At 58.4% G+C, this 57,293-nt stretch carries 50 protein-coding genes, 1 tRNA gene and 1 pseudogene (2 of these 52 cut by a window edge); 22 read left to right on the forward strand and 30 right to left on the reverse strand.

Going from position 1 to position 57,293, the window contains the following annotated elements:
- On the forward strand, positions 1 to 894 hold the 3' portion of the coding sequence (locus ACIPR4_RS02830) for a hypothetical protein (RefSeq protein ID WP_013567138.1). 609 nt of this gene lie to the left of the window's left edge; 894 of the gene's 1,503 nt are visible here — the last part of the coding sequence; the start codon falls outside the window, past its left edge; it ends in the stop codon at positions 892 to 894.
- Positions 895 to 1,040: 146 nt separating this feature from the next.
- Positions 1,041 to 2,042 carry a choice-of-anchor A family protein gene (locus tag ACIPR4_RS21380; RefSeq protein ID WP_187290239.1) on the forward strand — a complete coding sequence of 334 codons (1,002 nt, stop codon included), beginning with the start codon at positions 1,041 to 1,043 and terminating at the stop codon, positions 2,040 to 2,042.
- A 165-nt stretch (positions 2,043 to 2,207) separates the two neighbouring features.
- Here ACIPR4_RS21380 and ACIPR4_RS02840 read toward each other — a convergent pair whose 3' ends face one another.
- Positions 2,208 to 3,089 carry a glycosyltransferase family 2 protein gene (locus ACIPR4_RS02840; RefSeq protein ID WP_013567140.1) on the reverse strand — a complete coding sequence of 294 codons (882 nt, stop codon included), beginning with the start codon at positions 3,087 to 3,089 and terminating at the stop codon, positions 2,208 to 2,210.
- A 101-nt stretch (positions 3,090 to 3,190) separates the two neighbouring features.
- On the opposite strand from ACIPR4_RS02840, the gene ACIPR4_RS02845 reads away from it, so the two are divergent.
- Positions 3,191 to 4,141 carry an SDR family oxidoreductase gene (locus ACIPR4_RS02845; RefSeq protein WP_013567141.1) on the forward strand — a complete coding sequence of 317 codons (951 nt, stop codon included), beginning with the start codon at positions 3,191 to 3,193 and terminating at the stop codon, positions 4,139 to 4,141.
- Positions 4,142 to 4,176: 35 nt separating this feature from the next.
- Here ACIPR4_RS02845 and ACIPR4_RS02850 read toward each other — a convergent pair whose 3' ends face one another.
- Together ACIPR4_RS02850 and ACIPR4_RS02855 are read right to left on the reverse strand one after the other, a co-directional pair.
- Positions 4,177 to 4,677, reverse strand: coding sequence for a DUF6982 domain-containing protein (locus tag ACIPR4_RS02850; RefSeq protein ID WP_013567142.1), 501 nt, complete (start codon positions 4,675 to 4,677; stop codon positions 4,177 to 4,179).
- Between the two features lie 8 nt (positions 4,678 to 4,685).
- Positions 4,686 to 6,086: a sigma-54 interaction domain-containing protein gene (locus tag ACIPR4_RS02855; RefSeq protein WP_013567143.1), complete on the reverse strand. Its 1,401-nt coding sequence runs from the start codon at positions 6,084 to 6,086 to the stop codon at positions 4,686 to 4,688.
- 508 nt (positions 6,087 to 6,594) lie between these two features.
- On the opposite strand from ACIPR4_RS02855, the gene ACIPR4_RS02860 reads away from it, so the two are divergent.
- Positions 6,595 to 7,662 (forward strand): sigma 54-interacting transcriptional regulator, encoded by a 1,068-nt coding sequence (locus ACIPR4_RS02860; RefSeq protein ID WP_281047481.1) that lies wholly within the window; start codon positions 6,595 to 6,597, stop codon positions 7,660 to 7,662.
- A gap of 12 nt (positions 7,663 to 7,674) precedes the next feature.
- On the opposite strand, the gene ACIPR4_RS02865 is transcribed toward ACIPR4_RS02860, so the two are convergent.
- Genes ACIPR4_RS02865 through ACIPR4_RS02875 form a run of 3 tightly spaced genes read right to left on the reverse strand, consistent with a single transcriptional unit; the run spans position 7,675 to position 11,185 of the window.
- Positions 7,675 to 8,820, reverse strand: a complete 1,146-nt coding sequence (locus ACIPR4_RS02865; RefSeq protein WP_013567145.1) for a glycosyltransferase — start codon at positions 8,818 to 8,820, stop codon at positions 7,675 to 7,677.
- Positions 8,817 to 10,124: a glycosyltransferase gene (locus ACIPR4_RS02870; protein ID WP_245536547.1), complete on the reverse strand. Its 1,308-nt coding sequence runs from the start codon at positions 10,122 to 10,124 to the stop codon at positions 8,817 to 8,819. The genes ACIPR4_RS02865 and ACIPR4_RS02870 overlap by 4 nt, the downstream gene beginning before the upstream one ends.
- 2 nt (positions 10,125 to 10,126) lie before the next feature.
- Positions 10,127 to 11,185 carry a hypothetical protein gene (locus tag ACIPR4_RS02875; protein WP_013567147.1) on the reverse strand — a complete coding sequence of 353 codons (1,059 nt, stop codon included), beginning with the start codon at positions 11,183 to 11,185 and terminating at the stop codon, positions 10,127 to 10,129.
- Between the two features lie 117 nt (positions 11,186 to 11,302).
- On the opposite strand from ACIPR4_RS02875, the gene ACIPR4_RS02880 reads away from it, so the two are divergent.
- The gene (locus ACIPR4_RS02880; protein ID WP_144312292.1) at positions 11,303 to 12,373 is read left to right on the forward strand and encodes a glycosyltransferase family 4 protein; all 1,071 of its coding nucleotides are present in this window, start codon (positions 11,303 to 11,305) and stop codon (positions 12,371 to 12,373) included.
- An 11-nt stretch (positions 12,374 to 12,384) separates the two neighbouring features.
- Here ACIPR4_RS02880 and ACIPR4_RS02885 read toward each other — a convergent pair whose 3' ends face one another.
- Genes ACIPR4_RS02885 through ACIPR4_RS02915 form a run of 7 tightly spaced genes read right to left on the reverse strand, consistent with a single transcriptional unit; the run spans position 12,385 to position 20,300 of the window.
- Complete coding sequence (locus ACIPR4_RS02885) at positions 12,385 to 13,554, reverse strand: glycosyltransferase family 2 protein (RefSeq protein ID WP_013567149.1); 1,170 nt, start codon at positions 13,552 to 13,554, stop codon at positions 12,385 to 12,387.
- Entirely contained in the window at positions 13,551 to 14,927 is a 1,377-nt protein-coding gene (locus ACIPR4_RS02890; protein ID WP_013567150.1) for a TIGR03013 family XrtA/PEP-CTERM system glycosyltransferase, read from the reverse strand. The genes ACIPR4_RS02885 and ACIPR4_RS02890 overlap by 4 nt, the downstream gene beginning before the upstream one ends.
- Positions 14,928 to 14,933: 6 nt before the next feature.
- Positions 14,934 to 15,887, reverse strand: a complete 954-nt coding sequence (locus ACIPR4_RS02895) for a CpsD/CapB family tyrosine-protein kinase (RefSeq protein WP_013567151.1) — start codon at positions 15,885 to 15,887, stop codon at positions 14,934 to 14,936.
- Positions 15,884 to 16,783: an ExeA family protein gene (locus ACIPR4_RS02900; protein WP_245536438.1), complete on the reverse strand. Its 900-nt coding sequence runs from the start codon at positions 16,781 to 16,783 to the stop codon at positions 15,884 to 15,886. Before ACIPR4_RS02900 ends, ACIPR4_RS02895 begins: the two co-directional genes overlap by 4 nt.
- Positions 16,784 to 16,827: 44 nt before the next feature.
- Positions 16,828 to 18,348: a GumC family protein gene (locus tag ACIPR4_RS02905; RefSeq protein ID WP_013567153.1), complete on the reverse strand. Its 1,521-nt coding sequence runs from the start codon at positions 18,346 to 18,348 to the stop codon at positions 16,828 to 16,830.
- Between the two features lie 12 nt (positions 18,349 to 18,360).
- Positions 18,361 to 19,662, reverse strand: coding sequence for a hypothetical protein (locus ACIPR4_RS02910; RefSeq protein WP_013567154.1), 1,302 nt, complete (start codon positions 19,660 to 19,662; stop codon positions 18,361 to 18,363).
- Positions 19,662 to 20,300 carry a polysaccharide biosynthesis/export family protein gene (locus ACIPR4_RS02915; RefSeq protein ID WP_013567155.1) on the reverse strand — a complete coding sequence of 213 codons (639 nt, stop codon included), beginning with the start codon at positions 20,298 to 20,300 and terminating at the stop codon, positions 19,662 to 19,664. Before ACIPR4_RS02915 ends, ACIPR4_RS02910 begins: the two co-directional genes overlap by 1 nt.
- Before the next feature lie 312 nt (positions 20,301 to 20,612).
- Between ACIPR4_RS02915 and xrt the strand changes: the two genes are divergently transcribed.
- The 3 genes from xrt (at position 20,613) to ACIPR4_RS02930 (ending at position 24,557) form a co-directional block, all read left to right on the forward strand.
- Positions 20,613 to 21,545: an exosortase gene (gene xrt / locus ACIPR4_RS02920; RefSeq protein WP_013567156.1), complete on the forward strand. Its 933-nt coding sequence runs from the start codon at positions 20,613 to 20,615 to the stop codon at positions 21,543 to 21,545.
- Complete coding sequence (locus ACIPR4_RS02925; RefSeq protein ID WP_013567157.1) at positions 21,542 to 22,192, forward strand: exosortase C-terminal domain/associated protein EpsI; 651 nt, start codon at positions 21,542 to 21,544, stop codon at positions 22,190 to 22,192. Before xrt ends, ACIPR4_RS02925 begins: the two co-directional genes overlap by 4 nt.
- 70 nt (positions 22,193 to 22,262) lie before the next feature.
- Positions 22,263 to 24,557, forward strand: coding sequence for a tetratricopeptide repeat protein (locus ACIPR4_RS02930; protein WP_013567158.1), 2,295 nt, complete (start codon positions 22,263 to 22,265; stop codon positions 24,555 to 24,557).
- A 491-nt stretch (positions 24,558 to 25,048) separates the two neighbouring features.
- On the opposite strand, the gene ACIPR4_RS02935 is transcribed toward ACIPR4_RS02930, so the two are convergent.
- From ACIPR4_RS02935 to ACIPR4_RS02945, 3 genes are all read right to left on the reverse strand, one after another.
- Positions 25,049 to 25,603: a PEP-CTERM sorting domain-containing protein gene (locus tag ACIPR4_RS02935; RefSeq protein WP_013567159.1), complete on the reverse strand. Its 555-nt coding sequence runs from the start codon at positions 25,601 to 25,603 to the stop codon at positions 25,049 to 25,051.
- 278 nt (positions 25,604 to 25,881) lie between these two features.
- Complete coding sequence (locus tag ACIPR4_RS22890) at positions 25,882 to 26,511, reverse strand: PEP-CTERM sorting domain-containing protein (RefSeq protein ID WP_013567160.1); 630 nt, start codon at positions 26,509 to 26,511, stop codon at positions 25,882 to 25,884.
- A 161-nt stretch (positions 26,512 to 26,672) separates the two neighbouring features.
- A complete protein-coding gene (locus ACIPR4_RS02945; protein WP_187290240.1) occupies positions 26,673 to 28,178 on the reverse strand; it encodes an ArnT family glycosyltransferase in 1,506 nt (501 codons plus the stop codon).
- Positions 28,179 to 28,691: 513 nt separating this feature from the next.
- On the opposite strand from ACIPR4_RS02945, the gene ACIPR4_RS02950 reads away from it, so the two are divergent.
- Both ACIPR4_RS02950 and ACIPR4_RS02955 read left to right on the forward strand, forming a co-directional pair.
- The gene (locus ACIPR4_RS02950) at positions 28,692 to 29,114 is read left to right on the forward strand and encodes a hypothetical protein (RefSeq protein WP_013567162.1); all 423 of its coding nucleotides are present in this window, start codon (positions 28,692 to 28,694) and stop codon (positions 29,112 to 29,114) included.
- A gap of 65 nt (positions 29,115 to 29,179) precedes the next feature.
- Positions 29,180 to 29,254 (forward strand) — tRNA-Gly (locus tag ACIPR4_RS02955).
- 62 nt (positions 29,255 to 29,316) lie between these two features.
- Here ACIPR4_RS02955 and ACIPR4_RS02960 read toward each other — a convergent pair.
- Complete coding sequence (locus ACIPR4_RS02960; RefSeq protein ID WP_013567163.1) at positions 29,317 to 30,936, reverse strand: S41 family peptidase; 1,620 nt, start codon at positions 30,934 to 30,936, stop codon at positions 29,317 to 29,319.
- A gap of 290 nt (positions 30,937 to 31,226) precedes the next feature.
- On the opposite strand from ACIPR4_RS02960, the gene ACIPR4_RS02965 reads away from it, so the two are divergent.
- The 3 genes from ACIPR4_RS02965 (at position 31,227) to ACIPR4_RS02975 (ending at position 35,262) form a co-directional block, all read left to right on the forward strand.
- A complete protein-coding gene (locus tag ACIPR4_RS02965; RefSeq protein ID WP_144312293.1) occupies positions 31,227 to 33,116 on the forward strand; it encodes a peptidylprolyl isomerase in 1,890 nt (629 codons plus the stop codon).
- Between the two features lie 89 nt (positions 33,117 to 33,205).
- Positions 33,206 to 34,189, forward strand: coding sequence for a 3'-5' exoribonuclease YhaM family protein (locus ACIPR4_RS02970; protein ID WP_013567165.1), 984 nt, complete (start codon positions 33,206 to 33,208; stop codon positions 34,187 to 34,189).
- Positions 34,190 to 34,194: 5 nt separating this feature from the next.
- Positions 34,195 to 35,262, forward strand: coding sequence for a VWA domain-containing protein (locus tag ACIPR4_RS02975; protein WP_187290241.1), 1,068 nt, complete (start codon positions 34,195 to 34,197; stop codon positions 35,260 to 35,262).
- A 352-nt stretch (positions 35,263 to 35,614) separates the two neighbouring features.
- Here the strand turns inward: ACIPR4_RS02975 and ACIPR4_RS02980 are convergent, their stop codons facing one another.
- A complete protein-coding gene (locus ACIPR4_RS02980; RefSeq protein WP_144312294.1) occupies positions 35,615 to 37,588 on the reverse strand; it encodes an alpha/beta hydrolase domain-containing protein in 1,974 nt (657 codons plus the stop codon).
- A 103-nt stretch (positions 37,589 to 37,691) separates the two neighbouring features.
- Here ACIPR4_RS02980 and aroC point away from each other — a divergent pair, with 103 nt between their 5' ends.
- Genes aroC through ACIPR4_RS03000 form a run of 4 tightly spaced genes read left to right on the forward strand, consistent with a single transcriptional unit; the run spans position 37,692 to position 41,575 of the window.
- Positions 37,692 to 38,873 carry a chorismate synthase gene (aroC, locus tag ACIPR4_RS02985; protein ID WP_013567168.1) on the forward strand — a complete coding sequence of 394 codons (1,182 nt, stop codon included), beginning with the start codon at positions 37,692 to 37,694 and terminating at the stop codon, positions 38,871 to 38,873.
- 2 nt (positions 38,874 to 38,875) lie between these two features.
- Complete coding sequence (def, locus tag ACIPR4_RS02990) at positions 38,876 to 39,385, forward strand: peptide deformylase (RefSeq protein ID WP_013567169.1); 510 nt, start codon at positions 38,876 to 38,878, stop codon at positions 39,383 to 39,385.
- Between the two features lies 1 nt (position 39,386).
- Positions 39,387 to 40,319: a methionyl-tRNA formyltransferase gene (fmt, locus tag ACIPR4_RS02995; protein WP_013567170.1), complete on the forward strand. Its 933-nt coding sequence runs from the start codon at positions 39,387 to 39,389 to the stop codon at positions 40,317 to 40,319.
- Positions 40,316 to 41,575 (forward strand): RsmB/NOP family class I SAM-dependent RNA methyltransferase, encoded by a 1,260-nt coding sequence (locus tag ACIPR4_RS03000; RefSeq protein WP_013567171.1) that lies wholly within the window; start codon positions 40,316 to 40,318, stop codon positions 41,573 to 41,575. The genes fmt and ACIPR4_RS03000 overlap by 4 nt, the downstream gene beginning before the upstream one ends.
- Positions 41,576 to 41,793: 218 nt before the next feature.
- Here ACIPR4_RS03000 and ACIPR4_RS03005 read toward each other — a convergent pair whose 3' ends face one another.
- The 11 genes from ACIPR4_RS03005 to ACIPR4_RS03055 all read right to left on the reverse strand — a co-directional run bounded on the left by ACIPR4_RS03005 (position 41,794) and on the right by ACIPR4_RS03055 (position 51,795).
- Positions 41,794 to 42,690 (reverse strand): PASTA domain-containing protein, encoded by an 897-nt coding sequence (locus ACIPR4_RS03005; protein WP_013567172.1) that lies wholly within the window; start codon positions 42,688 to 42,690, stop codon positions 41,794 to 41,796.
- Positions 42,691 to 42,703: 13 nt separating this feature from the next.
- Positions 42,704 to 44,140, reverse strand: coding sequence for a cation-efflux pump (locus ACIPR4_RS03010; protein WP_013567173.1), 1,437 nt, complete (start codon positions 44,138 to 44,140; stop codon positions 42,704 to 42,706).
- Positions 44,141 to 44,167: 27 nt separating this feature from the next.
- On the reverse strand, positions 44,168 to 44,920 hold the full coding sequence (gene ubiE, locus ACIPR4_RS03015; RefSeq protein WP_013567174.1) for a bifunctional demethylmenaquinone methyltransferase/2-methoxy-6-polyprenyl-1,4-benzoquinol methylase UbiE: 753 nt from the start codon (positions 44,918 to 44,920) through the stop codon (positions 44,168 to 44,170).
- A complete protein-coding gene (gene aroB, locus ACIPR4_RS03020) occupies positions 44,917 to 46,035 on the reverse strand; it encodes a 3-dehydroquinate synthase (RefSeq protein WP_013567175.1) in 1,119 nt (372 codons plus the stop codon). The genes ubiE and aroB overlap by 4 nt, the downstream gene beginning before the upstream one ends.
- 66 nt (positions 46,036 to 46,101) lie before the next feature.
- Positions 46,102 to 47,034, reverse strand: coding sequence for a TerC/Alx family metal homeostasis membrane protein (locus ACIPR4_RS03025; RefSeq protein WP_013567176.1), 933 nt, complete (start codon positions 47,032 to 47,034; stop codon positions 46,102 to 46,104).
- A 27-nt stretch (positions 47,035 to 47,061) separates the two neighbouring features.
- Positions 47,062 to 47,964: a M28 family peptidase gene (locus ACIPR4_RS03030; RefSeq protein ID WP_013567177.1), complete on the reverse strand. Its 903-nt coding sequence runs from the start codon at positions 47,962 to 47,964 to the stop codon at positions 47,062 to 47,064.
- The gene (gene tatC / locus ACIPR4_RS03035) at positions 47,964 to 48,746 is read right to left on the reverse strand and encodes a twin-arginine translocase subunit TatC (protein WP_013567178.1); all 783 of its coding nucleotides are present in this window, start codon (positions 48,744 to 48,746) and stop codon (positions 47,964 to 47,966) included. Before tatC ends, ACIPR4_RS03030 begins: the two co-directional genes overlap by 1 nt.
- On the reverse strand, positions 48,739 to 49,236 hold the full coding sequence (locus ACIPR4_RS22025; RefSeq protein WP_013567179.1) for a Sec-independent protein translocase subunit TatA/TatB: 498 nt from the start codon (positions 49,234 to 49,236) through the stop codon (positions 48,739 to 48,741). Before ACIPR4_RS22025 ends, tatC begins: the two co-directional genes overlap by 8 nt.
- Positions 49,237 to 49,339: 103 nt before the next feature.
- Positions 49,340 to 49,768 (reverse strand): DUF2203 domain-containing protein, encoded by a 429-nt coding sequence (locus tag ACIPR4_RS03045; RefSeq protein WP_013567180.1) that lies wholly within the window; start codon positions 49,766 to 49,768, stop codon positions 49,340 to 49,342.
- 90 nt (positions 49,769 to 49,858) lie between these two features.
- Positions 49,859 to 50,518 (reverse strand): PAQR family membrane homeostasis protein TrhA, encoded by a 660-nt coding sequence (trhA, locus tag ACIPR4_RS03050; RefSeq protein ID WP_013567181.1) that lies wholly within the window; start codon positions 50,516 to 50,518, stop codon positions 49,859 to 49,861.
- 269 nt (positions 50,519 to 50,787) lie between these two features.
- Positions 50,788 to 51,795, reverse strand: coding sequence for an alpha/beta hydrolase (locus ACIPR4_RS03055; protein WP_013567182.1), 1,008 nt, complete (start codon positions 51,793 to 51,795; stop codon positions 50,788 to 50,790).
- A gap of 57 nt (positions 51,796 to 51,852) precedes the next feature.
- Here ACIPR4_RS03055 and ACIPR4_RS23445 point away from each other — a divergent pair.
- Together ACIPR4_RS23445 and ACIPR4_RS03060 are read left to right on the forward strand one after the other, a co-directional pair.
- A pseudogene (locus tag ACIPR4_RS23445) lies at positions 51,853 to 52,098 on the forward strand (integrase core domain-containing protein); the annotation flags it as partial.
- Between the two features lie 121 nt (positions 52,099 to 52,219).
- Positions 52,220 to 52,726, forward strand: a complete 507-nt coding sequence (locus ACIPR4_RS03060; RefSeq protein WP_013567183.1) for an AAA family ATPase — start codon at positions 52,220 to 52,222, stop codon at positions 52,724 to 52,726.
- A gap of 35 nt (positions 52,727 to 52,761) precedes the next feature.
- Here ACIPR4_RS03060 and ACIPR4_RS03065 read toward each other — a convergent pair whose 3' ends face one another.
- Complete coding sequence (locus ACIPR4_RS03065) at positions 52,762 to 54,819, reverse strand: putative bifunctional diguanylate cyclase/phosphodiesterase (protein WP_245536439.1); 2,058 nt, start codon at positions 54,817 to 54,819, stop codon at positions 52,762 to 52,764.
- 686 nt (positions 54,820 to 55,505) lie between these two features.
- On the opposite strand from ACIPR4_RS03065, the gene ACIPR4_RS03070 reads away from it, so the two are divergent.
- The 3 genes in view from ACIPR4_RS03070 to mutL are tightly spaced (at most 48 nt apart) and all read left to right on the forward strand, a layout consistent with a single transcriptional unit that may run on beyond the window.
- Positions 55,506 to 55,988, forward strand: coding sequence for a Fur family transcriptional regulator (locus tag ACIPR4_RS03070; RefSeq protein WP_013567185.1), 483 nt, complete (start codon positions 55,506 to 55,508; stop codon positions 55,986 to 55,988).
- Complete coding sequence (locus tag ACIPR4_RS03075) at positions 55,989 to 57,116, forward strand: lactonase family protein (RefSeq protein WP_013567186.1); 1,128 nt, start codon at positions 55,989 to 55,991, stop codon at positions 57,114 to 57,116.
- A 48-nt stretch (positions 57,117 to 57,164) separates the two neighbouring features.
- Positions 57,165 to 57,293, forward strand: partial view of a DNA mismatch repair endonuclease MutL gene (gene mutL, locus ACIPR4_RS03080; protein ID WP_013567187.1) — the 5' portion only. Its footprint extends 1,839 nt past the window's final position; the window shows 129 of its 1,968 coding nt (coding positions 1-129); the start codon lies at positions 57,165 to 57,167; its stop codon lies off the right edge, out of view.

Below are 57,293 nucleotides of genomic sequence, written 5' to 3' on the forward strand. Positions count from 1 at the left end.
CGGATCCGGCGTCCGCATGTCGTTGGGGTCCTTCTCGGCCTGATTCCGCTCGGTCTGTATTTTGCTTCGAATCGAATTCTCTTCCATACCTGGATGCCCGTCTCCGGGATGGCGAAGCAGATGCGCTGGCATCACTTCCCATCGCGACAGGTCTGGCACAGCTTTCTCGCCGGTCCGGTGCGCCACTATGGAAGCTTTCTGCCGATCGTCCTGGCGTTTCCACTTCTCTTCAAATGCTTCCGCAAGCTGTCGGATACGGAGAAGGTGGTCTACTCCGCCGTTCTGATATGGCCTTTTGCGTACATCCTGATGCTCTCCTGCCTGAGCGACTGGATGCTCTGGATGTGGTACTTCTACCCGTTTCGCCTCTCTCTTTGCGTCGCCCTGGCACTCATTTTTAGTTGGGATCCGGTCATTCGACTTACTCAGAAGCCTGCGATGATCGTTTTGCTTGTCGTGATTTCCGTGGTGAAGTTGTTTACCGCGCGCTGGGCACCGGGAGATGTGCCGGAGATGGTCGAGGCCGGGCAGCGTGTGGCCACGTTTTCCCAGACACATCCAGGCACATACGCCATGGGAGATCGCGCTGGCAGTGTTGGCTTTCTCATGCGGCATCCTCTCGTGCAAACAGAAGGCCTCATGATGGACCTCTCCTACCTGGAGTCCTTACGTCGGCAGGGAAGCTTGCGTGGTGCGCTGCGCCTTCGCGGCGTTCGCTACTACATCGCAACAAGCTCCGCGCCGATGCCGCAATGCTTCCAGGCAAGTGAGCCCAGCCAGGCCGGCCCGGATTCACCCCATCTGCAGGACCTTTTCTGCGACGCCCCCATTGCCAGATTCAAAGAAGGAGAAGTCACGACAGCCATCTTTGACTTGCAGTCTGCACACGAATAGCGTGCGATAACGCTTATGGAAAAGTAGTAAAAGCGTGGGCGAGTAGGAAAAACTTGCCCAGTCTTCTGCAAGGAGGTGCATTTTCCCTCGTGAAATTGAGGAAAGTGCAAATTTTCGTTTGGCGCATGAAGTGCCATACCGAAGGCATGCGTAACCTGAAACATTGTTTTCTTCTTTCTCTCCTTGGTCTGCCGTTCGTATCTGTGGCGGCTCGTGCCGATTCCGTGAATCCGTTTGGCGCGGCAAGCGCCTACAGTCTCGTGGCGCTCGGCGGTGTGAATACCAAAGGTGCTGCGGTAGCAGGCACGATCAATACGCAAGCCGATATTACCGGTCGTATCGCGGCAGCGGACAAGGTGCTCCACGGCACCACAGTAGGCAGCAATCTTGGCTCGGACCCTTACGGAGCATCGGCGAAGTATGACATCGTCTCGACGAACGGATTCAGTAGCGGTGCACAGTTCAACGTGAACAGTCATGGAAACGTCTACGCTCCCGGGACGGACGGAAACATCAACTTCAATGGCGGCGGACATCGTGTCACCACAGGCGGCTCGGGAATCGATTTTGCCGCGCTGAAGACCAGCCTCGTCGCCGAATCGAATGCTCTCTTTGGTCTGGCTCCAAACGGCACGGTTGCCCTGGGCACAGGTGCGAATCCTTCGTGGCTCGTCCTGCAGGGCACGAGCACAACGCTGAATGTCTTCACCATCACCGCCGCAGAGTTTGCCAGCACAAACAACAACATCGACATCGAAGCGCCCCTCGGCTCGACGATCGTCGTGAACGTACTGGGCGTGAACGTGACCCTCGGCACGGGTCTCTATTACAACGGCGTCCAGCACAGCGGAGACGACGAGACGGACGATCGCATTCTCTTCAACTTCGCCCAGGCGAACACGGTACAGATCAACGGCCAGTTCAACGCCTCCGTCCTCGCGCCCTATGCCATCCTCTCTGGTTCCGCCCAAATGAGCGGAAACTTCATCGCCGCCCAGATCGGATCGACCGGTGAAGTACACAACGGCGAATTCATCGGCGACCCGCTTACACCCACACCTACCCCGGAGCCTTCCACGCTCGCGTTACTAGGCACCGGCCTGCTCGGCGTAGCAGCGACCGTTCGTCGTCGCGTACGCAAGGTCTAGCCTCTACCGTCTTCCTTCGCCGTCGTTTGTGCCCCATTCTTTCGCGGCCTCATCGCGAAAGGGTGGGGTCGCGCAGAGCGCACAAACCGGATCTGTCAGGAAAACATAAAGCGTCTTGGATTCACTAGCCAAGTACAGCTAAATTCCGAAATAAAAGCGAAAAAACTAATCTCGGAAGTCATTCCTCAACGTCCCCAACAGGACCTTAAAACGGCGTGGCGGCCAGAACGGCGAAGGCCAGGCAAGATAAGAATTCCGAAGATACCGAACCTCTTTTTGCGTCTCCCCCGCAGCTCGCGCCGTGAGCGCCGACTTGAAGTTTTGGAAGCCCAGAATACGCCTTCTCCACACGCGCCGGTTCCAACCGCTCAAGCCAGCGAGCAGTGCGGGATCAAGAATCCTGAGAAAGTCGCGAAAAAGGACATCCGCATTGGAGCTCACCCCGGTATTGCTGACGCGATAGTTCGTCAGCGGTGCCTCGACGGCGCAGAACGTGCCAAGCTGCCGCAGGCGAACCCAAAGCTCCCAATCCTCACATCCATTGGCTTCCGGATTGAAACCACCCACAGACTCATAAGCGCTCCTCCGAAGCATCACGCAGGACGGCGTAATGGCGGGGTTCAAGAAACGCAGCCTCTCAAGAATCGTGGACGGCTTCGCCACGTCCGGGAAGGTCTGTGTTCCATCCGGGTGTTCTTCGGTCAGGCCCGTATAGCAAAGAACATAGTGCGGGTCTTTCTCCATCTCCGCCAGCTGCTCGGCCAGTTTTGTGGGATGCCACCAGTCGTCCGCATCCAGAAAGGCGATGAAGGTGCTTTGCGATTCCGCGACACCACGGTTCCGCGCCACGGATGGACCGGCGTTTTTCTGCGTGAGAAGACGCACGGCGGCCCCGTACTTCTCCACAACGCTGAGCGTCGCGTCCGTCGATCCATCGTCTACCACCAGGATCTGGTGCGGTCGCACAGTCTGTGCGAGAACGCTGTCCAACGCCTTGGCGAGAAAGGCTTCGGCGTTATATGCGGGAATGACGACGTCAATCGACAACCGTTCCTCCAGGGGGTGCCTTTGGTGACCTGCGCCAATGGAAAACGATACTCCCCGCTTGCTCTTTCCTGTAGCTTTTAACAGGAAAGAGCGAAGAGACAATGTCTAAGGTTTTGATTACGGGAGTGGCTGGATTCATTGGTTCCAGCATCGCACGAGCTCTGCTCGCTGAAGGCGCGGAAGTTCGCGGGCTGGACAATTTGAGTACCGGGAAACTCGAAAATATCGAGCAGATTCGCAATGGAATCGATTTTCGCCACGGTGATGTGCAGGATGCCGTAGCAGTTGCGGACGCATGCAAGGGCGTGGACTACGTCTTTCACGAGGCCGCCATTCCCTCTGTTCCGGTATCGGTGGCCGATCCCGTAGGAACGAACGGACCCAATCTGATCGGAACGCTGCAGGTTCTGGAAGCCGCGCGACAGGCTGGCGTAAAGCGCGTCGTCTACGCTGCATCGTCTGCCGCTTATGGCGACTCGCCGGAGCTACCCAAGCGGGAGGATATGGCGCCCGCACCGCTCTCCGCATACGCCGTGCAGAAGCTGACGGGCGAATATTACCTGACGAGCTACGCCAAAATGTATGGCTTGGAGACGGTCTCCCTGCGCTACTTCAATATCTTTGGACCGCGCCAGGATCCCACGTCGCAGTACTCGGGGGTACTCGCCCGTTTTATCTCGCAGATGCTTGCGGGCACCAAACCCACCATCTTTGGCGACGGTTCTACGAGCCGTGACTTTACCTACATCGACAACGTGGTGAGCGCGAACCTGCTGGCCGCAAAGTCGGGCTCGCACGTTGCGGGCAAGGTCTTCAACGTGGCTACCGGGACGTCGGTCACGTTGCTCGAAGCCTACGAAGAGGTACGCCGCATCACGGGATATGCCGGAGACCTGGACTTCAAGCCCGAGCGGGTAGGCGACATCAAGCACTCCGTCGCGGACATCTCGCTTGCGCGGAAGGAACTCGGATATGGAGTGGTTGCGGATTTCGCCGCTGGTCTGGAGGAGACGATCGCCTGGTACCGCACGCAAACGGTCGCCGCAGTCTAGAGACAAAGGTCGTACAGACAACCATCGCACAAGGGCTAGCGGCAGGGCGAAATAGAACCCGGGCTGCTGGCTTTGTGCAGGCCAAGGATGTGGAACTCGCGGATCTGGTGGCGCATCACGAAAACCAGCCAGTTGTTTCCTGTCGGATCCGTGGGCTTCAAGTAAAAGCCCTTTTCTTCAAGGATTCCCATGGAGTTTTCCGTCATTCCTTCCAGGACCTCTCCATCGGTAAAGGTAATCTGGACCCAGAGGCACCCCATCGGCTCGCCGTCATGGAAGCGGATATCGTCGTGGTCCCTGTTTCCCTCAAAGCTGTTCACAAAGAAGATGCCCTTGGCATCCTGAATGGAGACGTCCTCGGGTGTGGTGGAGCCGTCCCGCGTGATCGTCATCATCCGCTCTTCTGAATGCGGAGAAAAGAAGGAGGACCCTGCGGTCTGGTTCCAATGGCTACTGTCGAAGTGCCCTTTAATAATCGAGTCGGCGTAACGAATGACTACTTTTGTGTCGGCAGCGATGGAAGTGTCCTTTGGCATAATTCGAGTTACCTGCGTGCCAGATCGTATTGTTTGATTTTGTAAAGCAGAGCCTTGTAGCTGATCTGCATCTTGTGAGCAGCGGCTTTGCGGTTCCACTTCGTCTCTTCCAGGGCTAACGCAATCGCAGATGCCTCGGCGTCACCCTTCAAGCTCTTGACAAGCTGCTTCAAGCCAACATCTCCACCCGGATCGGCGGCTCCGTTGGTAGGTGCGGCCGCAGGCATGCGTGTAACGATATCGGCGAGGATGGACTCTTCGTCTCCGATAATCAAATACCGGTTCATCACATTTTCCAGCTCGCGCAGATTACCCGGCCAGGTGTAGCGGGTCAGAGCAGCCATCAGCGCGGGAGAGATCGGCAGCGGATCGCGACCATACTTGTCCGAACCCTTCTGCATGAAGAAGTTCGTAAAGGTAGCAATCTCCTCCGGACGCTCCCGAAGTGGAGGCAGCGTGAACGAAAAGCCGTTGAGGCGATAGTAAAGATCTTCTCGGAAGGTCTTCGCGGCCATCGCCGCCTTCATATCGATATTGGTCGCAGCGACGACGCGAACATCCGCTTTCATGGGAGCGCGGCTGCCCAGACGGGAGAAGGTGCCGTCCTGGAGTACGTGCAGCAGCTTCGCCTGCAAAATTGCGGGCATCTCTCCGATTTCATCCAGGAAGATCGTCCCGCCATTGGCGATCTCGAATTTGCCGGGCTTCGTTTTCAGAGCGCCGGTGAAAGCTCCCTGCTCGTAACCGAAGAGCTCGCTCTCCAGAAGATCTGCGGGCATGGCTGCGCAGTTTACCTTCAGAAAGATCTTGTCGCTTCGGAAGGACATGGCATGTGTGTACTTGGCCAGAACTTCCTTGCCGGTGCCGCTTTCTCCCAGAATCAGGACAGGGATATCCGAACGGGCCACGAGCCTGGCCTGCGTCTCGATATCGCGCATGCGCTTGCCCGACCGCACGAAGGAAGTATTGTCTCCAAGAGGAGTGACCACCACCTCATTCTTCGTGTCAGGCGAATCGATCTCCGCGATCTGGCGGTCGATGGCCTCGTGCAGCTCCAAAGCCGAAAAAGGGCGACGGACGATCTCGCGTACGCCGGCGGCGGCAATCTGACCGATATCGTTTACATCGGAGCTCGAAGTCGAGAGGATGACAGCCGCCTTGGAGGCGATCACCTGGGAAACAAGTCCCATGGACTGCTCTTTGCTGATCCAGGGAAGCAGAGCTACATCGGGTCCGCTGCCGCGCTCAATCTCTGCGAGGAACTCGGCCTGGTCGGAGAACATCCGCACAGCGTAGCGCTTCCCCAGAATGGTGTTCATGTATTTCAGCAAAGGCAGGTTCTGCTCGAGAACGAACACCTCTGGTTGGCCCAGCTCCGATTTGCTCTCGTGCGACTTGAGGGAAGACATCAGACTCCAAAAACTCGAAAGGATAAATGCATTCCATTGTTGCTCAACGCTTTGCCGTTTCATGCCAGGGAGTCGCGGCATATTTACAATACGGCGCGTCTATCTGGGCTGCTGCAGGCACATCATATTCTTTTTGATACATTTCTCAATGCAAAATGGTGCACTTGTATGCCATAGACGGCAAAGCTGATTCTATTATGATGCCAAAAATGAACTGTTTTTCGCCTAACTTGCAGGCGATTGCGGATCTTTAGACTATAGGGCGAAATGTTTTCCACCCATCCCCAGAAGGTGGAACATTTATACCCAAAAATAGTGACTTTTTGGTTACTTTTGTTCAGAACCCAGAAATTAAGTGGAAAACAGGCAACTTGCGATTGGCCGTCAAGGTGCAATGGATTACATCGGAATCCAATCCAGGCGCAGGCAGGGCATGACAAGCGAATCTTCCAGGGATCCTCAACTGCGTGTCGCACAGAGATCCCCCGTATTTCCTCCCATGGACGTAATGTTCGGGAGCACGAGCGTTATGCAGGATATCCGCAAACGCATCGAGTTGATCGCAGCAACGGATGTCGCGGTACTGCTTCAAGGCGAAAGTGGAACGGGGAAAGAACTCTGTGCCCAGTTGATTCACGCTCTTTCACCCAGAGCGAAGCATCCCTATGTGAAGGTGAGCTGTCCGGTCATACCGAACGCTCTCATTGAAACCGAGCTCTTTGGCTATGAGCGAGGTGCATTTAATGGCGCTCTTTCAGAAAAGCGCGGACGCGTCGAGCAGGCCCACAAGGGAACCCTGGTGCTCGACGAGGTCGGAAGCCTTGACCTGACTGTGCAGGGAAAGATCCTCCAGCTTCTGGAGGACGGCACCTTTACCCGGGTAGGTGGCCACGAAACCCTGGGAATTTTCACCCACATCATCTCCATCGCCAACGGCGATCTCGGACGGCAGGTCGCCGAGGGAAGCTTCCGGCTTGAGCTCCTCTATCGCATCAACGCAGTGACGATCAGCCTGCCCAGCCTCCGCCAGCGCAAAGTCGACCTTCCACGCCTCGTAGAGTACTTCGCGCAAAAGCATGCGAATGAGTTCCATGTGACGCCGCGAACCATCTCCAAAGATCTGCTTCAGCTCATGCTGGCCTACGATTGGCCAGGAAATATCCGGCAACTCGATAATCTGATGCGCAGCTATACGGTCATCGGGGATGAGAGCCTGGTCGTGCAGGAGCTGGCTCCTAGCGGTACCGGACGGGACAAGGTTTCGGCGGAGATTGACGTGACCAAGCCGCTCTCTCTCAAGCAGATCACGAAGAGCGCAACCAAGGACCTCGAACGCCAGATCATCCTGAAAGTCTTGCAGGCGAATAGTTGGAACCGCCAGAAGACCGCCAAATGGCTTCAGATCAGCTATCGTTCGCTGCTTTATAAGCTTGCCGAGGTAGGAATCAATCATCCAGAGACTGCAGAAGGGCATGCGGAAGGTCTCCAGAATGTTGTTCGACCCGCACCCGTCGAAATGAGGCGTCTCAAGCCCTCTCTTCTGGAAACGACGATTCAACTCCCCGTCCGCGCTTAAAATCTTGCGCAGCTAGGGCCGGAAGTCTCTCAGAGTCTGTTCGAGCACATGCAGTACGTCTGTTGCGACGTCCTGCCAGCTCCTGGTATGCCGTGAGGCGATGTCTTCGGCGTTCCAGCGAATCTCCAGCGTCTGTTGCAGGGCAGCCGCCAACGCCGGAACATCCATGGGCGGTACCAGGCGACCGCTCGTAGCATCCATCAGCTCGGGAATGCCTCCCACATTCGTTGCGACGACTGGACGGCCAGCGCAAAGCGCTTCGATCACGACATTGGGGCAGCCCTCTTTGTAACTCGGGAGGGTCACAAGATCGGAAGCCGCCATCCACCGCGCGACTTCCCCGGTCGGCTGCGGCGGCACGAGGGTGATCCAGTCACCGGCGTTATGTTTCTCGATGGATGCCTGCAAAACGACTTTATCCGGGCCGTCCCCCACGAGATAGCAGCGAAGCTCAGGCGTCTGTTCCTTTACCCGCGCCGCAGCCTCAATCAGTTCGCCCAAGCCCTTGCGGAGATCGTAGCGGCCCACGTACGTCACAATCTTTGCGCTCATGGGCAGGCCGAGGGCTTCACGGGCGGCATCCAGTGCTTGCGGACGGAAGATCTCCGTATCGCATCCGTTGAGAATCGCCGCACTTGCCGCGGGCGAAGCGCCCAGCCTCCGTGCGGTTTGCAGCAGGTCTCCGCTCACCGTCACGGTGAACTCCGCCTCGCGCAACGTCTTCCTGGTCAAAGCAGCGCAGAGAGGGTCGCTCATCCGGTTCAAGTCGGATCCAATGGCTGTAAGAACCACCGGCTTATGCAGAATATGGCCGATGCGCACCGCAGCGAACCCGTCTGGATAGGCGACGTAATTCAGAACGATGTCAGGATCAAAACGCCGGACATGCGGAAGAAGCCTGCCCGAAGCCGACCATCCGTTCAAGGGCCGTGTGACGAGTGGAAGGGCGGGATAGGGGATGTACTCCACGCGGACATCAGACGGCTGATATGCGGGATCGATGCGCGGCGAGCCTTTTCCCGCCAGGTAATGAACCTCGGGATAAAACACCTTCAGATCGCAGCTCTTTGCCAGCAGCCGCAGCGTCTGATACGCGGAGTGTCCCGCCCAGGGCTGCAGCGAGGTCGGAAAGTATTGCGTTACAACGGCGACCTTCATCGGTTCCCTCCTGCCAGCGAATGCAGAAGCTCCGCATACTTTTCCGCCAGCGGCGCACGATGAAAACCCGCGATCGCTTTCAGATCGGGCTGGAAGGTATCCGCCAGCCGTGGCGCATTCTCGACCGCATCCACAAATAGCTGGGTCATCGCCGGGACATCTTCCGAGTCGGCCCACCATCCCGTGCGCGTCTCTTCCAGGAGTCGCCGCACATCGCCCTCGGGCTTCACGGCAGCAAGAATCGGCTTCGCTCCGCCGAGGTAGTCGTACAGCTTGGCCGAGACGTTGATGGGATCGTGCGAGATCAGCAGCAGGTACGTCGTGTCGTCGATGGCGCGGAGGGCTTCGGCCTGTGGCATAAAGCCCTTGAGTTCCACTGTCTCACCAAGCGAAAGAAGGCTGGCGCGCGAAGCTGCAGTTTCCACATGCCCTATGAACCGAAAGAGGATGCGGGCGCGCAACGCAGCGGGCATCGAATGAACGGCGGCAACGAAGGTCGATGGATCGGTCGAGCCATACACCGAACCGAGAAACGTCACGATCACGCGGCCGTTTTCTTCGATGGGAGTCACGCGCGATGCGACTGGTGGCTCGCTCTGAAATCCATTGGGAACACAGTAAAACTTCTCCGCGCTCTGGTTGGGGTAGCGCTCCCGCAGCTCTCGTTGTGCAGCACGCGTTACGGCCACCACGGCGGTTGCATCGCGAACGGCCTCGGACTCGACCGTCTGCGCAACGTGCCTCGCGCGCTCGCTGCGATTGAAGCTGACGAGGTTGATCGTCGAGGTCAACCACTCATCGCGAAAGTCGATCACAATGGGCAGAGCAGGGAAGCGGTGCCGCAGCTTCGTCACCAAGCGCGCGCATGAGAACGGCGGCACGGTGATCAAAACGAGATCGATTTTGCGCGCGCGGATCAGCTTCACTGCACGTGGAAAAGCGAAGGGAAGCCACCCAATCTGCGGGTCAGGCAAGAGCAGGTCTGCAATCAGACGCCGCAGCAGTGGTTGTTTCTTCGCGCTCGGTGTCGGCATCGCAACAGGCGCAGCCGCGCCTCGCTTCGACACAAACTTCTTCACCGCCTTCCGCAGGCGAAAGGGGAGATCCAGTGTCCACGTACGCTGCACATCGACCCCAGCGGGAAGCTGCTGCAGGAGGAGCGGATCGACACTTACCGCGGGCGCGTTCTTCGCCGTAAGAACGGTGACCTCAATTCCATGCAACGGGAGATAGTGCGCCAGGCTCAAAGCTCGCAGAACGCCAACGCCACCGATCGGCGGAAAAGAAAACGTGATGAGCAGCACCTTCAAGCTGGCACCTCGGCACCCTGCGCCACGCCACGGGTGACGCGGTCGACCGCGTCGAACATGCCATAGGCACTCACCCAACGGATTTCGAGGTTGCGCTCCCTGGCTGCTTCGTCGATCCAACGAAACATCGGAGCCAGAGTTCCCGGCTTCCCATCGGTTCCAAGCAAAGCTCCGGCGTTGTCCTCGCGTGCGCCATGCGCATAAAGCTTCAGAAAAACATTGCCACCGATGCGTGGCGCAAGATCAAGCCATCGCTTTACGCGATAGGGTGTCGGCGGATCGTAGACCGCGAGCTCGCCCGTCTCCATACGCGGAACCAGGCGATCGCGATAGCGCACACCGAGTGGTCCCGGAATCATCAGCAGCCCGTCCTTCGTTCCACCGCCGCGCGTCGCGGGTATGCCCTTGTCAAAACCACGCGGCAACGCAGGATCACCCGTTGTCCAATAAATCTGGTTCACCACACGCGACTGCGTCGGGGAAGGCAGAGAGGGCATGGTGAAATCCGCATAGCAGCCCAGATTTAGCAGTGCCTGTAGCTCTCCCTTGACGCCGCACCAGCGGCCGTCGGGACGCGAATTATCCAGCGCCCAGTTGCCGTGGATGAAGCCAAAGACGAGACGGCCTTCGCGCGTCCTCAGCAGCCCGTGATCTTCATGGAGACGTTTGCAAAACTCCGTGATCTTCTGGCGAAAGCCGTCGTTCGTCTCGTGGTCGTGATGAATGTGCACGTCCACATCCGCTACGCCTGTCCTCACGATCTCCGCAATCGCTTCCAGTACCTCACTGCGATACTCCTCCTGCGGATAGAAGAAGGTATAGCAAGGTTGGTTCCCATTCACATCCTTCGGAGCCGCTGCGGCGATCTCCGGCCAACGCTCCTGCCACGCGCGGACGCGGGCCGTTGCAATCTCCGTGGAGGCGTTACCGCCGCACGGTTCGTAGTGGTCCGCGATGGTCACCCACAGGCGCTCGGGCTTGCCTGGATGCGCGAAGTGGGCAGCGCGGTTCTTCAGGTAAGCAGGGAGCCACAGGTCGAAGTTCTTGAAGGCCATCGGATCTTTCTTTCGCAAAGGTAATAGATTCTGGTCAGTGGTCGGCGGCCTTGGTGCGGCGCGTCCTGTAGGCTAAACAACGGCTCCCGTGATGCTACTGCCGGGAAGTGGATGCACATGAAGATCTGCCACGTTGTTTATAGTCTCGAGATGGGCGGCGCGGAAGTGCTGGTGGCCCAGCTCTGCCGCATCCAGCGCGCGCACGGCCACGATGTCTCCGTCTGCGCGTACAGCAAGCTCGGCCCCATCGGCGAGCAGTTGCAGGCCGATGGATTTGCAATCTTCGTTCCTGGAGAAGCGCATCCCGCGCGGACGATGTTCCGTTATCTGGAGCACTTCAGAAAACTCCGTCCCGACGTGGTGCACTGCCACAATCCTGCGCCCACTCTGCAGGCCGCATTGAGTGCGCGCCTCAGCGGAGCATCGCGTGTGCTCGCCACGCGACACAGCCTCGTGGCTCCTCCGTACGACAAGGGGGCGGAGATCAAGTTCAGCATCTTCGCTCGCTTCTGCGACTGGGTTACCGGCGTCTGCGAGACCACGTCGAACAACCTTCGCCATGCTCCGCTCGCCGCAACGTCGCGCATCGTGACCGTCTATAACGGCGTTAGCCCCGTCGAGCGTGTCGTGGACAACGCACGCACTCACGACGATTTCACGCTGCTGTTCATTGGCCGCATCGCCGTCATCAAAGACCTGCCCACCATGCTGCGCGCAGTCGCTATCGCGGTAGAGAAGATCCCGCATCTCAAGCTGTGGGTCGTTGGAGACGGTCCCGTCCGCGGCTATCTCGAAGCGCTTGCAACTCAACTCGGCATCGGCGTAAACGTGCGCTTCTGGGGACAGCAGATGGACACTGCTCGCTTTTATAACGCGGCGGATGCCTTCATCATGTCGTCCGCGTCGGAGGGTGTGCCTATGTCTCTGCTGCAGGCGATGTCCCTCGGTCTGCCCGCAGTGCTCACCGATGTCGGAGGCATGGGTGAAGTCCTGCGCCTGTCGCAGAGCGGCCTGTTGTCTCCCGTGGGAGACGCCCCGGCGATGGCGAACTCCATCGTAAGGCTCGCGAGCGACGCCTCTCTGCGTGCGGAGTTTTCCAAGCGCGCGTGTGCCAGCTACGAAGAGTACTTTACCCTTGCGAAGATGGACGCGGCCTACATGGATCTCTACCAGAGCAGACGCAGCTAAAAAAACTCGGTTCATCGCTCGCTCCTGGCCTGCTTCTGCGCGAGCGCCCGCTCTGCGTACCAGCCTTTACTCAAGGGCTCCGAAGAGAAGAGAAACGTATACAGTCCCACAACTGCTGCGGCGTTGAGCGCGAGAAACCCGCCTGCCGCTCCACTCAGCCGGTGAATGACCGGAAGCTTCATCACAAGCCCTGCCGCAGCCACACCCCAGAAAATCCACTGCATCAGCGCGACGATAAACCATCCCGCGTGATGCACACCCAGCACGGTTGCCACAGCGAGCGTGAGGAGGAAGCAGTACGGTGCCACCAGCCGCAAAAGCTTGTGCGAGATCAGCTGCACCAGCAGCCTGTTCTTCGGAGTGATGAGCCATGGAGCCACGGCAATCAATTGAAAGTTTCCCGCAAGGGTCCGCACCTTCCTGCGAAACTCGCCCTTCATCTCAGCAGGCCACATGTCGACCACATGCGCGTCCGCATCGATGACGCTGCGATATCCCTGTCGCGTGATCGCCAGCGGCTGAAACATATCGTCCAGCACCAGACCGGCGGGGAATGGTGTAAACAAGCTGCGACGCACGGCGTAGAAGCCGCCATAGACACCCAGCGGCGAATCGAAGGCAGCTTCGCACTGGCGAATCCACTGCTCATAACGCCAGTACAGACCACTCACAGCAGACGCCGCTCCATCGTGCCCATCGGTACGCAGACTGAGTTCGCCCGTCACACAACCTACCGTTGGATCGGTGAAGTTACGCAGAAGTTTTTCCAGCGCGTCATCCTGTAGTTGGGGACGGACATCGACAAACAACAGAATCTCGCCAGTAGCAGCAGCCACGGCGAGGTTCAAAGCTCCCGCTTTGCCGAGGTGCTCTTCCAGGATGATCGTCTTGCAGCGAGGCTCTGTCAGTTCGCGAAGAATCTCCGCCGTCCGGTCCTGCGAAGCATCGGAGACCACTACGATCTCACGCACAAGGTGCGGAGCATGCGCGATCAGGCGCTGCATCTGCAGCGGCAGCATCGACTCCCCGTTGCTCACGGACATCACAATGCTGACGCTGGCATCGTACGGAGCGTGCACTCTTTTTCTGGGCTGCATCCTGGCCAGAAGGTAGATCGCGACGGGATAGCCGACATAGGTATAAAGGATGACGCCGAGCGCAATCCAGAAGGCCAGCGTCACTGCGCGCCTCGCCGCCGCACAATCGTCTTGATGGTCTCGAACATGATCAGTAGGTCAAGCCCAAGCGTCATGTGCTTCACATAATAAAGATCGTACTCAAGCTTTTCGCGGCTGTCGGCCAGCGTCGCGCCGTACTTGAAACGCACCTGTGCCCACCCCGTAAGTCCGGGTCGGATGATATGGCGAAGGTCGTAGAAGGGAAGCTGCTCCGTGAGCCACGGGACAAACTCGGGACGCTCCGGTCGCGGTCCCACCAGGCTCATATCGCCGCGCAGCACATTCCAAAGCTGCGGGATCTCATCGATGCGCGTCTTGCGCATGAAGCGGCCAAAGCTGGTCACGCGCGGATCGTCCTGTGTAGCCCACTTCGCTCCCATGGCCTCTGCGTCGGTGCGCATCGAACGAAACTTGACGACCGTGAAGTGGCGACCCGCATATCCTACGCGTGTCTGTTTGAAAAACAGCGGACCCGGCGCCGTCAACTTCATCGCGATATATACAAGAGGAAAAAAAGGAAGAAAGAGAAGCAGACCGATCGCGGCCACAATGAACGAAGCGATGCGGCGCGAAAGCTGCTGTGAAGGCTTGATGCGGAATCCCTCGGAGAAAAGAAATGTGCTCGGTCGCAGACCATCGAGCTGAATCTTGCCCGACATCCTCTCCAGAAACGCGCCCGCCTCTTCAATCACAACGCCCCGGAATCGCAGAGCCAGCAACTCCTGCGTGGGCATCTCGGCGCGACGGTCTTCCATGGCCACAATGATGCGGTGGATCCCAGGCTTCTGCGTTGTCAACTTAGCAAGTGCCGCAGACGCCATCCGCTTGCGCTCTTCACGGTCCTGAGAGATGCCCTCCCAGCCACAGACTTCCATGCCGAGGTCAGAACGGGCTTCAATCGTCTGCATTACGGAGAAGGCGTATTCGCCTCCGCCCATGATGTACACGCACTCGCGAAACATCTTCTTGCTCAGGATCCACTCATACGCCTTCCGCCACGCCAGCAGCGCGCCGGTCAGCAGCGTGAAGCCCAGCGGGAAGATGTACCGCTCCATGCCGACGCTGGGGAAGAAATAGACCACTGCGGAGAGCAGAAGGCAGACAACGCCTACGACCAGCAGAACGCGGAAGATAATCTCTCTCCGGTCCAGCAGCATCTGCGGTTCGTAGAGGTCGAAGTAGTAAGAACACAAGAGGGTAATGACGGTAAGGAAGAGCACCTTCGCCGCACCGTACTCATAGTTCAGCGTGATGAAGGCGTCCGAACCCTGCACGATGATCGTCGCTGCAAAGAAGCATCCGGAGACGATTAACGCCTCGCAGACGAGCAGCATGATCGTTCGCGTCGGATAGTAAACATTCAGGATGCGGATCATTCTTCGTTATGCCTTTGCCGTGTCTTCGCCATAGTAGCCGTAGTACCCATTTCCCTTTGGCGGCGCGGCAGCAGCATTCAGAACAAAGCCAAGAAGATTTGCCGCCTTGAACTCTGCAACGGCTTTCTTTGCCGTCGCCAGCTGCGTATTTGCAGCGCGAGCTACCAATAGAACACCGTCGCAGGCGCGACCCAGGTTCGCAGCATCAGATACAAGATTGATGGGAGAAGAGTCAACAATAATCCAATCAAAGTAGGGTGAAACCGTCGCGATCAATTCATCGAAACGCTTGTTGCTGGAAAGATCGGAAGCCCGGTCTGCCCCGGCGCCGCCGGACATGAAGGTCAGTGCCTCCAGGCGCTGATCCAGTTTCTCTCCAGAGTTCGCTGCGACCATCGGCTGCTGCATCACATCCAGAAGACGAGATTCTCCGGAGAGATAATCCGCCAGGCCTGGCTCCAACCCACATCCGAGAATGGAATGAAGCGTGGGCCGTCGCATGTCTCCGTCGATCAACAACACTTTGCTGTTCTTGTGCAACGCAAGGCTCAGCGCAAGGTTCGCGGCGACAAAGCTCTTGCCCTCTTGTGGCAGGCCGCTGCTGACCAGGACGGACTTCAATGTCTTCGCCGCACGCAGTTCATAGAGATGCGACCTCAGGCTCCGGAACTGCTCTACCGAAGCGCCGCGGTGCATGAGGGAAGGAAGGCTTTCCATGCGAGGCGTCCAGACGCTCTTCCGGATCTGACCGAAGACCGAGGTTCCTCCGTCGAAAGGCGACACAAGCTGGTCCGGTTCGGCGTATGCGAGGGGGGCAGGCGTGATCTCTGTTTTTGCCTCGCCTGCAATATGAAAAGCGCCCTCAAGGGAGTCACTTTGCTGCAACTTAGAATCGCGGCCCTCTTGCAGGGCGACGCGATCGAGCTCCGCTCTCAAGAGCGCTTCATAAATCTTGCTCATCGAATCGTCCTTTCCTGCTCTCTCTCAAAGGGAGAGCCTTCGTCCGAAGACGGTTGTTTCATGCTGGATGCGGACTTTGGATAGCCGACTGGTTCGTGCCCCAGCACCGAAGATTTGGCCATCGGTTCCGGTTCCGGAAGGTCCAGGTCGCGCACAACAGCTCGGATCACTGCTGAGTGGATGTTCGGAATGCGATCGACAAAGCCGAAGATCAGAGCGTGCTCGCAGATGAGGTTTACGATGCGCGGAATCCCCTGGCTGTATCGGTGTACAAGCTCGACCGCTTCCCTGGAAAAAATCGGCGTTGTTCTGCCGGAGACTTCGAGGCGATGCGCGATATAAGCCCAGGTATCGGCGAGAGAAAGAGAAGAGGTGTGGGCCCAGAGCGGAACCCGCTGGCGGAGCTGACGAAGTGCCGGTAGCCGCAGCTGTTCTTCAAACTCCGGCTGGCCGGAGAGCACGATCTGCAGCAGCTTCTCGGAAGAGGTCTCCAGGTTTGTAAGCAGTCGGATTTCTTCGAGCATGTCGTGGGAGAGGTTCTGCGCCTCGTCCACCACAATGACGCAGATATCGCCCTGCGCATAGCGCTCGATGAGCCACCTGTTCAGCTGCAGCAGCATGCTGGACTTCGTACGCGTCGTCGGCGGCACACCGAAGTCGGTCAGAACAAACTCCAGGAAGTCGAGGATGTCCAGCCGTGGATTGAAGACGAAAGAAGTGTGGACCTTTCCAACATGCAAAGACTCCAGCGCGCTGCGCAGAAGGGTCGTCTTGCCTGTACCGACTTCGCCGGTGAGCACAACAAAACCTTTGCGGGATCCGATGCCATGCTCCAGGCAGGCCAGGGCCTCTCGCGTCGCTGCCGTGCTGTAAAGAAAGCGCGGATCTGGGCTCATGCTGAAAGGTGCTGTCTTCAGATTGTAGAAACTCTTATACATGCTCAGCCGCGGGCCTCAGAAGGAGCAATAGCATCTTTGGGGGATCGTTGGAAGAGCCCCTTGAGACCTTTCTTTTCGATTGAGTCCGGTACCTTATCGCCCACCCAGGAGATGGTGGCGAGCGTCGGCAGGTTCATCGTCTCCCAGATGTCGGCCTCGGTGTTGATCGACTGATCGCGGAACTCAAGTAGAGCCGCGGTCGCAAATCCAATCAAAAGTCCAAGGACCAGACCTGCTCCCGCAAATAGGGGCCGCTTCGGAGTGGAAGGTGAGTCCGGAAGAGTCGGTTCATCCAGCAACTTGAACTGCTCACCCTGCTGGCGCTTCTCCAGATCAGCCGCCATCTTCGAGTGATTCACCTTGGTCAACAGGTCGTCGTAGAACTGCTGCGCCGTCTGGTAGTCACGCGTGATCTGCTTGAATTGAGCTTCGACCAGTGGTGAGGACTGGATGCGGTCCTGGTACATGCGTACCGCATTCTGAATCTGTGCCTGCTCCTGGCGCTTCGCTTCGATCCCCTGCGTCGCCGCGCGAACCTGCGCGCGAAGTTGCTGCACGCCCACCGACTCCCGGACGGAAGGCGTCGCCGCGGTATGTGTGGGGCTTGTGGGTGAGGCCGCCATCTTTGCGCGAAGCTCACCGATCTTGCGCCGGACCGCAATCAGGTCCGGATAGTCCGCGGTGTATCGCGTCGAAAGCTCCGTCTCTTGCGACTGTAACTGCGCCATCTCAATCTGCTGGGGCGACTGCACATAGCCCGGAGCCTCGCTTGGCACGACATCGCGGGTCTGCTGCGCCAGCATCGATTCGGCGTACGTCTTATCCTGCTGCATACGCGCAAGCTGCTGTGTCGCTGCTTCCAGCTGCGTATTCAGGCTGGTCAGCATATTCAGGTTCGGCGACTCTTCCCCTGGAAGTTTCCCGACATACTTCTTCTGGAACTCTGCGAGACGCGCATCCTGCTCGTCCAGATTGCGCTTGGCGTCATCGAGCTGCCCCTTGAGGAAGTCGGTCGTCCCCTGCGTGGACTGTTCGCGGTCTAGCGTATTGGCGTTGATAAAGAGCGATGTAATCTCGCCGCAGACGATCTGCGCCGTGCGCGCATCGCCAGCCTTGAATGCGATGGTGAACCCGGGAAGGCCTCCGGAGCGTGCGATCTCTGAATGAATCAACTTGATCGAGATATTCGTACGCGCGTTGTCGATGCGATTTTCCATCGACTGCCCGGGGTACAGGTTCAGGCGCTCGACGATAGGCTGGAGGCGCGAACGGCTGAGGATCTGTTCCTTCATCGTAGCCAGCCGATTGTCCAGATCCGCCGTTACGACGGGCTTCACATAATCATCCGGGACCTTCTGCTGATCGATCAGCACCGTGGTCTGCGAGACATACTGCGGCGGTACAAGATACGAAATAGCAAACCCTACAAAAGGAAGCACGAGCGCTGGAATCAAAACGATCCACCCGCGGCGCTTCAGCAGTTGCCAATACTCATTCGGTCTTAGTTGACGATGTCCAAGCATGAAAAAATCCTTCTAGTGACGTCCTACATGAATAGAGCTGGGAGCAAATGTGATGCCGACGCCGATCACATGCGTGACGCCGTTGTAAGCGTTCAGCGTCGACGACACACCGCTTACGTTCTGCGTCTGCGCCGTGTAGCTGAGATACGAAGAAAAGTTCCGGCCAAGTCTGCGTGAAACCTGCACTCCGCCGTAGAAACTGTCGGTGCCCGGTTGCGGCAGCGTCGAAGTGAGCAGCCCTGCAGTATGGGCATAGTTGCCTGAGAGCGAGCCGGACCAGTTGCGATCCAGTTGGCGCTGCACCACGAAGCCTACGTTGTCCGTGGTAGCTCCAAGTAATACACCCGAACCCGCGTTCACGCCCTGGTAATAGGCCAGGCTGGCTTGGGTGCGTTCGCCCCTGTAGTTCAGGGCCGCGCTGACCGAAGCGCTAAGACGCGCCGGAATCACGCCAGAGACTGAGCTGCTGCTCGTCCACTGTGGACCCGCGGAGAGGTCCATCGAAAACCTCTTGCTCAAGGCTCGCTCGAACGTCGCATTCACACCTTGCGAGTTGAAGGACAGGTTGCCCTGGTTATACAGGGGCGAGGCTCCGTAGTTGAACCGCGAGAAGACATAGTTCACGCCAACGGAGTCCCGCGCATCGATCCGGTGCTGCATGCCGACCGTTGCCATGGCCTGGGAGTTGTCGATTCCGATGTCGCTCAGAAACCGCTGTATCGTATACGACCCAGAGGCCTCGACGGATGTGCTTCCGGTGATCTTTAGCTCAGCGCTACCGCTCGCCGTATTCGTGATGCGCGTGGAGTAGTAGCTCAGGACGCTCTGGCTGCCGATGGGGTTGACCGGTATGGTCCCGATATCTCCCACGCCCGCCACGCCGGAGAATCCGGTCGTCGGCGAAGAAGGCAGATAGCTCACAAAGTCGGCTGCAACGAGAGTCCACTTCCGCGTCGCCAGTACCTGCGAGACGCCGAAGTTCTGAAAGGTCCCGGAGGGCTGTCCCGATGTGTTGGAGAAGAGATAGCCGCCGGAATAGAGCAGGCTCGTCGGATGTCGCTCGCTCGCCGTGATCAGGGACGCGGTGCCAATGATGTTGGTCGAACTCGTGGTGCCATTGTTTCCATTCGCACCGACGAGGACGGTCTCCGACGCGCCGAGAGAGTAGTTGAGCGTACCGCCCAGTTGGGGTGCGCCCAGCGAGGGGCCTGCCTGAATCGGCGGAACGATGACCGTAGGCGCCGCCTGCGAGTAAAGGCGAGGGGCCGCGAGGACGGTCAGTAGTGAGAGGGTGGTAAGCAGTGTCTTGTTCATTACGGCACCACGATCGTGTCGCCGGATTGAAGCGCGATTCCCTGGACATCGCCCTTCAGAGCGCTCTTGTAATTAAACGGAATCTTGATCTGCTTTCCCTGCGTGCCACGCAGGATGTAGATGTGCTTGGAATTTGCAAACGCCGTCAGACCGCCGGCCGCGGCGATGGCCTGCAAGGGAGTCATTCCGGCAGAGAGTGGGAGCGGCCCTACCTTCTGCACCTCTCCCACCAGAAAGATGCGATGGCTGTTGACGGCTGCCACCAGTACCGTCACATTCGGGTCCTGGATATATTTCTTCAGACGCGTGCTGATATCGTCGCCCAGCTGCATGGGAGTCCGGCCAGCGGCCATCAGGTCGCCCAGAAGCACAAGCGAGATCATTCCATCTGGACGGACCGGGAAGGTTCCCGAAAGGCTCGGCTCTTTCCAGACCGTGACTTGCAGAGAGTCATCCGGACCGATGACGTAGTTGGCAGCAATGCCGGCATCCGGGGTGGTGCTGGCGGGCCCTGTCCCCTCGGGTGTCACCACCTTGGTCGCCTGTGGTGCAGGCGTGACCAGCGGCTTCACCTGGGCGGAGAGAGCACCGCCCGAGAGTAAACAAAGCAGTACAAGGGTGCAAACTGTCAATCTCATTGCTCTTCCTGCTGACGCACCCGTAATTTGTCCTGAACCCTTTGGATCCACGGCGCGTCTTGGCATAGAACACTGCACAACAGTGGCCAAACGGGAAGTTTCCGGGGTGTGGAATAAAAAACTTATCAGTTGCTAAGAATCTCAATCAACCACTTGGAGATGTATTGCGTGAGTGAAAACTTTTGCAGGGTAAAACCGAAGCATTTTGGTACTACTTGCTAAATCTTTACCACTATACTCAGGCTGCATGCATGACATACACAAAATCTTGTGCCATACCCAACGTGGCCTGTCAATTGCAGTGATCTTCTCGTGATTGAAATTGAAAATACAGCGGTAGTGGGACACGTCGACACTTCCGCGGCAGCAGGCAGCTTCTCTCCGAACTTCGGGACGTGGAAGCAGCAATCCCGTGCCCTCCTTCCGCAGGCCTTGGTTGTCGGTATCTTCCTCGTCCTTCTTTACTGGAAGGTCAGCATCAAGCTCGTCTCCGACTGGTATCTCCTGCCGGATTTCTCTCACGGATTTCTGATCCCGTTTTTTGTCGCATTTCTTCTTTGGGACAGACGTGATCGCCTCGCGGCGGTGCCGATTCGCCCCAGCTGGGCGGGCTTGCAGCTCGTCGTCTTCGCCATTGTGGTGCTCATGCTGGGCATCTACGGCGCAGAGCTCTTCCTCTCCAGGATCTCCTTCGTCTTTCTGCTTGCAGGCATCGTCTGGACCCTCGCTGGCTGGCAGATGCTGCGCGAACTCCGTTTTGTCTTCTTTGTCATGCTCCTCGGCATTCCCCTGCCGGCTGTGCTCTTTAATCAGATAACGTTTCCGCTGCAGCTCATGGCCTCGCGTGTGGCCAGCGCTATGCTTCCGCTCTTCAACGTGCCAGTGCTGCGCGAAGGCAACGTCATTCAACTCGCTTCCATCCAGTTGGAAGTCGCAGAGGCCTGTAGCGGCATCCGGTCCTTAATGAGCCTCTTCACCGTCGCCGTTCTGTACGGCTACTTCATGCAGAAATCCAGAAGAAACCGTGTCCTGCTTGCACTCGCCAGCGTGCCTATCGCGGTTGCCGCAAATGTCTTTCGCATCGTGGGAACGGGGCTTTGCGTACAGTATTGGGACCCGGACAAGGCATTGGGTTTTTTCCATGAGTTTTCCGGCTGGCTCATGTTTGTCCTCTCGCTTGTCTGCTTGCACTTCGTGAATACACTGCTTTCAATCCGACGTTGGAACAAGGGGAAAACAGTATGAAGTCACCCCGGTTTCTCGTTCTCACTCTTCTTCTGCTTTTAGCCACTGGCGTCGTCTACTCCCGTGCCGACACGGACCGCGTGCCTCCGAGCACACCGCTGGACCAGCTTCCTAAAACCATCGATTCGCGCTCCAGCAACGAGATTCCCATCAGTCCGGACACGCTGCGTCTCCTTGGGAGTGGCAGCTTCCTCCATCGCATCTATCGAGGAACCACCCCTAGCGGCCTTCCCGACGACGCAAACGCGATCGGGCTTTTTATCGGATACTTCCCCACACAGCGGACAGGCCAGGCCATCCACTCCCCGCAGAACTGCCTGCCCGGAGCGGGATGGACGTTTCTCTCCTCTCGTAAGATTTCGCTCAATGGTATGGAAGGCGATGTCGGAGAATATGTCATTACCGATGGAACGGCGAAGCAGCTTGTCCTCTACTGGTACCGTTCCCACGGGAGAAGTATCGCCAGCGACTACGCAGCGAAGGCTTATATGATGGCAGACGCGATCCGCTATAACCGTACGGATGGCGCTTTGATCCGCGTCATCACACCGATGAGGGAACAGGAGTCGATGGAAGCCGCGCATGATCGGGCGACTCAATTTGCCTCGCAGCTGGTTACTTTGCTGCCAGAGTACATCCCGAATTAGATTGCAAAATTTGCGCTCGTTGAACGAAGCGCGGAACCACTATATTGACTGACTTGGAAGGAAACACTCGATGTCGAAGCCAACAAATCATTTCAAAATTCAGACCTCGGGCCTGATTGCACTCTGTCTCGTGACTGCCAGCATGGCCGGATGCTCGCGCGACCCCAATGTTCAAAAGGTCAAATACCTCGAAAGCGGCAAGCGCTACGAGAAGAGCGGCAAGTATAAAGAGGCCGCAATCCAGTTCGCGAACGCACTGAAAGCGGACAAAAACTACGGCGAAGCCCACTATGAGCTGGCGAAGAGCTACATCCAGATGGGCATGATGCAGGCTGGATATAACGAACTGGTTAAGACTGTGGAGTTGAGCCCCAGCAACATTCAGGCGCGATTGGACACCGGCAATCTCGCGCTTGCGGGCGGACAGCCCGACGCCGCGGAGGTCCAGGCCAAGGCCGTCCTCGCTGCGCAGCCCAACAACGCCGATGCCTATGCCATGCTCGCGAATGTTGCGATCCGTAAGGGCGATACCCCTACCGCTCTCACGCAGATCGGCAAGGCCCTCGCCATCGACCCCAACCGCGCTGCCTTCCACGCAACCTATGGGATGCTGCAGACTCTTAACCCGGCTACGCTTGCTCAGTCGCAGGGCGAACTCGCCAAGGCGGTCCAGCTCGATCCCTCCAACGCCGGTGCGCATCTTGGCCTTGCGGCCATCCTGGAAAAGAAGGGCGACGTCGCCGGAGCAGAGCAGCAACTCAACGCCGCCGTCTCTGCGGATCCCAAAAATCTGCAGGCGCGTGTCAGCCTGGCTGCGCTCTACATGCGCTCCAAAGATCAGCCCAAGGCGGAAGCGGTTCTGCGCAAGGCGACAGAAGACCTCTCCGAATCGACGCAGGGCTCCGACCTTCTGCGAAGCTATTATGCACAGCAGAACCAGATGGACCGAGCAGAGACCGCTTACGCCGACCTGACTGCCAAGCACCCCGGAAGCGTTCCTCTGAAGCTCGTCTACGCCCACATCCTCGTAGGCCGGGGAAAGATCGCACAGGCGACCGAAGTCTCGAAGGAACTGACGAAATCCAAGCCGAAAGACCCGCAGGTCGTCGTGCTCAACGCCATGCTTATGCTCAATGCGGGCAAGGTCGACGAGGCGAACAGTGCTCTTCAGGAGGCTCTGAAAGACTCTCCAGACAACCCGACCGTTCGTCTCTGGGCGGGTATGACCGCTCGCGCCAAGGGCGATATTCCCGCGGCGCAGCAGGACTTTCAGCAGGTACTGCAGGCTGAACCAGCCAACTTCGGTGCACAGAAAGGTCTCGCTGAAATCGCCAGCAGCAAAGGTGACTTCACTCTGCTTCGCCAGATCGCGGAGAGCACGATCGCCCGGTATGGAAATCTTCCCGATGGTTATCTCTGGCGCGGCACTGCGGAAGCCAATGAGCACGATCTGGACAAGGCCGCCGCAGACTTCCAGATGGCTTTGACCAAGGATCCCAACAACTCCGCAGGTCTGTTCGAACTGGCGCAGATCCGCATCGCGCAGCATCGCGTCGACGATGGACGAAAACTCCTCGAACAGGCAGTTTCGTCCAGCGCCAATGCCCAGGCGCTTCATCTCCTGACGGCGTTGGACATGCAGGCGAAGCAGCCGGACAAGGCCCTTGCTCGCATTCAACAGCTCATCGGCCGGTTTCCCCAAAGCGGAGCGCTCTACGACGAACTGGGCGCAGTGCAGTTGAGCCAGCATAACGGCGCCGGTGCAATTGCAAGTGCGCAAAAGGCGATGGAACTCAACCCCTCTGACGCTCAGGCGGTCAAGATCTACACGCAGGCGCAGATTCTTACCGGCAACGTCGGACCTGCTATCGCCAAGTGGGAGCAGTGGATCGGCGCGCATCCCAAGGATCCGCAGGGGTACGCTGTCCTGGGGCTTCTCGAAGAATCCGCTGGCGATCCTACCAAGGCGATGGAGTACTACAAAAAGACCCTTGAACTTCAGCCGCAACAGCCTGCTGCTTCGAACAACCTCGCCTACCTGATGGCGGAGCACGGCCAAAACCTGGATGTAGCGCTCACCCTCGCACAGACCGCCCGTCGCGGTCTTCCCAACTCCGCCAGCACGGACGACACGCTGGGTTGGGTCTACTTCCGCAAGGGTCAGTATGACTCGGCGCGAAGCTATCTCGAAGATGCCGCCAAGCTGGATCCCAATAACGCGTCCATCCACTATCACCTGGGTATGACCTACAGCCGTCTCAACCGGAAGCCAGACGCTCAGGTTCACCTGAACAAGGCCATCACCCTCGCTCCAAACACCCAGACCATGAAAGATGCTACGCAGGAACTACAGCGCCTGGGGTAACTTTTACGACTCCCAAAAATATGACCAGCAACGCTTCGTTGCTGGTCATATTTTTTTGATCGCCAGAGCAGCTCACCATTTGTCACTCCGCTGCGTTCTTGTGCTTCTACTACTCCTTTGTCATCCAGTAGCGCAGCGAAGGGATCTGCTGTAAAAACTGGCAAGCTGTATCACCTCCGCATAAGCAGCAACATCCGCTATGGCGGGAAATCTGGGGGCATCGCCTTCAGGATCGCAAGGCATGAGGCCTTCCGCTACATAGCCGACTGAAGATAAATGCCGCTGGCGCTGCCATCGCCGGCAGGGGAAGTGAGCTTGCAGGCGCAAAGCAAAACGATCGCAGCGGCGCGAAGGGCGACGTCCACTCGTCACCCGTTACACCCGGGGTGACCAAAAATAGAGGAAGTGGGAATGCTTTTCTCTTAATTTGGGGCAAAAAAAAGCCCGTTTGCGAGCGGGTTGGCTCGCAAACGGGCTACTACTTTTTAGAACTAAGCCGTGAGAGTACGACGACGACGGAAGAACGCGCCCGCGGATCCAACCAGGCCGGTGCCAAGGAGGAAGAGCGTGCTGGGTTCAGGCGTCGGTGCCAGTGCTGTAGCCGAGAAGGAGACGACCGGGGTCTTATCACCAAACTGCGAGCTCAACGAGAACGTACCATCCGTAATGACTCCGTTGAGGTCAATGGTTGCAAGGCCCGTAAGAGCGAGAGCTCCAGGTGTGTTCACAATCGTATCCAGCGAGTCGAAGAAGATCGTCAATGTGTTGGAGCCTTCCGTGATCGAAAAGATCTGGAACGGCGTAAAGATGGGGCTGAAGGTGAAGCTGTTTGCTGTCACTGCGGCGGCACTATCGAAAATCGTGAAAGAACCGGTCGTCGTAGCTGCCAGGACAGTAGGGTTGCCAACGAAGGTGAAAGAGGTGCTGTTATACGAGTTCGCGCCAGTAAAGGAGATTGCCCCGATCGTATCGGCAGAAGCATACGTAGAGGAACCAAGCAGAACGGCGAGAGCAACGAACAATTTAACTAAGAATGATGCTTTCATGAGCGCTCCATATAAATAACCGCTGATCGCGGGAGTTGTCGTGCGAGCATCCCGCAACCAGTAACTTCTCTACGCCGTGCGAGAAGGAACTCTATGGAGATAGCTCGATAGAACATCTTGCAACTGATGTTCCAAAGTAAAGAGGGCGATGATCTTTTTATTGCCTAAAAAACAGCAGGAATTCAGGGGGAAAAACTTGCAAACAAATGCTCAAGCTTAGGCAAAATAACTGCAACATCTTCTGTTCTGTCTTGATAGTGGAAGCGGAACGAACTCGGTTATTTCCGCTTCCGATAAGCAATACGGGCTAAACCAGCAACTCCACTGGCGACCATGAGCAGCGTATTCGGTTCCGGCACCGCTGGCGGAGTCGGCGGAATCACCGGAGGTCCGATCGGAGGTATTCCAGGTCCCGTCGGAATCGACGGGCTGGAGGGGATGATCGGTGACTCCGGTGTGACCGGCGGAACCGTTCCCGTAATCGTGGGCGGAGGCGTATCTACGGGAACATTGTTTACCACTCCCGGTGTGAACGGACGCGTAAGTGCATATGCAGGTGGAGGATCCGGGGGAAGCACGGTTGCCGTCTCGTCATTTGGAAGATCTCCGCAAACAATCTTGAAGCGCTTCATCATCTCTGCCGGCGTCAAATGCGGACGGCGCGGACGAGGATGATCGGCCACCGTGACAACACGGGGCTTCGGCTTGACGTAGCCCGCAACCTTGCGTTTGGCGTAAGCGCGAGCGCGACGTTGTGCCGTCACAGCTCGACGGACTCGCTGGTCGTTCTCGAGCTTCTGTCGATACTCAGCCACCCATTTCGAACAGTCCGGTGAAGCCGCGACTGTTCTGGCTGTTCCTACAGACACAGTCAGCAAAAGAAGGGTGAGGATAAGGCGACGACGCATTCAGGGCTCCCGGGGTGGCATCAGTCCAAGCTGTGCACTACACGTGTGTAAGCAGATGGGATGCCAAACACGCCGGAAGGAAATGGACAACCCTTCGGTGGGAACAAAAGGGAAAAGCAATACCACTTCTGTGGGACTCTTTCCCAAATACGGAAACTTGCCTACTTTTCCAGGTGATAGATCTTCAGGTCCCCATAATAGGGATCGACTACTTCTCCAACCAGCTTGCTTTGGACTTCTAGGTCTTTGAGGTCCTGGTTCAGCTCCAGGTAGAACCTGTCATCCGGCTCTCCCTGGGTCATCATGCGGTCGCCCACAATAAAATACCGCGCTCCGTAGAGGTCTGCTGCCATGTGCGGCGTGGTTCGCTCATAGGAGATAAAAGGATGATCGTGAAAAGCCAGCCAGAAGGTGATCGTCCCGAAAACCGTCGCATTTACTGGCACAAAGGCACGAAGCTTCGCGCCGAGCTCCGAATAGTTTGCCTTCCTGGCATTGTGGAGGAGAAGAAAATTGGCAGATGCCTGCACGACGACCACCGCTAAAGTGCCGTATGTTAACCACCTGCGGAGATTGGCCCGTTCTTCCGTCGCGCGAATCGCAGCTCCAACCGCCAGGGCAAAAAGCGGTCCAACGATCGCCACATAGCGGGACGACTTGTTCACGGTATAGATCAGCCACAGTATAGAGGGGACAAGAAGCACCAGTTCCACATAAAACCAGCTCCGCTTGTATCTCCAAAGCAGGTAAGACGCGAAGAGGAAGAAGAGAGGGATCGGCAGGCGAACTGGAAGAGAGCCCAGATGTCCCGAAAGCATGTGGAAACCGAGAACGTCTGAATATCTCCTTCCTTCATGCAAAAACTTTTCCAAAAGTGGAACTTTTATGGCCCTGTTGAGGAACTCCTCGTGGAAACCCTCCAAACCCCGTGGAGCTGTGAAAATCCATAGAGCAAAGGGGACAAGTCCTATGGCAAAGCCAATCCAATAGGTCAAAGCGCCGCGAAGGATGAAATCCCCGCGCTTCTTATCGAGGAAAAGGAAGAGTAAACCGAAAGAGATGAGATAGCCCAGCAGCGTAATGTGAAACATCGTTCCCGCCGCCATCACGAGTCCGCAGGCAAAGGCGTAGGCTGGCTTTCGCAAGTTCGCATACTTTTGCAGTGCCAGCAGACCGGCGAAGATACACATCGTCGTCAGCGCCTCGGGCCTTGCCGTACGCGAGGTCAGCACAAGCAGGTTATCGGTCGCGATGACGAATGTCGCACAGAGGGCCCCCGGAACTCCGAAAAGTTCCCTTGAAAGCCTATAGACCAATACGACGACCAGCAGGCCAGCGAGAACAGACCCGATGCGCGCTGCAATCTGCCCCGTGCCGAAGAGCTTGAAGCCAGCGGCGATCACAAGGGCTGTGCCCGGCGGCCGCGCGTCAAAGTGGTTCTCCAGTTCATTCGGTCCAAGCGCCGGATCGCGCATCCCGTCGCCATGCACCAGGGAATAGGCCGGTGCGGCGTACCAGCTCTCGTCCGTCACCCATCGATACGACAGAAACGGAAGCGTCTGCAGCAGAAAAAGCGCAATCGCCGCCAGAAGCCAGAGGTGTGTCCGTCTGGAAGTCGGTCTCCCGGTAGGAGGCGTCGATAGATCAGGCTGGTTGGGACGAGACAATAGGACCTCCGGAGACAGAGTCATCTTACGATGCCGAACTCTACAAGTTGCTGGGCATTCGTAGCGATTGAATGCTTCCGGAACCAAAAGGCTACGGACGCCGCATCCGATCGCGCTCCGCGCGATACCAACAGATCTCTCCGCTACGCGACGATAAAGCTGTCGCTCCGGTCGAGATGACGGAGATCTCACCCACCCCACATCACCACCGTCATTTTCGACCGAGCGCGTAGCGGGAGCGGAGAAATCTGCTTTGTTATGCGCCGAAGGCGCAGCCTCCCCCGTGCGTGTTTGCCGCTAAGATCTATAAACCGTTGAAATAAAGTAGTTTAATCGAAATTTTGCATTCAAAGCGCCATGCGAAATCCCCAAAACTTTGCGCAAAAAATTGCGCAAAGTGGAATATTTATATCCAAAAATGGTAAATAATGTGGCAAATCGAGTTGTCGAAGGCGTACGTTGAAGGAACTCGCTACTGCGAGCGGGCCCTTCACAGGGAATTGGAGCTTGATCATGAAGCCATTTCTTACTGCTACCGTTCTGACACTTGCACTTTCCATGTCCCAGCTCGTCTCTGCCGAAAACCGTTTTTGCCTTGGCGGCGAAACGGACCATCTCGACGCCGCCGGCAAACAGGCTTGCGCCACGCAGATCAAGTCAGCGCAGAAATTGGTTTCGCAGCACCCCGGCGTCGATAACTGGCATTTTGTTGTCGTGTGTGGTGAGACCGGATGGAGTGACTATGCCCTCTTCGCTCACGACAGCGCCACGTCGCTCCGCGAAGCATCGCTCGACATCAGCTACACCGATCGCACTATCTACCTCCGCGGCGATCGCCTCTCGGTAGAACCGACCAAGGCCGATCCTAAGCTGACCATGGCGCTTGTTGCCCTGTCCGCGGCATCCCACTCCACCACTACCCAGGGCGCGGAATAATCCTTTTTCGCTGCTCTCTGTTCCTGCTTCCAACCCAGCGAAGACGAGCTTATACTGGGCAAGTCGCGGGAGTAGCTCAATGGTAGAGTAGCGGCTTCCCAAGCCGTTGGTTGCGGGTTCGATCCCCGTCTCCCGCTCCAAAGTTCAGACACAAAGAAGCCCGGCTAATGGCCGGACTTCTCTCTTGCCACAACTGCTTCTCTTACTGCCGCAGACTCGCCGTCTTCGCAACCTGAGGTTTCGCCGTCGTATGCTCCTCAAGCGCCTGCGCCTCGGGAAGATATGTCAGTGCCTTGTTGATCGTCGGATCCCAGTCGGCACGGACCTTCAACCCCTCGATCTGTCCAAACTGCGAGGTCACGAGATCGGCCTTGATGCTCATCTTGACCCAGTCAAGATTGGCCGCAATGTCTTGATCGGTGTAATCGATCTTCTGCTCTTTCAGGAATGCCTTGAACTCCTGCATAACGGCGTCGTCGACCTGGAAGTCCTTTGTTACCGATCGGTTGGAGAGGTAGTGCTTCGAGAAGTTGAAGAACGCATAGTGCTGGGCCATGCCATTCTGGAACGGATTCGACTTTGGCGCTTCAATCTTCTCGTCCGGCGTAATGCCGCCGCCACCGTAGACCGTCCGTCCGCTGTCCGTCAGCTTCACTTCGCGGTTGGCGTTGTCTTTCTTGGACGCTCCATCGCGCACATAATAATAGTCATAGAGCGACACATTACTATAGTTGCGCTGGATCAGGCGTCCGCTGGGTGTGTAGTAGTGGAAGGTCGTCAGGGCCAGACCAGTGTTGTCCGCCACCTGGAATACCGTCTGGACCAGCCCCTTGCCGAAGGTCGTCTCGCCGACGATCAGGGCGCGGTCATGGTCCTGCAGGGCTCCGGAGACAATCTCCGCCGCTGAGGCCGTATTCCTGTTTACGAGGACCACAATCGGATAAGGCTTGCTGTCAGTGCCGCGGTTCGCGCGATAGACCTGGTCGGGATACGACCGCCCCTTCTGCGACACAACCACCTGTCCGCGCTGCAGAAACTTGTCCGCCATAGCCACGGCTTCATTCACCAGGCCGCCCGGATTGCTGCGCATATCGATCAAAAGGCCGTTCAGCGGACCAAAGCGCTCCAGGGCCTCGCCTACCTCGTGGCTGGTGGTTTCCATGAACTGTCCTACATGGATATAGCCCACGCCCGGCTTGATCAGAAAGGCAAGATCCACCGAAGGACGTGGAATTGAATCACGAATCAGGGAAAATACGAGCGGCTTCGGAGCGCCTTCGCGCACCATCGTCACCTGTACCTGCGTTCCTTTGGGCCCCTTGAGTGCCGTAGATACGGCCACGGAGTCCATGCCGTCCGTCGTTTTGCCGTCGACGGCCGAGATAATGTCGCCCGGGCGAATGCCGGCCTTGTAGGAAGGCGTTCCCTCAAAGGGAGCCAGGACCACGATCCGCTGGACACCGGCGATCAACTGGGGCTGGATGCTCATGCCGACGCCGTAATACTGTCCGTGCTGGTCCTCGCGCATCTGCGCGTAAGCCTTGGGGTCGTAAAAGCTGGAATGGGGATCCAGGACGTGCAACATGTTCGGAATCGCGCCGTCGTAGATGATCTTGTCGACCTTCTCGTTATTCAGGGGATCGGCATAGTTTTGCTCGATCACGCTGTAGACGTCGGTGAACTGATGCAGGCTGTCGCGCAGGGTGGACTCTTCGGTCGCCGCCTGTGCGCTTACCTTCTGGTTCATGAGGGACCCAACAACCGCACAGGTCGAAAGAAACAACGTCAGGGAGAGTACAGCGCGGGGCGTGCGGAAAGCCATCAGTCGTTACCTCTGGGACGCTGCCGTAGGCGACTCGCACGGCAGCAACTACCTCGGGACGGGGAGTCTTGGTGAGCTCCTCCACCCCTCGTGGGTAGGACGAAGTATAGCACCGGAAGGTTATCGATTTCCCCGGCAAACACCTCCCCAACGTAACGCCCACCACACCACTTTGCACAGTAGAATAGGAGCTAACCCGATACCGTCCGACGTCACCGCCAGTCCAAGCAGCAGGCACTCCGGTGGACGCACTTACGACGCCACGGGAAAGATTCTCTTTGCAGGTATTGATGACCGTCCGAATCTCGCAGCTCCGCTCCACCGCAGCCATTGCACTTAGCGCGCTTCTGGCCCTGTCCCTTACGGCATCCGCGCAGCTCAAATCGCCGCGTTATCAAAGCCCGGGCACGCTTCCCGCAGAGCCGCAGAGCACGATCCTGCCGTCCACTCCGGCCATCACGCCGGACGGTGTTGTGGTGGAAGATGTTGTTGTGCGCGTGAATGACCAGATCATTTCGCGTTCGGACGTGGAGCGCCAGGAGCAGCAGCTCCAGGCGGAACTGCGCCAAGGTGGTGCACAGGCGGGCGATCCGGCAGAGCGGCAGAAGAACATGCTCCGCGATCTGATCGATCAGCAGCTTCTGCTTTCGCGCGGCAAGGAACTCGGCATCACCGGCGACACGGAGCTGATCCGTCGCCTCGACGACATCCGCAAGCAGAACCACCTCGACAGCATGGAAGACCTGGAAAAGGCCGCCCGCGCGCAGGGTGTTTCCTTTGAAGACTTCAAGGCACAGATCCGGAACAGCATCATCACCTCCAGCGTCGTCCGCGACGAAGTCAGCCGCCATCTACAGATGACACAGGCCGACGAGCGCAAGTATTACGACGCGCATAAAGATCAGTTCGCTCAGCAGGAACAGGTTCGTCTCTCCGAGATCCTGATTCCTCTTCCCGCCGATGCTACGGACGCCGCCATTGCCCAGGCGCAGGCCAAAGCCGAAGAGACTGCCGCCAAGATCCGCGCGGGTGCAGCCTTTGCCGATGTCGCCAAAACGACCTCCGGCGGTCCCACCGCAGCGCAGGGAGGCGATCTCGGCTTCTTCAAGCGTGGTGGGCTGGCGCCGGTGCTCGAAGAGAAGACCTTCCCCCTTAAGGTTGGAGACTTTACCGCGCCCATTCGCACGCGCCAGGGCTTTGTGATCCTTCAGGCCACGGAGCACCAGGAAGCCGGTGTGCCTCCGCTTGCACAGGTGGATCAGCAGGTGCAGGAGGCCATGTATCAGGACCAGATGCAGCCCGCTCTCCGCGCCTATCTCACCCATCTGCGCGAAGATGCCTACATCGACATCAAGCCCGGCTTCGTAGATTCTGGTGCGTCGCCACTTCAGACCAAGCCTCTCTTCAGCGCTTACACGGCGCCTACACCGAAGAAGAAGGCTGCCCCCGCAAAGGCGCGTTTCGATCGCCACACCACGACCGCAGCAGCAGGTGCAGCTCCCGCCGCCGCTCTGCTGGCGCCGGTACAGCTCGACAAAAAGGGCCGCCCCAAGAAGATCAAGAAGGAAAAGATTCGCTACGGCCAGGCGCCTCGCCTCGCTCTCCCTGCCGCTCCTGACGATGGCACGAACACCGCAACGGGTGGAACCCCTGTGGCTGCGGCACCGGGTACGGCCATTGCACCCACCACCAGCGACAACACCGTTTCGGCGGCCAACGCCAGCGATGATCCGCTCGCGCCCCAGGCGGCTCCTGCGAAGAAGACACGCTATAGCTCGCGCGTTGTGGAAGTGCGTAAGGCAAAAGTCGAGAAGCTTGAAAAGAAGCAGGCCGACAAGATTGCAGCCACACCCAACGGCCCCAGCGCCGACGAGGTGAACTCCAAGAAGGTGCAGGCTGCTCCGCTGGGACTGAATGGCGATACGGCCACCAAGAAAAAGAAGAAGCGCAAGAAGGGTGAAGCCAAGGAGCGCTACTCGGAGAAGCCGGTAGAAAAGGCTGCTCCTCTGATCGACAACACGCAGCCGCGTCTGCCGAAGACGGATACGACTACGCCGAAGCCGACCTCGGACACCACGACGCTTCCACCCGCGAACCAGCCCGCGCCCGGCAGCACGGCTCCGGCTCCCGCAACTCCTGGAAATCCTGCTCCGAGCACCACCACGCTGCCTCCACAGTGATTTACTAATAGTAAGAACTCTGTGCCCCATCCTTTCACAAAGGGATGGGGCACACTGCTTTTGGGCGAACCGCGTTATCCTTGCCTTGCATGAAAGACTTCTACATCGCAGACGCGGCGAAGCACGAAAACGCCCACATTACCTCGTACTTTGCCCTTGCCAGCATCAGCGCACGCGACAAAAAGGGAGGCGGTGGACAATACCTCGCGCTCACCCTCGCGGATAAAACCGGCAGCTTTGAAGCACGCATGTGGGAAGACTTCGCCGATGCTCTCAACACCTGCTCCTCCGGCTGTTATGTCAAAGTGCAGGGCCGCATCGACAAGTACCAGGGCCGCTATCAGATCACACTTTCGAAGATGCGCTCCGCTGCCGAGAGCGAGATCGATACCGCCGACTTTCAACCCACCACGCAGTACGACATCGCCGCGCTCTCGACGGAGCTCGATACCTTCGTCGCCAGCTTTACTAATCACCATCTCCAGGCCCTCGTTCGCAGCTTCCTCGACGATCCCGATCTCGGCCCGGCCTTCCGCACCGCGCCTGCTGCGAAGATGCTCCACCACGCGTGGATCGGTGGCCTGCTCGAACACGTCGTCTTTCTTCTGCGTCTCGCGGAGCGCATCGCGCCGCAGTACCCTGAGGTCGATCGCGACCTGCTCATGACGGGAGCGATTTTGCATGACTTCGGCAAGGTCCGCGAGCTCGCCTGGAAGACCAGCTTCAGCTACACCGCAGAGGGGCAGCTCCTTGGCCACATCACCATCGTGATCGGCATGCTGCGGGATAAGATCCGTCTGCTGCCAGAGTTCCCCGACCGCCTTCGCATCCTCGTGGAGCACCTGATCCTCTCGCACCACGGACGCTTCGAGTTCGGTTCGCCCAAGCTGCCCATGACGCCGGAAGCCATCGTCTTCTCCGCCATCGACGACCTCGAAGCGAAGATGCAGAACATCCGCGCCGAGTTCCAGAAGGCCCTCGAAGGCGGCAAAGCTCCGGACGAGGTCACGGACTTCTCTCGCAGCATGGAGCGCGCGCTACTTAACTCGAAAGCGTATCTCGCAGGCGAATGATCTCCATGGGCAGAGGTCGATGGGTTGCTGTTCTCTTCGCCGCTCATCTGACCTTTGCGCAAAACCCGGTGCCTCCTACAACCGAAATACGCACTACCTCCACGCTCGTTCTTGTTCCCGCCCTCGTTCACTCGGCGGCTGGAGAACTGCTCCTGGGGCTCAACGCGAATGACTTCATCGTGACGGATAACGGGGTCGAGCAGAAGGTCGCGTTGGAAGAAGTAGAGCGCCAGCCGGTTTCGATTCTTGTCGTGATGCAGACCGGCGGTGCGGGTCAGCGCCAGTTCGAGTACTACCGGAACGTTCCGACTTTGCTTGACGCCATGGGAGGAAGCGCGAAGCACGAAACCGCGGTGATGACCTTCGACAGCGCGCCCGAAGATCTCTTTCCCTTCGTCTCTAATCCCGCGCGATTGAAACAGGCCTTCACGCATCCACACGCGGGCGATCATGGCGCAGCAGTTCTGGACGCGGTGAACTACGCCATCGATCTCTTCAAAGGGAAGCCCGCAGGTACGCGACGCATCATCCTTCTGCTGAGTCAGCCGCAGGATCACGGCAGCAAGGTGCATGCGGAAGAGGTCGTCCGTCGCCTGGGCGAAAACAATATCACGATCTTCAGCGTCTCGTTCTCGCCGGAGAAGACCTGGCTCAAAGACCAGTTCACAAGGGAGCGCCAGGGAAATCCGCCGTACAAGATGACGGGCCGTCCTGACATCATTGGGACGTTCAGTCTATCGACCCCGCTCGGTGTTGCCCTGAAGGCCATGCGCGAAGATGCCGCGGCAGAGATTGCAAGCCTCTCCGGCGGAGAGCACGCACGCTTCGATGACACGCGCAGCCTCGAAGAGCAACTGGCCCTCATCGCGAATCAGATCCCTAACCGCTATCTTCTGAGCTTCAGCCCAAGCTCAAACGCACCGGGTTTTCACGCGCTCAAGGTGCAGGTGAAGGGGCAAGCTGATCCAGTCAGCGTCTCCGCGCGAACGGGCTATTGGTCAAGCGCCGATACGGCTTCTGCTGCGATCAAGCAGCGACCGATGTTGTCCCCTAACCACTTTGTCTTCCCGTAGGGAAGCGAAGGGATCTGCTGTTTCAAGTCGCTCTTCGAGCGAAGGATGCGCTGCGCGCATCACAAAAGCGGATTTCTCCGCTCCCGCTGCGCGTTCGGTCGAAATGACGGTGGTGGTGTGAGCCTGGTGAGGTCTCTCCGTCATCTCGACCGGAGCGACAGCTTTATCGTCGCGTAGCGGAGAGATCTGTTGTTATCGCCCGAGCGCGATCGGATGTGCATTTGGCGCATAACCCATGATTTGAGGTCCTGGCAGATCTGGTTTGTGCGCTCTGCGCGACCCCACCCTTTCGCGAAACAGCCGCGAAAGAATGGGGCACGAAGCGGATCTGCTGTTGCTGCACTTGAGATGTTTAGCGCAGCACCGTACTCGCCTCGGCCTCCGCAATCATCTTCTCCGCGTCATCCTGCAGCAGCAAGCGCTCACGCGCCTGCTTCATTGCGGTAGCACGCACGCGCTCAACATACTGCGCATGGGTTCCGTAACGCTCTTCGATGGAAGGCCGAGGATCATGCTTCGTCTTGCGTTCTTCTGCCGTCGCCGCGAACGGGATGTACCCACCCGTCAGAGCGCAGAACTGTCCCTTGCGGAATCCACTCGTCACCACATTCCATCCCACGTAAGTGCCCAGGGGAGCATCGCGTAGAGCAGTATGCAGGCCGCCGATCTCGTTGCCATCTGCATCCAGAGTCGGCAGCACACCCTTCGCTACGCCGATGACAGGTTGCGGCCTCGTCTGCACTACTCCGGAGAGATCATTCGCGTGGAAGTCGGGGCCGAGCGCATAGATCAGGTTGGGATTGAGCACCGGCATGGGCTCGCCAGGGATATGCGGGAAGCTCGCCATCACCTTGCTTGCAGGCGCAAGCGTTCCCTCTGCGAGCGTTGGGTATACGCTCGCCGGCGGCAGCGTCCCATCGACCACCCATTGCTTGAGGGCCAGCAGTAGAGCACGTCGCGTCGGCCCTTCGGGATTCGGATTCGTCTCCAGCACGCAGTTATTTGCCTCGTGCTGATGCAGGTTAAATCCGCCACCACCGCCACCATGCGTCGTGCTGTTCACGTAGTACCGCCGCACGTTGAGCGGCAGCGGGAGATCGCGGGTCGCGCTCGTTCCAACAAAAGCCATCGACGCCCGCAGAGAATAGAACTCGGCGGACCCAAGCAGTTCGACGATCTTTGGGCAGTTCTTCGCTGCCGTGCATCGATCCAGCAAGCCTTCTGCGGGATTGCCTCGCACCGGATCCGTTGCATGCGTCCACCAGTTCACGCCATCGGTGCCCACGTCGTAGACCATGCTCGTTCCACCCGGCACACCGAAGCGCACGTTCTCGGGAGTCTGCCGCGCCGCGATGATCGGCATCACGCCATCCCACACTCTGCGTCCCTGCTCGTCTTCGTTGAAGCCAAGGTTCACCATGGAGCGCAACGTATTCCCCGACTGCGAAACGCCCGTAGAGATCGCGGAACGAACATGCCCGTACACAGGATTCAAAGTTCCTTCGCTGTCCTGCTTCTCATAGCGGAAGAAGGTATTCACATCCCGCATCGCGGCGAAGCCGACGCCAAGCACCTGCGGGTCCTTCGCCGTGTAGCGCAGTTCATAGAGCAGGGAAGCGTCCGCTCCGTTCTTCAGGCAGATCTTCGTTGCATCGGCTTTGCCGGGGAAAGACGTTCGTTCGCAATCGCCCCATGCCCAATCGCTCTGAGGAATCTCGGCAACACCGCTCGTAGCGCCATCGGAATCCTCATACTGCTTCGTCACCAGGTGCGCATGACCTGTGTCCAGATCTGCGGGAACAGGAGGAACGCCGGAAGAAATATACGTTGCAGACTGCGCCAGGGCCAATGTCTTTTTGCCCTGGTGAAGATCGTAGAAGCGCGCCACGGCCGCTCCCGTGACCCCGCGCGCCACGGGCACCTTCACCGTCTCACCGGGGCCGCCGGAGATCGCCCGGCCGCCAAATGCGATATCGGCCTGCCATCCCGAGATCAGAAAATAGTCCCCATTGGCATACTCACGCGGCATTGCCGCTCCACCACGGTTCACCACGTCATAGAGCAGCACGGTCTTCGGCGCTGGATGCAGGGGCACATAGAGTGTGAAGGTCGCCGTGTACTCCAGCATGCCCCGGCTGTTCTTTTCGGCCAGATCAATGTCCGTGATGATGCGGTTATGCGGGTCGTGTGGGTCCAGTTCCCCGTACGCGAGGCCTTTCAGGACGCGATAATCCGCAGGCACATTGCGCCGGGCCTCGGAGCCATCCTTCTGCTCATCCATCACGATCCGCACCACTTTGGCCTCTGCCGTGGGGCACAAGCTCAAAAAAATCAGACCTTTCGATACAGCCCGTCCTGGGTACATTCCCGCCATCCCCCTCGCACCTGCTCTCGCATTGTTACAATTTCTCTTTAGGTAAAGGATAAAAATGCTTCGATTTTCTACAGCTGGTGAGAGCCACGGTGAGGCGCTCATCGCCCTCCTCAGCGGTCTCCCCGCAGGTGTTCCCGTCGACCAGGAGTTTCTCTCGCACGAACTCTGGCGTCGCCAGCAGGGCTACGGACGTGGCGGGCGCATGCGCATCGAACGCGATGCAGCCCATATCCTCTCCGGCGTACGCCATGGCAAAACCATCGGTTCGCCTATTGCCATGCAGATCGCCAACCGCGACTGGAAGAACTGGGAAGAGATCCTGCCCGTCGAGACCGGCGATGCCGAAAAGCATAAGCCGGTGACCTCTCCTCGTCCCGGCCACGCCGATCTTGCGGGCGCCCTGAAGTATGACTTTCCCGATGCACGCTACATCCTCGAACGCGCTTCGGCGCGTGAATCCTCTGCGCGCGTCGCTGGCGGAGCGCTCGCCAAGATGCTTCTCCGCGAACTCGGCGTCGAAGTCTTGTCGCACGTCATCCGCGTCGGTCAGGCAGAGCTTGACCGCCCCTATGTATGGCAGGATCTCGTTGATCTCTCGAAGAAAGAAACCATTCTTCTCAACTGCATCGATCCCGAGGCCGAGCAGCGCATGAAAGGTGAAGTCGATAAGGTCCTCCGTACCGGAGACACCGTCGGCGGCATCTTCGAGGTCGTCACGCACGGCCTGCCGCCGGGCATTGGCACGCACACCAACTGGGACGAGCGGCTCGACGGTCTGCTCGCACAAGCGGTCATGAGTCTCCAGGCCGTCAAGGCCGTGGAGATCGGACGCGGTGTCACCGCCGCCGAATCCATCGGCTCCGCTGTGCACGACGCGATCGCCTACGCCGAGACAGAAGATGCAGAGAAGCACACACGCTTCTCGCGCGAAAAGAACAACGCTGGCGGCATCGAAGGCGGCATCTCCAACGGAGAAGACGTCACCGTGCGCGGCTATCTCAAACCCATCTCCACCCTCCGCCGTCCGCTCGCCTCTGTCAGCTTTGCCACGCGCGAAGTCACCAAGGCAGCGTATGAGCGATCCGATGTCTGCGTCGTTCCCGCAGCAGGCGTAGCCGCGGAGGCGATGGTGGCCGTTGCGATTGCACGTCTTGTTTTAGAAAAATTTGGCGGCGACTCCCTGCGTGAGCTCAAGCGCAACTTCGATGGATACCGCGAACAGATCAGAAAGTTTTAGCCATGCTTTACGAAATCATCAAATTTCCGGATCCCGTTCTCGAGAAAGTCGCCGAACCTGTCACGCTCTTCGACGACAGCCTCAAGAAGCTCGTCGACGATATGTTCGCCTCCATGTACGCCGCGGAGGGCATCGGCCTCGCTGCGCCACAGATCAACATCTCGCGCCGCATTACCATCATCGATCTCAGCTTTCAGAAGCGGCCGGAAGAGAAGATCGTTCTCATCAATCCCGAGGTCATCGCCGTCGAAGGCAAGCAGCACGAAGAAGAGGGCTGTCTCTCTCTTCCCGACATCCGCGAAAAGGTGACGCGCGCCGCATGGGTCAAAGTCCGCGCGCAGGACGCCACCGGCAAGCACTTTGAAGTGGAAGGCACTGAGCTTCTTGCGCGCGCCTTTCAACACGAGATCGACCACCTCAACGGCATCCTCTTTATCTCGAAGATCTCGCGGCTCAAACGTGACCTCGTCAGCCGGCGCATCCGCAAGATGATGAAGAACGGCGAGTGGTAACGTGAAGCTCATCTTCTGCGGCACACCGCAATTCGCTGTCCCCACGCTGGAAGCGGTGCTTGCCGCCGGACACGAAGTAGCGCTCGTTCTTTCGCAGCCCGACCGCCCCGTAGGCCGCAGTGGTGAAGTCCAGCCGACTCCGATAAAACAAACCGCACTTGCGCACAACCTTCGCGTCGTGCAGCCGGAGAAGCTGAAGAGCAACGCCGAGCTGCGCGAACAGATCGAAGGCATCGCACCGGACGCGATCCTCATCGTCGCCTACGGCCGCATCATTCCGCAGTGGATGCTCGATGTGCCTCGCTTCGGCAACATCAATCTGCACGGCTCACTGCTTCCACGCTGGCGTGGAGCAGCGCCCATTCAGTGGGCTGTTGCTGCAGGCGATGAGAAGACCGGTGTCACGACCATGCGCATCGACGCGGGTCTCGACACCGGAGACATGCTCTTGAAGCGCGAAGTGCCTATTGGTCCGCACACTACCTCGCCGGAGCTCTTCACGGAGCTTGCCTCGATCGGTGCGATCCTCACGGTGCAGACGCTGCAGTGCCTCGAAGCAGGCAACATCACACCGATAAAACAGAACGACGCAGAAGCTACGCTCGCGCCTATCCTCACGCGCGAAGATGGGCGCATCAACTTCGCGCAGACTGCACAGACCATCTACAACCGCTTCCGTGGCTTCCAACCATGGCCCGGCGTGTTCACTTCGTTACGTGGCAAGAAGCTCATCCTTCACGCCATGCGCCCGTCATCGCACCCAACACAGCATCCACCCGGCACTCTCTTCGTAGAAGAGACGCACCTTCTCGTAGCCTGCGCCAACCAGACCGCCATCTTTCTCGAGGAGCTCCAGCTCGAAGGCAAGCGCCGTATGCCCGCCGAAGAATTTCTTCGGGGTTTTCAGATTAAAGAGGGCGAACAACTCCAATGACCGAAACGCCCGCCAGAATCTCCGCAGCTCGCACCGCGGCCTTCACCATCCTCCACCGCGTCGCCTCTGGCAAAGGTCACTCTGACGATCTGCTACATACCATGGCAGTCAATGCGCTCTCCTCGGAAGATCGTAACCTCACTACCACGCTCGTTCTGGGTACGCTGCGTTGGCAGCTCGCCATCGACAGCATCCTTCGCCCGTATCTGCAGCGTCCGTTTCAGGAGATGCCAGCGCCTGTCCTGCTTGCCCTGCGGCTCGGAACGTTCCAGCTCCTTCTCCTCGATCGCATCCCGGATCACGCAGCGCTGAACGAAAGCGTAGAGCTTGCTCGCGCCAACGGAGCACCGCATGCTGCCGGTATGGTCAATGCCGTTCTTCGTCGCGTGCAGCGCGAAGGCGACGCGCTCAAGAAGAACCTCGATCCGGAAGCCGCGCATCCCCAGTGGCTTCTCGATCGCTGGAAACACACCTACGGCAACCGCACCGCGCACTCGATCGCGGAAGCCGACCAGCACGAACCGAATATCCCTTCACTCTTCAACGCGCCCGAGAACGCGCAACAGATGGACGACGGTTCACGCTTAATTGCCGAACTCACAGCGGCTTCTTCGTCAGGACCGAAACGCATCCTCGATTGCTGCGCCGCTCCCGGCGGCAAGACCCTCGTCCTCGCGGCGCGCCATCCCGACGCAAAGATCGTTGCTGCAGACCTCAGCCCACGTCGTCTCTCGGCCATGCAGCGCCGCGTCGAACGCGCAGGCCTTCCCAATATCGAAACCGTCGTTGCTGATCTCACGGCACAGCAGCGCAGCGGGCCGTTCACGCAGCCCTTCCAGCTCATCCTCTGCGACGTTCCCTGCAGCGGTACGGGCACGCTGGCACGCAATCCGGAGATCCGACACACGATCCGTCCGGAAGAGTTCGCACGCCAGGCGGAACGCCAGCGCGCCATCCTCTCCACGGCGCTCTCGCTGCTCGCTCCCGGTGGTCGTCTGATCTACTCCACCTGCTCGCTGGAGCCGGAAGAGAACGAAGATGTCGTCCGCTCCGTCCTGGGTCAGCCGCAACACGCAGCGCTCAAGCAGTTGGATATCGCTCCGCTCTTCGCTCGTCTCGCGAAAGAAAACATTTTGTCGGCAGAGTCAGCCACAAATCTTCGCGACACGGCCCTCCGTGGCACCACGCTCCGCACCCTGCCTGGAACCCACGCCACCGACGGCTTCTTTGCCGCCCTCATCGAACGCCCCGCGTAGCTTTTATGTGCCCCATTCTTTCGCGGCTTTTGCGAAAGGGTGGGGTCGCGCAGAGCGCACAAACCTGATCTGTCGGGAAGAAAAAGCAGATCCCTTCGCTACGCTACGGGATGACAAAGTATGGGGCGCTCACAAACAGGGTGCCCCATACATCGCGTTCTTTGCGATGTATGGGCATGCGCAAAGCGCATCTTTCGCTCAAAGAGCGACCGCAAAGCCTAAAGCGAAGGAGCAGCCACCACAGCCGGAGCATTGTGTGCCCCATTCAAATAAGCCTTGATCGCATCCGCACCCGTCACACGCGCACCCGCCAGCGGAAGCTGCGAGGTCACCGTGCCGCCCGTCAGCACCGGAGGAGCCGGAGCCACAGGAACCGCAACTGGAGCCATCTGCCCCACCACCTGCGCTGCCGTGACCGACGGAATCACCTCTGGCGCGACATACGGTGTAATCGCGACCAACCGCAGGCCCGCAGCCGACATCCGCGTCTGCGCCTCATGCCAGGTCAAACCTACAAGGTTCGGCATCACATACGCTTTGGTCGTCAGCGTCTCGCCGGAACTCAGCAGAAGGCTCACCTGCGGCTTGTCCACACCCTCGGCATTCGGCGGAGGTGTCTGCGCCAGCACCATCTCGCTCGATCCGGGAGCGGGGATATGCGCCAGGGCTCCAAGGTCCAGCAGGGCGTGGCGAACCGCCATGGCTGCGTCGCGTTCGGTCATCCCAACGGTGTCCGGAATCGAAACCTTCTGGCCGCCCATGCTCTCCGTCACGCGCACATGCCAGTCAGGACGAACCTTGCTGCCCGCGCTCGGCGACTGCGATAGAACGCGCCCGCTGGGCACAGTGGTGGAGTAGAACTTGTTTTCCAGTGTCAGGTTCAGCCGCGCCTTCGACGTCATCGCCGCGGCCTCTTCCAGCGTCAGGCCGCTCAGATTGGGGACTTCCACTTCGGATCCGTGAATCGCAAGCCGCATGGTCAGCAGAGCAGAGACCAAGGCCACGGAGAGCATGGCCAGCACTGTCATGGCGATGTGGAAGTAGCGACGCGCCTGGAGCATGCGCCAGCTTGGCTTCTTGAGCGGTCCTCTCTTCCATCGCACACGCAGCGCCACGTCGTCTCCGTCCTTATCGCATGTTATCTGTTGCTGGTTCGGGATGGATCAGAAGCCGCGCCACCTCGGGGCAGCTGCGGCGGAAGCTGGCCTCCAACTCGGAGATCACCGTATGCACGCGTCCCATCTCCAGATCGTCCGGCATGGTGCAGTGGCAGCTCATCTGCACGCGGTCACCGACCCGGATCGTCTTCACATTGTGTACGTCCAGTACCTCTTCAAAGGCCTCTGCGGCCTCGCAGAGAACGGCCTGCAGACGTTCATCGGAGACCGTCTCAGGCCGCTCAATTGTCGCCTCTTCGCTCTCGATGTGGGTGGCAATTGCCGCGATCTCCGGCACCTCGCTACACATCTCCGCCTCGATGCGCGTCACCAGATCGTGGGCCTCGCGTAGAGACATCGTCGCCGCCAGCTCAAGATGCTGTTCGACATGCAGACCGTCGTCATATTCCTGCACGCTCACATCGTGAATGGAAAGGTCATTGCGCTGCGCCACGGCCCGCACGCGGTCGAAGACGCTCTCCGCAACCGTCGCCACGGGCACTGTGCGAATCATCACATCGGAGTCCGGAAGCGACTTCTGCACCGCGCGGGTCGCGGCCTCGACGAGCTGCTCCGTCCGCTGGAAGGTCATGTTGCGCGGCATCTCCACGGTGACGTCGGCAAAGTACTTCGCGCCCGAGCGTCGCATGCGCACGCGCTCCACGCCTAAAACGCCATCCACGCCCTCGATCGCTTTGGCCACGTCGCGCTGCAATCCCGGAGGCGTGCTGTCCAGCAAGGCATTCACCGTCTCTCGCGCCAGCTTCCAGCTCACGCGCAGAATGATGCAGCTCACCACCAGCGCCGCAAAGGGATCGGCAAACTCCAGCCAGCGCAGGTGCCAGTGCTGGCCGGCATAGGTTGCGCCCAGACCGGCGAGCACTGCGGCGCTCGACCAAATGTCCGTGCTGAAGTGCATGGCGTCCGCTTCCAGCGCCTGGGACTTGGACTCGCGTGCCACGCGGCCCAGCTGCCGGGAGCGCGTCCAGTCCACGAGGATGGAAAGCAGCAGAACGATGACGGGCCAGATCGAAAACTTCAGTTCCAGTCGGTCGCCCATCATACGGCGAATGGCTTCGACGACGATCCAAACGCACGAGGCCAGCATCAACACCGTTTCGATAAAGGCGGAGAGGCTCTCGACCTTGCCATGACCATAGGTGTGGTCTTCGTCGGCGGGCTTGTCCGAGACGCGGACACTGAAGAGCGTGATCGCGGCCGCGATCAGGTCAATGCCCGAATGTGCCGCCTCGCTCAACATGCCGAGGGAGCCGGTCATGATGCCCGTGATGATCTTGAGGACCGTAATGAACGCAGCACCGATGACGCTGCTCAGCGCCGCGCCCTGCTTGGCGGCGCTCTGCGCGGAGAGCGCGTTCGCTTCGTCGGTCTGGATCGGGTCGTTCATCGCTTCCTCAGCCTACACGGTACAGCTTTAGCGGGGACCACCAGCAACGCCGCGAAAGAGCCCGGCCACACCAAACAGGTAAGGCGTCCACGCAGCCTCGGCGAATCCAGCTTCGGCCATCATGCCGAGCATTACCTTCGGTTTGGGAAACTTCTCCACTGACGCGGGAAGATAGGTATACGAACTCCTGCTGCCGCTGATCATCGCGCCGATGCGTGGCAGCACCTGTTTGAAGTACACGCGGTACGCCTTGCCCAGCAGGCCCTCGGGCTCTCCGAAGTCGAGAATCCCTATCTGTCCGCCGGGCTTGAGGACACGTCGGATCTCGCGCAAACCCACTTCGTAGTCCGCAAGATTGCGAAAGCCGAAGGCGGAGACGACGAGGTCCTGCGTTGCATCTTCCAGAGGAAGGTGGAGCGCATCGGCTTCCACAAAGATGGCGTTCTCGACGGCGAGCTTCGTGCGTGCCAGCTCGATCATGTTGTGCGAAAAGTCGATCGCCAGAACCGGCTCTGCACCTGCCGGTCTCCGTGCGAGCAGTGCGCGTGTCATATCGCCGGTGCCGCAACAGAGATCGAGCACCTTCGCATCCGGACGCTTCAGCGTCGCGTCGAAGGTCTTCGCCGCCTTGTTCCACCAGTGCTTGTCTACACCCGCGGAGAGCACGTGATTCAGCAGGTCGTAGCGCGGAGCGATCTCATCAAACATCTTCTGCACCGCAGCCGCGGCGGAGTCCTTGTCCTTTGCGCCCTCAGGAGTCGCGCCGATGCGAGCGCTCATCGCTTGACCTGTTTCTTGGTCTTTGTCATCGCAGACATCTCTTGCAACATGGCTGAGGTCGCGGCCAACAACTCGTCTTCGGTCACATCGGTCACGATCTCGACCGTGCCAATCCCCGTGGGCAGGATGAAGCGCTTCGCTCCACCGCGATTCTTCTTATCGCCCGCACTCAACTCCACAAGCCGCTCCGCCTTCGCCTTGAACGCGGGCAGAGGTCCATAGCGATGGATCAGGTCCACAACGCGCTTCGCATCCTTCTCGCTCATCGCTCCACGCTGCTCCGCGAGACGGATCGCGGCGATCATTCCCCAGCCGATGGCTTCCCCGTGCAGGAGCACCGTGTATTTCGTAGCCGCTTCGATGGCGTGGCCGATGGTGTGGCCGAAGTTCAGAATCATCCGCAGGCCATTTTCCAGCTCATCCTGATTGACCACATCGGCCTTGACCCGGAGGCTGCGATCCACAACGGTCTGCAGAGCCTTCGTGTCGCCGGCCAGCACCTTGTCCGCATTCTTTTCCAGAAAGGAAAAAAGCTTCGGGTCGCGAATGACGCCGCTCTTGATGGCCTCCTGCAGACCGGCACGCAACTCGTTCTTCGGAAGCGTCTGCAGAACATCGATGTCTGCAATCACTGCGACGGGATGATGAAAGCTGCCTACAAGGTTCTTGCCCGCAGCGAGGTTCACGCCTGTCTTTCCGCCGACAGAAGAATCCACCTGCGCCAGCAGCGTCGTGGGCACCTGCACCACTCGGATGCCACGCATATAGATCGCCGCGAGAAATCCGGTCAGATCGCCGACCACTCCTCCACCGAAGGCCACAAGAATCGAATCGCGATCGGCACCGTTGCGCGCAAGCTGCTCCAGAAGCTTTTCGACGGAAGCGAAGCGCTTGTGCGACTCGCCCGCTGGGAGAAACAAGACTGTCGCCGATTCGAAGCTCTCCGTTACGGCCTCCCCCCATAACTTCCAGAGCGCAGGCGAGGTCACAAAGAAGATGCGGCTCGTCCGCGATCCGGTGGCGCGGGTGATCCGCTGCCGCAGGGTCTTCAGAAGAGAGGTTCCGAGCGTTACGTCGTAGGAGGCAGAAGGCGTTTTAAGAGAGATAGAAGGCACAGGTTCATCTTAAGTCATGCACGGACCAGGGCGCGCTCCGACCCTTGTTTTGCTTGAAAAGAGGGCCTATGCGGCCTTTTCAGCTTTTTCAAGACGCCGTTCGACCACGATGGAAATCGCCGCCGTGACCACCAGGATAGAAAAGATGACCACAAGCGAGATCGCAGGCGAAATCTCGTACCAATCTGCCACAATCATCTTCCCTGCAGCGAAGGCCAGCACGGCGGCAAGACCATAGTGCAGGTAACGCAACTGCTTCAACATATGGGCCAGCACGAAGAAGAGCGAGCGCAAGCCCATCACCGCCATGATGTTCGAGCTGTACGCGATGAACGTGTGACGTGTAATCGACAGAACCGCGGGGATCGAATCCAGCGCAAAGACGAAGTCCGTGAAGGCAATCGCAATCAGCGCCAGCAGAAGCACGGTGGGTTCGCGGCGTCGTTTGCCGTTGCACTCTTCCATCGCGAAAAAGCCGGTCTGCTTGTCGCTGATGGGGGTCCAGCGTTCGATCCACTGGGTCCACTTCGGCTTGTCGTGCTTCTTCGATTCGTCCTCCGGAAGCACCAGGCGAACGGCAGCGATCAACAGCAGGACCGCGAAGATGTAAGTGATCCAGTCGAACTTGTCCAGTAGCTCCACACCCAACACGATGAAGCCCGCACGCATGATCACCGCGCCCAGGATGCCCCAGAAGAGCACGCGGCGCTGCTGCGGGCCTTCGACGCGGAAGGTCTGGAAGAGGATCAGAAAGACGAAGAGATTGTCGATCGAAAGCGACTCTTCCAGCGCATAGCCTGCCATGAATTCGGTCGCGAGACGCGGATGCAGGCCGGTGTAGAGCACGGCTGCGAAACCAATCGCGCCACAGATCCAGAGGGCCGTGGCGATGTAGCTGCGTTTGGCGGTTTGTTTACGCAGAAGCAGCCACTCCGCTCCCAGAATGACCAGGAGCAGAACGTGAAAACCTATCCAGAAACTGAGTGGGGCTGTCGGCATCGTTCGTTTGATGCTACTTGACGCGGGCTAGCGCTGGTTGATGAGGTGAACAGTTTCCAGCAGCAGATCACCGGAGATCTGGAGACTATGGGCAGAGACCTTGTCCAGCGTGTCCTGCGGCGTGTGGTGCCAGCCATCCGGCGTTGCCGCCGTGTGGGGGCCGTAGTCGATGTCGATCATGTCCAGAACGGGAACGCCACGCTGCTTGAAGGGGAGGTGGTCATCGCTCACCTCCTGCTCATTTTTGAAGATCGACGGCAGATGGCCTGTGTTCTTCGCCGCCTGATGTAGCGTGTCGCGCAGCCAGGGCGTGGAGTTCAGCTCGTAGTTCAGGTTCAGATCGCGGTCGCCGATCATGTCCGTGATGATGAAGGCCTTGATCTTCTTGAGCGTTCCGTCGTTGGACCACTTGGCCGCAAGGTGGCGTGTACCGTAGAGGGAGTCGGTGTTCGTCCAGCTCTGGATGGCCTCTTCGCCGTCGTCGAAGAGCAGGACCAGCGTGTAGCCGTCATTCGGATGGGTGCGGTAGTACGTCGCCAGTTCCATGAGCAGGCCCGTTGTTGCGCCGCCGTCGTTGGCTCCGACGAAGCTTGTGTCCTTCAACGGATAGTTCGTCTCATAGTGCGTGGCGACGACGACCAGGCCGTCCTTCTTCCCCGGATAACGCACGATGAAGTTCCGCATGGGCAGCAGGCCGATGGGCGTGTTCATGGAAAAGCTGTCTTCTTCGAACGTCCCTTTTTTCTTCTCCGGAGCGAAGAAGGTGCGGAGAAAGTCCTCCGCCTTCTGGTGTCCGGGGGAGCCGATCCAGCGCGGTCCACTTACCGTCACAAACTGCTTCGCAAACGTGTACGCGCGCGGGCCGGAGAGCTTCTGCGCGCTCGCGGAGAGCGCACTGAGGCAGAGAAGAGCGGAAAGCAACCGGCGCATCAGGCGGCGATCTTCTTCTTATTCCGCGCCGTAGGGTGGACGAGGAACGCGATCAAAACACCGAGGAAGTACAGCACCAGCATCGGCGAAGCGAAGAGGCACATCGCCACAGGCTCCGGAGAAGGGCAGATGACCGCCGCAATCAGAAAGATGGCAAGAACTGCATAGCGGAAGTGGCGGAGGAAGAACTTGCCATCCACCAGGCCAAAGAGAGCCATAAAGAACATGACCACCGGAAGCTCGAAGCACAGACCCAGACCTAGAATCACCGACAGGAAGAAGCTGGTGTAGTCCTCGATCGTGATCATGTGGGTGAAGTTCTTGCCGAACTGAACGATCAGGATCTGCATCGCTCCGGGGAGCACATAGCGATAGCCGAACCATGCGCCCGCCAGGAAAAGGAAGACCGTAACGCCCATGAAAGGCACGACGTAGCGCTTCTCGTTGGCGTACATGCCGGGCGAGATAAACAGCCAGACCTGGTACAGAATGAACGGGCTGGAAAAGATCGCACCGAAGACGATGGCGGTCTTGATGAAGAAGTTGATCGCATCCGTGGGGTGCGTCATCGTCATGGAGAGGTGGATGTCCAGCAACGGCTTCTGGATAAAACTCACCAGCGGCACATGGAAGACCCAAGCAATAGCCATGCCAATCAGAAGGTAGACGACGGAGTGAATGAGGCGCTTGCGGAGTTCGGCAAGGTGCTCCATCAGGCTCATGCCGGGTAGATCGGCGCGATCGGACACCGCCGCTCGAACGCTATCGACGATATCAGCCAAGGTGATCGCGCTCCGTTACGGGAATATGCAGTTCGTGGGATTCGATTTCCTGGTAGACGTGGTCCTCGGTCGCGATCACGCCCGCGTTGGAGGTCGCCTCCGTCGCAGTGGCGGTCTCGCCGTCGGCGACCACGGGCGCAGAGTAGTTCCAGTTGGTCGAAGGCTCCGGCAGACCCGTGCTCGGGGGCATCATCTTTACGCCGCCCGCTTCGGCAATCGGCGTCTCCGAGGGCAGGTGCGGATGCTCCAGGGGCGCGTCCGCGCTGTAGTCCACGGGGACCGGCGGGGCCAGGGCGTCGATCTTCTTCTGGTGCTCTTCCTGCTCGGAGATCCGGAGTTCGTCCTCCATCTGCATGCGGAAGTCGTTGGAGGCGCGGCGAAACTCTCCCATCAGCTTGCCTAACTGCTTGGCAAGCTGGGGAAGTCGCTTGGGGCCGAAGAGGATCAGGGCGATCACGAAGATGACGGCGCTGTCGGCAAAACTGGGCATAGGTGATTATTCTAGTGCAAGGTGAGCGAGTCAGCGGGTCAGCGAGCTGGCAAGTCAGCGGGTCAGCGAGCTGGCAAGTCAGCAAAGGGCCACTTCGCTGGTTCTACTGAGGTCGATCGTTGCGGATAAAGCGGTGATCGAGCGGCTGGCGACCGGCGAAGCCCGCTTCCAGTGAATGCCAGTGCGTGATCGTAAGTTCGCCCTGCAGCCAGCAGAGCAGGACGATGCTGTCGTCCAGCTGGAAAGGGAAGTCCAGCAGGCCCTTTTCCAGGTCCTTGATCTGCACGCCGATGGCGTCGATCTCCGCCAGAGCGTCGCGGGCCTCGGTGACGGCCTTCTCGTGATCGGCCTTCAGCCGCGTGGCCGCTACGATGTCCACGCGCATGCCTCCAGAGAGATAGATTGCGTGCGAAAGCTGCTGCTGCTGGTCTTCGAGCACAGTGGCCTTGGCGGCGGCAGACTGGGCCCGCTTCAACAGCGAGTCCACGAGCGGAAGAAGCGTCTGGGCTTCCTGAAGGGTAAAGGTACGCATATCGCTTTCAGAATACTCCCGGAGACTCCCCGGGCCGCAGCCCTGGGCAAGCTATTTGTTCGCCCGGATGCCATTTTGACGTCACTAGGATCAGTGGCGCGGTGGAACCACGTAAAAGAACACGGCAAAATAATGCGCGATACTGCCCGCCAGCACGAAGACGTGCCAGAGAGCGTGGAAGTAGCGCAGCCGGTCGTAGGCGAAGAAAACAATGCCCACGGTGTAAAAGAAGCCTCCCGCTGCGATCCACGCCATGCCGTGCCACGAGATCGCATGCACCAGCGGCCGCGCGGCAAAGACGATAAACCAGCCCATGAAGATATAGATCACGGCCGAAGCAATCTGAAACCTGCCCAGCGCAACGCTCTTGAAGACAACGCCCGCAATGGCCAGCGTCCAGATCACGGCAAAAAGAAACCACCCCAGCCGCCCATGCAGCGAGACCAGAGTAAAGGGCGTATACGTCCCGGCGATGAGTAGGTAGATCGCAGAGTGGTCCAGCACCTGAAAGACATGCCGCGCCCCAGTGCGGACGAGCGAGTGGTAAAGCGTCGAACACAGATACACCAGCACCAGCGCGGTGGCATAGATCGAACAACTGACGATGTGCCAGGCGCTGCCTCTGGTGGAGGCGGCGATGAGGAAGGCGGCTCCGATAAGGGCGAAGAGCGCGCCGACTCCGTGGGTGATGGCGTTGGCGAGGAGGTCGCCTAGTTTGTACTGTTGGCGGACTCTTGCTTTTGGCTGCACATGGTGATGATAGGGGATGCTGTCTGGAGCGTTTCGCGCAAAATCCCGAATCGAGGATTATGCACTTTGCTAGCTTGCACCGGCAGAGTGCAGTTGTCTTTACCGAGGAAAGATACGCGAAGATCCGGAGGTCGTTTTCAAAGATCACAAGCGGGGTTGTGGGGAGACGTTCAGGATTTAGCTTGGAAATCTGGACGAGACAAGCGCGGTGGTAGTAGATGCAGCAACTGACGATGTGACGAGTGCCAGTTGCTTCATGCCGCAGCGAGCTACTTGTGCTTGGTTGTCGAGTCCAGATAAACAAACGTCCTTTCGATAGCGAGTTGGCTTGCCGTCCGTGTTGAATCCGGCGTTGCGCCGATCCAACCATGGTCTGCTCCGGGTATATAGAGGGTCTGGACTGGTACATGCGCCTGCTTCAACGCAGCGGCGAACATCTCCGTCTGTTTTGGCGGAACTGTTTTGTCTGCGGTTCCATGAAGGAGAAACATGGGCGGGGCGGAAGGGCTGACATACGTGAGCGGGCTTGCCTGTTTCATCTGCTCCACGCAGTCCTCCTTCTTGCATCCCAGGAATTGCACGGAATTAGCTGAACCGTCCATATTGAGGTCGAACACCCCGTACCAGCCGATCGCACCTTGCACGCAGTCGGATGTATTTGCGTCAGCCGCGGCGGCAGAAGCCATTTCAGCACGAGTCAGCCGCCCCGTTGACGGTTGTGGTTCAAAGGCCTTGACACCGCATGTGGTGGCTGCAAGAGCCGCGAGGTGGCCACCGGCGGAGCCGCCCCAAACGAAGATCTGATCGGGATCGATGTTGTACTTCGCTGCATTTGCGCGCAAAAATCGGACCGATGCCTTGACGTCTTGAATTGCGGCTGGAAAGTGTGCCTCTGAACTCATGCGATAGTCGACGGAAGCTACGACAAACCCGCGTGCTGCCAAAGAGGCCAGAACAGCAGGCCAGTTCTTGAACGCACCTGAAGTGCGCGCATCACCTCGGCTCCACCCTCCCCCGTGAATCCAGATCACCAAAGGATATTTAGTGGTTGTCTTTGCTGGAAGATATAAGTCCATTTCGAGTGGACGATAGCCAACTAGGTTTGAAAACTCAATTCCGTGGTATCCGAGGACCCGTCCCGGAAATGGAGTTGCACCGCGGCGAAACACATCCTCCCGTACCGTAGCGGGCTGGATCTCCGGTTTTTCCAACTGCGCACGCGCCTCCATCAAAGGCCAAGCAAAGATTAGGGCAAGTCCAAGCACACTCGTCTTCATCGTTCCGCTCCTCCCGTGCGATTGAGCATGATTATTCTGTATATTATGCATGCATAATACATTGAGTGCGGCCCGCAAGAGGAGAACGGTTATTGCGGGAGCTTCAACTCAAAGCTGCGCGACGAGTTCCTCAACGATGAGTTGTTCTACTCGATGAGGGAGATCCGGATGCTGGCCGGGTGCTGGCGCGTCCACTAGAACACGGTCAGGCCGCACTCTTCGCTGGGCCATCGACCTCTATGCCGGAAGCCTGGACCACAACGAACTTGGGGTGTGAAGTGGAAAGCAAAGTGCCGATCCTAGTGCAGAGTATCGGTAGGATATGGGACTACAGCCAGGATCGAGCAGTCTGACATCTTGCCTTCACTGCGGGATGACAAACAAGCTCAGAGGGATAACGAAAAGCTCACGCTAAATTGAAAGCATGCAGCGCATCCTCATCCTCGGCTGTCCGGGCTCCGGAAAATCCACCTTGGCCAGAGAACTCGCCGAGCGAACAGGCCTTCCGCTGGTGCATCTGGATCAGATCTATTGGCGGCCGGGTTGGGTGGAGCCGTCCAAAGAAGAGTGGCACGCACAGCTTCCTGAGATCCTTGCTCGGCCTGCGTGGATCCTCGACGGCAACTATGGCGGATCGATCGCGCTGCGGCTGGAGGCGGCGGACACGGCCATCCTCCTCGATCGTCCGACGTGGCTCTGTCTCTTCCGGATCTTTCGCAGAAGTGTACTGACGTGGGGACGAATCCGTCCGGATATGGCCGAGGGATGTTCGGAGCGCTTCGATCTTCAGTTTTTCGCCTACGTTCTGAACTTCCGCAGAGCGAAGCTGCCGAAGGTCATGACCGGGTTAAGGGGATTCCACGGGCAGCACGTGGTGCTGCGTTCGAACGCGGAAGTGGAAGGTTTTCTCCGTTCGTCTTCGGCGCGATAAAGCCGCGCAAGAATGGGGCACAGGTTCTGGGCTGGCTATTTGTGGATCAACTCACGAAACTCAGCAGCCGGTAGCGGCTTACTGAAGAGGTATCCCTGGCCTTCTTCGCAGCCTTGCTTCTGTAGAAAATCTCTCTGCGTTTCGGTTTCGACACCTTCCGCGATCACGCGGTATTTGAGCCCCTTCGCCATGGCGATAATGGCGCATATCAGTGTGGAGTTCCTCGGATCTGCTGTAAGAAGATGGACGAACGATTTGTCGATCTTCAGCACATTGATCGCAAATTGATGCAGATAACTCAGGCTGGAGTAGCCAGTTCCAAAATCATCCACCGCCATGTGGATTCCCATGAGCTTCAGTTCATTGAGCACTGCGATTGAGGTCCTAAGATCCTTCAGAAGAATACCTTCGGTGAGCTCAAACTGAATGGACCGAGGGGTCAGCCCGGTCTCTGCGAGTGCGGCGCGGACGCCCTGAATGAAGTCTGTATCCCGCAGTTCGGCCTCAGAGACGTTGATGGAGATCGGTAAGACGACCCCGCTCGTCAACTCCCAGAGTCTCGCCTGCCTGCAGACTTCATGCAGCACCCAACGGCCTATGGGAATGATCAGGCCTCGATTCTCCGCAACTCGAATAAACTGGTCGGGCAGCAGGAGTCCGCGATGCGGTTCCTGCCAACGAATCAGCGCCTCGGCCCCCGTGATCTTCCCGGATTTGAGGTTTACCTTGGGTTGATAGTAGAGAAGGAACTCGTTCTGTTCTAACGCGCGGCGCAGGCCGGATTCGACAAACTGGCGTTCGATCGCCTGAAGCTTCATCTCGTCGCTGAAAAAATGCACCTGGTCGCGTCCATTCTCTTTGGCCTCATACATCGCCAGGTCCGCGTTCTGGATAAGGCTATTGGCGTCCTTTCCATCTCGGGGATAGATGCTGATTCCAATGGTGGCCGTAATTTGCAGCGTTACGTCGTCGAAGAGGAAGGGCTCACTCAACGCGGCGAGTATTTTTTTGGCGCTGATCTCGGAGTCGTTCTCCTCCTCGATCTCTGGCAACAAAACAATAAATTCATCCCCTCCATGGCGGCCCACAGTATCTGAGGCGCGCACGCTTGCCTGAAGCCGTTTTGCAACGGCTTGAAGGAGTTTGTCTCCAACGGCATGCCCTAAAGAATCGTTAATGGATTTGAAGTGGTCCAGGTCCACGAACATCACGGCAAACTTCTGTTTGTGCCGTTGTGCCGTCGTAATCGCATGAGAGATTCTGTCGTTCAGCAAAAGACGATTCGGCAGCGCCGTAACCGCATCGTGGTGCGCCGCGTACGTCATCTCGATGGTCATCGCGCGTGCCACGCTCACATCGTGAAACACGATAACGGCTCCGATGACTGCGCCGGAACGATCGTGAATCGGCGCTGAGGAATCTTCAATCGTTGCTTCTCCACCGCCCCTGCGAAGGAGAAGAGAGTTGGACGCAATACTGACCGCTCGATTCTGTTCAATGGCCTTCTTGAGAGGATCGGCCGCGGGCTGTCTGGTTTCTCCGTCGATAATCACGAAGACTTCGGCTAAGGGTTTGCCCAGGGCTTCGTCGCGCTTCCAGCCGGTCAGGGCTTCAGCCACAAGGTTCAAAAAAATAATCTTTCCCGAAAGATCCGTGCAGAGAACGGCGTCGCCAATAGAGTTCAGAGTGACAAGGGCGCGGTCTTTTTCCACATATAAGGCATCTTCAATGGATTTGCGTTCGACCGCGTTGCGTAAGGCACGTGGAAGCGAGTAACGGTCGATGTGATTCGGAAGGAGATAATCCTGTGCGCCGCACTCTACTGCTTCGACAGCAAGAGCTTCCTGATCTTCTTCGCCCAGAATGAGAATCGGCACGTTAGCGGCGACGTAGAGCAGACTCTTGACCGTTGCTATGCCCTGGCTATCCGGTAGAAACGGATTAAGCAGAATGGCTGCGACTTTAGCGTTGTCGCGACGCAATCGCTCAAGGCCTTCGCTGAGTTGAGCAACCTCCTCAAGTTCAAATAAGTCATCTCCCGAACTCGCAAGGGCAGTTCTGACTTTTTCAGAGAGAGCTGAATTTTCATTCATCAAAAGAACTTTTGTAGGCGAGCTCAGTTTCATGGGGCCTCGGTCTTAGAAATCACTACAGGCGCCTCGAGTAGTAGTGAGCTCATGATCTGATCGAAATAATATTTTGCAATCTGCCCGTAGAGATGTCGGACTTAGGAGTCATGTGCGTAGGGTGAACAGTATCCCGCGCGCGACTAACAAAGGGAATAACGTACGGCGTGTCTTCTGTGGCGGAATCATCTCGCCGGACAGTTATTCGTAACCCATAGAAATATCCCAATCCATAATTTAAAGTGCCAGGCCTAGCGTACTTACTTGCCGATCAAACTGCGAAACTCCGCTGGCGGCAGCGGTTTGCTCGAATAGGACAAACAAAGAAGATATTTTGGGTTTAATCAGATCTAGAAAATTTCATCAGATGGTGCGAAAACTCGATTGAGGACCTTCTATCCGCTCGCGGGTCTGCTGGACACACAGATCCGATAATCTCAGCCCCCGATCGGTAGAATCGACCCTCGTATCGGTCATTCATACAGGGCGATGGCGATCTAAAATGCGCGGACGTCGCCGAGCTGGGACCTTCCTGAAAATTCTGGTTTGTGCTCTTCTGCGGAACTCCACTCCGGCGAACAAAAAGCCGCGAAAGAATGGGGCACGTGGCGGCTTCTTGACACCGCGGAAAGTGCACCAGGATACTATAAAGAGTGCCTACTTCTGCCAATTCGTTTCGCCGACTTTGCACGGAGCGCGGCATCGCCGTGACGCAGCAGAGGCAGGTGCTCTACGAGACGATGCAGGCGATGGAGGGACATCCTTCTCCCGAAGAGGTTTACGCGCGGATGAAGCTGCGGATTCCTTCGGTTTCGCTGGCGACGGTCTATAAAAATATCCATCTTTTTGTGGCCAGCGGAGTCTTTCGCGAGATGAGCATGCATCACGGCACGTTGCGCGTGGAGATGAACCGCGAGGAGCACCACCACATGGTCTGCTCCGTCTGCCGTTCGATCTGCGACCTGGACGACAAGGACCTGACCCTGGAGCTTCCGCGTGAGCCGAAGATGGCCGGTGGGTTCCTGGTGGAGCGGTATGCGGTCGATGTGATCGGGATCTGTGCGGCTTGCCAGAGTGCAAATTCTGGTGCTGTTTCCGGTGCGCCGATTGAGGGCCAGCAACGTCCAACGGTTTAGATGAAAACCTCCAGGACGATCCTCCGAGTAGTGGCGCTCTGCATGGCGTGTGTTTCCGTTACGGCCCTGACGGGCTGCGATGGCTTCTTTTTCAAAGAGACGAGTACCAGCACTGGCACAAGCTCGGGAAACTACGTCTACGTAGCCAATCAGGGATCGACGACGCTGGCGGGTTTTCAGATCTCCACGGCGGGAGCGCTGACGGCGATCACGGGATCGCCCTTCTCCCTGCCTGCGGCCCCGATTACGGTGACGGTCTCCCGCGCGAATACTTATGTCTTTGTGGGTACGGCGCTGGGCATCTACGGCTATGCGATTGGGACGGGCGGCGTGTTGACGGCGCTGAACTCGGGTTCTGCGCTCGTTTCGACGCTCAGCGGTGTGCAGTGGCTGGAGACTTCTCCCGATGGGCAGTGGCTGTTGTCCCTGAACCAGGACGGTGTGACGATCAGTGAGTATTCGATTGCCGCGAGCACAGGGTTGCTGGCGCTGGCGCAGACGTATACGTATACGGGATTGAGTGGAATTGCATTGCCGAAGATGCTGCGCATCGCTCCCAATGGCGCGTCTGCGTTTGCGACGCTGGGGACGGGTGGGGAAGTGGCCTTCACGTTCAACACCTCCAACGGGCTTTTGACCCAGACCGGGGTTCTGAATCCGCCAAACCAGTCGAGCGATGCCGCGATTGCGATCGATTCGAACAGCGCCTTTTTATACCTGGTCCGCACGGGTACTTCGCAGGGGCTGAGCGTCTATACGATGGGAGCCAATGCATCCCTGACCTCAGTGGGGGCGACGTATACGACTGGTTCGGTGCCTGCTTCGGTGGCGATCGACCCAACGAACGCCTATGTGTACGTGGCGAACTCCGGCGATGGAACGATCAGCGGATATGGCTCGGCGACTCCGAGTCAGCTGTCGACGCTGAGCGGGTCTCCCTATAGTTCGGGGGGCGGCGTTTCGGCGATGGGCGTTGATTCCACTGGGAAGTGGCTGCTGGCGTCGGCGCAGTCGGGGTCGCCAGACCTCACACTGTATGGCTTTGACGCGACGAACCTGGGACGGATCTTTTCGGTGAGTTCGACGGCCACGGGTACAACGGCGATTGCTCTGGCGCTCACGCACTAGGATCTTCGGCCCTCCAGTCCAGGTGGCTTCAGTCGCTACAATGGACAGATGGGGCGGATCCGTGTTCTTTCCGATCAAGTAGCGAACCAGATTGCCGCGGGCGAGGTCGTGGAACGGCCTGCGTCCGTCGTCAAAGAGCTGCTGGAAAATGCGGTGGACGCGGGCGCGACGCGCATC

The organism is Terriglobus saanensis SP1PR4 (genome assembly GCF_000179915.2).
In the GTDB taxonomy this organism is placed as follows: domain Bacteria; phylum Acidobacteriota; class Terriglobia; order Terriglobales; family Acidobacteriaceae; genus Terriglobus; species Terriglobus saanensis.

Bases quoted from the DNA above. Each gene is read 5' to 3' on its own strand.
- ACIPR4_RS21380 (WP_187290239.1), top strand. From the start codon at position 1,041: ATGCGTAACCTGAAACATTGTTTTCTTCTTTCTCTCCTTGGTCTGCCG.
- ACIPR4_RS02845 (WP_013567141.1), top strand. From the start codon at position 3,191: ATGTCTAAGGTTTTGATTACGGGAGTGGCTGGATTCATTGGTTCCAGC.
- ACIPR4_RS02850 (WP_013567142.1), bottom strand. From the start codon at position 4,677: ATGCCAAAGGACACTTCCATCGCTGCCGACACAAAAGTAGTCATTCGT.
- ACIPR4_RS02855 (WP_013567143.1), bottom strand. From the start codon at position 6,086: ATGTCTTCCCTCAAGTCGCACGAGAGCAAATCGGAGCTGGGCCAACCA.
- ACIPR4_RS02860 (WP_281047481.1), top strand. From the start codon at position 6,595: ATGTTCGGGAGCACGAGCGTTATGCAGGATATCCGCAAACGCATCGAG.
- ACIPR4_RS02865 (WP_013567145.1), bottom strand. From the start codon at position 8,820: ATGAAGGTCGCCGTTGTAACGCAATACTTTCCGACCTCGCTGCAGCCC.
- ACIPR4_RS02875 (WP_013567147.1), bottom strand. From the start codon at position 11,185: ATGGCCTTCAAGAACTTCGACCTGTGGCTCCCTGCTTACCTGAAGAAC.
- ACIPR4_RS02880 (WP_144312292.1), top strand. From the start codon at position 11,303: ATGAAGATCTGCCACGTTGTTTATAGTCTCGAGATGGGCGGCGCGGAA.
- ACIPR4_RS02890 (WP_013567150.1), bottom strand. From the start codon at position 14,927: ATGATCCGCATCCTGAATGTTTACTATCCGACGCGAACGATCATGCTG.
- ACIPR4_RS02895 (WP_013567151.1), bottom strand. From the start codon at position 15,887: ATGAGCAAGATTTATGAAGCGCTCTTGAGAGCGGAGCTCGATCGCGTC.
- ACIPR4_RS02900 (WP_245536438.1), bottom strand. From the start codon at position 16,783: ATGAGCCCAGATCCGCGCTTTCTTTACAGCACGGCAGCGACGCGAGAG.
- ACIPR4_RS02905 (WP_013567153.1), bottom strand. From the start codon at position 18,348: ATGCTTGGACATCGTCAACTAAGACCGAATGAGTATTGGCAACTGCTG.
- ACIPR4_RS02910 (WP_013567154.1), bottom strand. From the start codon at position 19,662: ATGAACAAGACACTGCTTACCACCCTCTCACTACTGACCGTCCTCGCG.
- ACIPR4_RS02915 (WP_013567155.1), bottom strand. From the start codon at position 20,300: ATGAGATTGACAGTTTGCACCCTTGTACTGCTTTGTTTACTCTCGGGC.
- ACIPR4_RS02925 (WP_013567157.1), top strand. From the start codon at position 21,542: ATGAAGTCACCCCGGTTTCTCGTTCTCACTCTTCTTCTGCTTTTAGCC.
- ACIPR4_RS02930 (WP_013567158.1), top strand. From the start codon at position 22,263: ATGTCGAAGCCAACAAATCATTTCAAAATTCAGACCTCGGGCCTGATT.
- ACIPR4_RS02935 (WP_013567159.1), bottom strand. From the start codon at position 25,603: ATGAAAGCATCATTCTTAGTTAAATTGTTCGTTGCTCTCGCCGTTCTG.
- ACIPR4_RS22890 (WP_013567160.1), bottom strand. From the start codon at position 26,511: ATGCGTCGTCGCCTTATCCTCACCCTTCTTTTGCTGACTGTGTCTGTA.
- ACIPR4_RS02950 (WP_013567162.1), top strand. From the start codon at position 28,692: ATGAAGCCATTTCTTACTGCTACCGTTCTGACACTTGCACTTTCCATG.
- ACIPR4_RS02960 (WP_013567163.1), bottom strand. From the start codon at position 30,936: ATGGCTTTCCGCACGCCCCGCGCTGTACTCTCCCTGACGTTGTTTCTT.
- ACIPR4_RS02965 (WP_144312293.1), top strand. From the start codon at position 31,227: ATGACCGTCCGAATCTCGCAGCTCCGCTCCACCGCAGCCATTGCACTT.
- ACIPR4_RS02970 (WP_013567165.1), top strand. From the start codon at position 33,206: ATGAAAGACTTCTACATCGCAGACGCGGCGAAGCACGAAAACGCCCAC.
- ACIPR4_RS02975 (WP_187290241.1), top strand. From the start codon at position 34,195: ATGGGCAGAGGTCGATGGGTTGCTGTTCTCTTCGCCGCTCATCTGACC.
- aroC (WP_013567168.1), top strand. From the start codon at position 37,692: ATGCTTCGATTTTCTACAGCTGGTGAGAGCCACGGTGAGGCGCTCATC.
- def (WP_013567169.1), top strand. From the start codon at position 38,876: ATGCTTTACGAAATCATCAAATTTCCGGATCCCGTTCTCGAGAAAGTC.
- ACIPR4_RS03000 (WP_013567171.1), top strand. From the start codon at position 40,316: ATGACCGAAACGCCCGCCAGAATCTCCGCAGCTCGCACCGCGGCCTTC.
- ACIPR4_RS03010 (WP_013567173.1), bottom strand. From the start codon at position 44,140: ATGAACGACCCGATCCAGACCGACGAAGCGAACGCGCTCTCCGCGCAG.
- ubiE (WP_013567174.1), bottom strand. From the start codon at position 44,920: ATGAGCGCTCGCATCGGCGCGACTCCTGAGGGCGCAAAGGACAAGGAC.
- ACIPR4_RS03025 (WP_013567176.1), bottom strand. From the start codon at position 47,034: ATGCCGACAGCCCCACTCAGTTTCTGGATAGGTTTTCACGTTCTGCTC.
- ACIPR4_RS03030 (WP_013567177.1), bottom strand. From the start codon at position 47,964: ATGCGCCGGTTGCTTTCCGCTCTTCTCTGCCTCAGTGCGCTCTCCGCG.
- ACIPR4_RS22025 (WP_013567179.1), bottom strand. From the start codon at position 49,236: ATGCCCAGTTTTGCCGACAGCGCCGTCATCTTCGTGATCGCCCTGATC.
- ACIPR4_RS03045 (WP_013567180.1), bottom strand. From the start codon at position 49,768: ATGCGTACCTTTACCCTTCAGGAAGCCCAGACGCTTCTTCCGCTCGTG.
- ACIPR4_RS03055 (WP_013567182.1), bottom strand. From the start codon at position 51,795: ATGAAGACGAGTGTGCTTGGACTTGCCCTAATCTTTGCTTGGCCTTTG.
- ACIPR4_RS03060 (WP_013567183.1), top strand. From the start codon at position 52,220: ATGCAGCGCATCCTCATCCTCGGCTGTCCGGGCTCCGGAAAATCCACC.
- ACIPR4_RS03065 (WP_245536439.1), bottom strand. From the start codon at position 54,819: ATGAATGAAAATTCAGCTCTCTCTGAAAAAGTCAGAACTGCCCTTGCG.
- ACIPR4_RS03075 (WP_013567186.1), top strand. From the start codon at position 55,989: ATGAAAACCTCCAGGACGATCCTCCGAGTAGTGGCGCTCTGCATGGCG.